Raw genomic sequence first — 57,671 nt, forward strand, 5'->3', positions numbered from 1 at the left:
GGACTCGGAAGACCCGGCTCACCTGCCCTTTCACCGAGCGGTATAGGTACGACCGCGGCGCCCCTAAATGGCGCAGATCATCGTAGACCCGGGCATTGGTCATACCGATGGTCATGCAGCGGGTGAAAGAGATGACGATGACTGCGGCGAAGCAGACAATGGCGATGAAAATAAAGAGCATGAGGAAAACTGCCATGGTTTTTACCAGTTCCGTCTCATCCAGAATTTTGAACTGAGGCATGTATTTCCAGCTTGTGCGGAATTCTGTGCTGTCGGGTTTGTCATAGTCGATGGAAGAAGTGCCGCTTTCTTCCAAAGATTCCGGGTCGCAGAAATACGATCCTGTCTCCTCAATGGCAATTTGGCGGGCCACAGGGTCCCAAGCGTCAAAGACTTCCACTTCCGGTCCGGAGTGGTCCACGATGTCATAAAAAAGCGCCTTGGCAAAGGGGAAGCTGGCTTCTACATCCGTGACATTGAAAAGGACATAGTCCTCCTGCCACTGGCCGGTCAAGCCGGCAGAAATGGCCTCATAATCCCTGTCATCCAATACGTAGCACCCCAGCAGCATGGTGTATGACAGAGGTTCTGCCGGCGTAACGTCAAGGGTTTTTCCCGTCACCATATTGGTCAGATGGGTGACATCACCACCGCTCAGGTAACTGCTGCCGCCGTCGTCATCGAGAACATTGGCACAAGTGCCGGGAGCAAGGTCGATCTTTTGACCAGTGATCGCGTTGTAGGCACGCTCAGGCAGGAAGGTGGCACTTTGGAGCAGTTCTCGGTACTCCTCTGTATAAGTGACTCCGATGGAGGATTCGGTTTCAATATGTTCCATACCATCCGTGCCCAAGATAGAGCCGGTAGCCGTCACCCAGGTTGTGATGTCCACGTTGTGTTTCTGAGCCAGCTGTGCCACGTCGTTTTGTCCAATCATATCCTGATCACAGCGGTAATGGTACAGATAATCGTAGGGACGGCTGGCAACACTGGTTCCAGAGCTGGAGAGCATCATCGGAGCATAGAAGCTGGCGAAGTAAGCACCTGCCAGCAGGACGGTCATCACCAGCATGTTCCGCACTGTTTGCCGCCCCTGAAATTTCATCATGCTGGTGGAAATCAGGTCCCGATACTGTTTTTTCTTGCCGCCCCATCCATTGACCACGGTGTGGAGCAGAAGAATGTACAGGCCGATCAGTGCAGGCAGGTAGAACAGTGCATCCACCACGGAGGGGGCATACCAGTGGAGAACTTTGACGAAAAAGCTGGGCATGAAGTACCCCAGGAAGCCTCCCAATGCAATGAGGAGGACGCCAACAGGACCATACCACCGTGGGACAGCGCGGATGGGTTCCGATTTATGGGATTCCTGGACAATATCAATGATATTGGTGCGACGAATAGAGCGCCAGCCCATCAGAAACAGCATGAGGATGACGAAGACGGAAAAGGCCAGTGCAAAGAGGTAGGCTTGCGCGTCAAAACGCAGAACCATTTCCTCGGTATCCACAATCATGGTACGGAAGATTTGCCAGATGCCCCAGGACAGCGGAACACCCAACAGGGCACCAGCGGCGCAGGAGCCCAGAGAGAGAAGGGCCAATTCCTTGCTCAGTTCCGTTTTCAACTGGTGCCGGGTGGCACCCAGGGCCAGAAAGGTGCCAATTTCCCGGGACTTTTGACGGAAAAACAGACCGGAGGCATACGTGGTAAAAACCGCGCAGCCCAAAACGGCCAGAACAAAGACCATCATTACCTGCTTTCGGGAGTCCCCTCCCTCCGGCAGAATGGTGAGGACAGTGGGAGAGCGCATCATGCAGGCGTAAGCTGTGATAAGAAGAACGGAAAAAAAGGTACATCCGGCCAGCAGAGCGTACTGCCGCCAATTTTTCCGCCGGAGATGGCGATAAACTTCTGAAAAGTGTCTCATGGGTTTCACTCCCTTCCCATCTCACGGATCGCATCCAGAAGCTGATCCTGAAATGTGGTACGGGCCAGGGTCCCCTTTTCCAGGACCCGCCAGACTACACCGTCCTGCAGAATAATGACACGGTCGCAGAAGGAGGCGGCGAAAGAGTCGTGGGTCACCATGAAGATGGTGGCTTCCAGGGATTGTTTTGCCTGTTCAAAGGAGGAGATCACCGCCCGGCTGGACTTGGAGTCTAAATTTCCCGTGGGTTCGTCTGCCAAAATGAGCAGAGGGTTATTGATGAGGGCACGGGCCACGGCGGTGCGCTGCTTTTCACCGCCGGAGATCTCTGCCGGGTATTTCTCCCGAATGGCGGAGATGCCGAACACCTGGCACAGCTGGTCAGCGCGCTGCTCCATGGCGGGACCAGCAGTTCCGCCAATGATGGCAGGGAGAAGAATGTTTTGCTGGACGGTTAAGCCATCTAACAGCAAAAAATCCTGAAAGACAAACCCAAGCTGTTTGTTTCGAACAGAGGCCAGGGCGGTTTCATCCAGCTTGGCCAGCTGGCGATTGCCCAAGGTGATTTCTCCGCTGTCTGCAGGGATGTAGCAGGAGATGCAGTTGAGCAGTGTGGTCTTTCCGGAGCCAGACGGTCCCATTACGGCCACAAACTCCCCTTTTCCCACCTCCAGGGAGACACCCTTGAGAACTTCATAGGTAGTTTTTCCCACTTGGTAGGATTTGTGAAGATTGTGTACAGTCAGCATTGACGATTCCTTCCTTTCTCTGATGGTGAAGGGAGAAATGAGCTGTTCTCCCCTTCTTTCTGTCTCCACCATAACCGATGGAGTTTCTGACAGCAACTGCCCCAGTCATATTCGGCCTGATGGATGCTAAGTTTGGCAGGCGCAGAAGACGGGATGTCAAGTTTGGCGGGTTTTCTGTCAAACTTGGGGCGGCTTCTGTCAAGTTCTATTTGGCGGAAGCCGCCCTGTGTGGTACAATCAAAGAGGTTAGATTGTACCACACGATGGTGCATTCGTAGGATACTCAAGAGGAAGGGAGAAACGATCTTTGTTCTGCGTTGGGATTTGCGATGACAGTCAGGAGGCTCGTTTGCACCTGAGGGCAAGGTTGGAACGGGTTTTAGAGCCACATAGAGACATGGACCGAGTCCTGGAATTTTCCTCGGGAGAAGGGCTGCTGCGCTGGGTGGAGAACCATCCCGGAGAGCTGAATCTGATTTTTTTGGATATGGAAATGGGGCAGCTGGACGGGATGGAGACCGCCCGGCGTCTGCGTCAGATAGAGGAAAGTCTCCCGTTGGTGTTTGTCACAGGCTATACAGAGCATGTCTTTGAGGGATACACGGTGGGGGCTTTGGGCTATCTTCTCAAACCTGTGCGGGAGGATCAGCTGAAGGAAGTTTTGTCCCGGGCCGCTGCGGCGCTGCTCCGAGAGGAAGAGGAGGTCTATCTCTGCCGCCGCGGCGATGTGACCTATCGAATTCCCCGGAAGAAGATTCTATATTTTACATCGGACCGGCGGCAGGTAACCTGTGTGACAACGGAAAAACACTATACATTTTATGGAAAGCTGGATCAGGTGGAAGAAGAACTGAAGGATTCCTTTGTACGAATTCATCAGCGGTATCTGGTGCGGACACAGGCGGTACAGCAGATCTCGGGCAGCCAAGTCTTAGTGGGTGGGCAGACACTGCCCATCAGCCGGTCCTGTCAACAGGCTGCGATGATTGCCCTCACCCGGGCCTCGCTGGAGGAGTGACTATGGACGGCCTGACATTGCCCCAACAAGCATTGATTTGTCTCACCTATGGCGTCACACTGGTATGCAGCGGATTGGCTCTCTATGGAACGGCCCGGCGATTCTTAACGGTTCGGTCGTTAGGATGGGGAAAGGCCATCCTTTTCCTGACGTTTGGTATCTCCACAGGCATGGTGATCTGGGTTGGAGATCCTAATCTGCTCTATGTGTTCCCTCTCTTCGTCTTTTTTTCCATGCTCAGCACCCAAGGAGACTGGATGGGACGGCTGGCAGTTACCATCATTTTCTTCTGTATCATTATGTCGGTCTGTGCCATCCTGGACACGTACATTGCCCTTTTTGACCTGTTTACCATTGATACCAGCGATTTTCTATGCCGCTTGATGCGTCCGTTGTTTTTTGCCCTCCTCTATCTTCTGATCCGGCGGCGGATGCCGGTGGGGGTGATCTCCCTCTCCCGCCGGTTATGGAAGCTCATTCTGGGCTTGTCCTTCATGCCCTTGTGCGCGTTGATGGCAGTGGTTTTGCTGACCTATCGCAAGTGGGACTCGATGGTGGCCAACTCCATGGCCATGAACCAGGGGATGGTGGTTCTCCCCTTCACTGGTGTGACGGCGCTGATTCTTTTGTTTGTCATTTTAACCCTGGCCAACCATGAAAAACTGGAGCAGGAAGTCCATTTGGCCGGCTTGCGGGAGGTCTATTACCAAGGCATCCAGAGAGAACAGGTTCAAGTGAGAACCCTCCGTCATGACCTGAGAAATCACATGACTGTGCTCCGGGGTCTGCTGGAGTCGGGAGAAACAGAAAAAGCCATCGGTTATCTGGAGCAGATCACCGATTCCTCCTCCCTTGGAGGAGGAAAGCCCTTCAGTGACAATGAGACAGCCAATGTGGTCCTGACGGCCAAGGCAAAGGAGATGCGCCAGCGAGGGATACAGGGGGAGTTTCAGATTTCCCTGCCTCGAAACCTTTTGATTGCAGAGATGGATTTGTGTGCCCTTTTGGGCAATGCCCTGGACAATGCCATGGAGGCGGCGGAGAAAAGTACAGACAAGACGGTCCGGGTTCGCTGTCGGGCGGAAAAAGGCCTGTTTATGCTCCAGGTGGACAATGCACTGGCTGGGGATGAAAAGCCGGATCTCTCCACCACGAAGAAAGACAAAACTGCCCATGGTTTTGGCCTTTTGGGTATGCGGGAGATTGCGAAACGGTATGGAGGCTCTTTCGAGGTGGTGGCGGCCAATGGCCGGTTTGAACTGGTGGTCTGTCTGCCTTTATAAACAAATTTGTATTTTTTTTGAGAAATGACTACCCTTTTCCATAGAATTTATGCTATAATAATCCGTCAAAACATTGCAATTCATTGGATCACATAGAGGGAGGAACTGAATATGGCAGATCATAAGCGTCCCGAGTCGATGGAACGGATTACAACCCCTGCCCTGGCGGAACAATTCATTGCCGAGCAGGTGGCAGCTGTCCGGGCACAGGTGGGAGATAAAAAGGTCCTGCTGGCACTGTCTGGCGGCGTGGATTCTTCTGTGGTGGCGGCCTTGCTGATTAAGGCGGTGGGAAAGCAGCTCACTTGCGTCCATGTCAACCATGGCCTTCTGCGGAAGGGAGAACCCGAGCAGGTGGTGGAAGTATTCCGGAATCAGATGGACGCCAATTTGGTTTATGTGGATGCAGTGGACCGTTTCCTGGACAAGCTGGCCGGTGTAGCAGACCCGGAGACCAAGCGGAAGATCATTGGCGCGGAGTTTATTCGTGTGTTTGAGGAGGAAGCCCGGAAACTGGAGGGCATTGAGTTCCTGGCCCAGGGAACCATTTACCCTGACATTCTGGAAAGCGGCCCAGTCAAGGCCCACCATAACGTGGGCGGCCTGCCGGAGGACCTTCAGTTTGCGTTGGTGGAACCGGTCAAGTTCCTCTTCAAAGATGAAGTCCGCGTGGTGGGAAAAGCGTTGGGTCTGCCGGACAGCATGGTGTTCCGTCAGCCCTTCCCCGGTCCCGGCCTGGGCGTTCGCTGCCTGGGTGCCATTACCCGTGACCGGCTGGAGGCGGTGCGGGAATCCGACGCGATTCTTCGGGAGGAGTTTGCCAAGCATGGACTGGAGGGCAAGGTTTGGCAGTATTTTACCGTGGTGCCGGATTTCAAGTCCACCGGTGTGCGGGACAATGCCAGAACCTTTGACTGGCCGGTGATTCTCCGGGCAGTCAATACCGTGGATGCCATGACGGCCACAGTGGAGGATGTCCCCTTCCCCCTGCTGCAGGAGATTACCGCACGGATTACCTCAGAGGTGAAAGGGGTAAACCGGGTTCTCTTTGACCTTACCCCGAAGCCCAGTGGAACCATTGAGTGGGAATGACGCTTGAGACGGCGCAAACCTATATGAATACAGTTTCTTTTGTCCATCCATGCATCCATGAGATCTTTGATACTGGGCTGGTGCGATTCTCGTCCACTCGGTGCGGACATGAGAAGTAAGAAAAGCTGCCCTGCTGAACGCAAATCAGCAGGGCAGTTTTTATCGTATTCATTAAAAATATAGCAAAGAATAACCTCAAGATAGATGATGTGGACAATATTCGAAAAACTCTATTGACATTATATCCGAAAACGGATATATTATATATGAAATCGGATATTAAGGAGGCCGTGATGGTTTACGAAAAAGCAAGAATGTATGCCTATTTGTCTGCAGAAATTACGTCTTTGTATCATGAGGCAGCCGTAAAAATAGGCATTTCTGATACTGTTTTGAATATCCTGTATGTGCTTTGCGAAAAAGAGGGACAATGCCTCCAACGTGACATATTCAGATTGACAGGAATCAGTCGTCAAACAATCAATTCGGCAATCCGCAAGTTAGAACGAGATGGGATCGCCTATCTGAAGCAGGGAGAAGGCCGAAACACCATGGTTTGTTTGACCAAAAAAGGGAGCAACTTTTCCACCGAAAAAATTCTCCCGTTATTTCAAATCGAAGATAAGATATGGAATGAGTGGACAGCCGAGGAGCAGGAGAAGTATATTCTGTTGACGCAAACATACCGCGACGCATTGAAAAAACATCTGCGTGAAGATTTGTAATCGTGTCTGCTGCCACTCATTAAGGAGCAGCTATGAACAGAGAAAATAAACGAAAACAGTTTGAAAAAGGATACTATAAAACACATGGGTGTAGTGACAGCTTTACCTGTAAGGTATGCGGCAGACTGGTTGTACCTACCGGAGCAGGCAGTAACCACCGCAATCATTGTCCAAACTGTCTTAGCAGTTTGCATTTGGATATTGAGCCCGGAGATCGAGAGGCAGACTGCGGAGGGATTATGGAACCTGTGGGCGTTTGGGTCAGAAAGAATGGCGAGTGGGCGCTCATCCATCGTTGCAGGAGATGTGGCCACCTAAGTTCAAATCGTGTAGCGGCAGATGACAATCCCATGAAGTTAATGTCTATTGCGATGAAACCTCTCTCCCAACCACCCTTTCCATTGGAAAAGATTGAGGAAATGACCACCCTTATGGGTGGAGATGGACAGCTATCCTACGGATAAAACCGAATAGTATTTTACGCATAGCAATCCTTGTCGGGGCCACCGTTGACCGCTTCGACAGGGATTGCTCTGTAATGATATATTATCTATATGATCCTTTCCAGTTTCAATTTGATGAAACGAAGATCTCCTGAAGAAGATTTTTCTATTTTCCTTTCCAGACTTCTATGATAAAATAAAATTGAGGTGATTTGATGCAGGTCAATATGGAAGGCGTGGTAGTGGGAATTGTTGCTTTGGTGATGATTGGAGTATTTCATCCCATTGTCATCAAGTGTGAATATTACTTTTCCCACAGAATCTGGCCGTTGTTTTTAGCGGCTGGAATCGGTTTTTTGCTGGCTGCCCTGTTTACAGAGGGGATGCTGTCTATGATTTTAGGGCTGGCTGGTGTTTCCTGTCTATGGAGTATCCGGGAACTGCAGGAACAGGCGCAGCGGGTAGAGAAGGGATGGTTTCCCAAGAATCCAAACCGAAAAGAGCCTATGGACTGCACCAAATAACAGGAGAGAACGCTTCCTATGCCGCAATGCAAACCAGGTCTGCAGCGTACGCATGTGCTGTGCGGGCCTGGTTTTCGGAATAAAGGGGTGAAATACAAAGAAAAATTTGCAGAATTTTTCTGATTTTGCTTGCAATTTAGCAAAAAATGTGATATCGTTAGCTGTCGCTAATTTTTGGCTGGTTCATCTTATAGATGGGCTTTTTTATTGGTTGAATGTTAGTCTTCGCTAATAGAAAGCAGGAGGAGGAAGTTCCATGGCAGATCAAGGAAGCCTTTCGGCGCGGGATGTTCATATTCAGTGGTCTTTTGCTCTGCCGGGCCTCCAGGTTTGTCAATTTGAGGGGGGGCAAGAAGCGTCCTGGTTTTCGGAATCTCTGCTGTCTCCTTGCGCGTTTCTTTTCTGTCAGACTGGCGGGATGCAATTTTATCTGGATCATGGTCAGGTCATTGACTTGAATCCGCACGATATTTTGCTTCTCTCTGCGGGCGCTTGTATTCAGCGCATTCAGTCGGCAGCCCCCTGCTCCTGCGGCATTCGAATGACTCTGGACGGAGAAGAGGCTCTTTGCGCCTTGACCAAGTTCTGGCCGGTCCCTGGGACCCGTTTGCAGGCGGAACAGGTCGATGTCTGCTTACAGGCCCACGGAGGATGGCTTTTGTTCCCCAGTGGGCTTTGGAACAGCGCATTTTTTTCTCAGCTGACGGATCTTCCCACGGACAAACGGGGAGAGTACTGTGTACTCAAAGGTGTGGAGCTTCTCTATCTCCTGTGCGGAAAGGGGCTTTCTCCGATGGGGCATCGTGGCCGGCGGTATTGGGACCGAGACCAGATTGAAGCGATTCGGCAGGCGCACGATTATATGCTGGCGAATTTGGGCCAGCCTCTGACCATTGAGGGATTAGCCCGGCGGTTTCATATTTCAGGAACCTTTTTGAAGGAAGGATTTCGGCAGATGTATGGGCAGTCTACCCGGAAATTTCTTCAGATGCGTCGGATGGATAAGGCGTCCGAGCTGCTCCGTACCACCAACCAAACGGTGCTGCAGATCGCAGTCGCCGTAGGATATGAGAGTGCCAGCCAATTTTCACAAATTTTTAAGCGGCACTATCAGCTTCCTCCCGCGCAATATCGCAGGCAAATTATCAAAAGAAATGTCTGAATCCATTCAATTCTGACGGAATCCGTGTGCTTTTCTCTTGGAAACACGTTACAATATGCGAGTTAAACAAAGTGTTTTGCTTTGAGGAGGTGTCCCATTGAAAAAACATCGTTTTTGGGCATGGAGTGCTGTGTTCTGTATGATCATGGTGATGCTCACTGGGTACAAACATAAGTAACGCACGGGAGGTTCCAAATGAATTATTATAAGAGTTTAGCTTTGTTTGCCGGCGGCGTGTTGTTTGGGTCTGCGGGCATTAAGTTGCTGTCCAGCAAAGACGCGAAGAAGGTTTATACCCACACCACGGCGGCTGCGCTGCGGATGAAGGACTGTGTGATGGGGACTGTCACCACAGTACAGGAGAATGCGGCTGACATCCTGGCCAGTGCAAAGGATATCAACCAGGAAAGAGCCGCCCGGGAAGAGATTGTGGAGGATGCCGCAGAGGAGACTCAGGCAGCACCGGAGGCCTGAGTACATCTCAAAGAACGGCAGATATGACGCAGACAGAGGGGGCGGGAGCCCTCTCTGTTTCCCTTTGGAGGTCTTACTATGAAATTTAAGATCGTTCACGAGTCCCGTGGACGGGTCCGCATTCAAGTGATGCAAAAACGGATGACCTTGGAGCAAGCGGACCTATTGGAAGCCTATCTGAATCACAGCCCCGCCATTCGGCAGGCGGCGGTACATGAACGGACGTGCTGCGCGGTGATTCAGTATTGCGGAGAACGATCCGCCCTGCTGACTTTTCTGAGCCGGTTTTCTTACGACACACCAGAGATTGCCAAACTGGCGCCTGCGCATAGCGGACGGGCTTTGAACCGGGCTTATGAGGAAAAGCTCGTCGGCAAGGTCGTCTTTAAGGTTATACGGAAATGTTTCCTCCCGCCTCCCCTGGCGGCGGCGTATACGGTTCTCAAATCCATCCCCTACCTGGTCCGAGGCGTTCGGTGCCTGTTGCAGGGAAAACTTCGGGTTGAATTGCTGGATGGTTTGTCCATTGGAATTTCTATGGCTCGCCGGGATTTCTCCACGGCGGGCTCTGTGATGTTCCTGTTGAGCCTGGGCGAACTGCTGGAGGAATGGACCCATAAAAAATCTGTGGATGATTTGGCACGGTGCATGTCACTGAATGTGGATCGTGTCTGGCTTCATACACAGGAGGGGGAGGTCTTGGTTCCTCTCAACCAGATCCAGCCCGGGGATGCCATCTCTGTGCGGATGGGCGGCCTGATTCCGGTGGATGGCATGATTGTCCAAGGGGAGGTCATGGTTAACCAGGCCTCGCTCACCGGCGAATCCGTTCCGGTTCCCAAGGGGCCGAACACGATGGTCTACGCCGGCACTGTGGTGGAAGAAGGCGAGTGTATCATACAGGTGTCCCAGCAGAACGGCAGCAGCCGGTATGACAAAATTGTCTCTATGATTGAGCAGTCGGAGAAACTCAAATCTGCCGCGGAGAACAAAGCTTCCCATTTGGCGGATACACTGGTACCCTATACTTTGCTGGGAAGCGGCTTGGCGTATCTGCTGACACGAAATGTTACCCGGGCGCTTTCCGTTCTCATGGTGGATTTTTCCTGTGCGCTGAAACTGGCCATGCCGTTGGCGGTGCTTTCTGCTATGCGGGAGGCCAGCGGAAGACATGTGACGGTAAAAGGCGGAAAGTACCTGGAGGCAATGGCCCATGCGGACACCATTGTCTTTGACAAAACCGGTACCCTGACCCGAGCCTGCCCCACGGTGGTGGAAGTGATTCCCTTTGGTGGGAGGAGTGAGACAGACATGCTTCGCCTGGCGGCCTGTTTGGAGGAACACTTCCCCCACTCCATGGCCAATGCGGTGGTACAGGCAGCCCGGGACAGAGGCCTTTCCCACGAGGAGATGCATTCTCAAGTGGATTATTTGGTGGCTCACGGCATTGCCAGTACCGTGGGACCAGAGCGTGTTATCATTGGCAGCGCACATTTTGTGTTTGAGGATGAGGGCTGCACAGTGCCGCCGGAGGAGCAGGAGAAGTTTGATGCACTGCCGGATCAGTATACCCATTTGTATTTGGCCATTGCTGGGGTCCTTGCTGCGGTCATCTGCATTTCAGACCCTCTGCGGCCTGAGGCAAAAGAAGTGATTGATACCCTTCGCGCTTTGGGAATTCGGAAAACGGTCATGCTCACTGGCGACAGTGAACGCACTGCGGCCGCGATTGCGGCGCAGGTGGGGGTAGATGACTATCGCTCTGAGGTTCTGCCAGAGGACAAAGCAAACTATGTTGCGGAGCAGCAGGCCCAGGGCCGTGTGGTGGTTATGCTGGGAGATGGGATCAACGACTCCCCTGCCCTCTCTGCGGCCGATGTGGGAATTGCCATCAGTGATGGTGCGGCCATTGCCCGGGAAATCGCGGATATCACGATCTCTGCGGATAACCTGGAGGAACTGGTTACGCTGCGCAGAATTTCCATGGCGCTGATGAAGCGAATCCAGTCCAATTACCGTTTTGTGATTGGTTTTAACGGAAGCTTGATTGGCCTGGGAACCGCAGGCGTTTTGGCACCGGCCACCTCTGCCATGCTGCACAATCTTTCTACTCTGGGCGTAAGCCTGCGGAGCATGACCAATTTGTTGGACCACGATTCATAATTTGTAAAAGGTCAAAAAAGGATGGAGCAAAATGTGCCCAGCAACTGTATAGGCAGTCTGCTGGGCACATCTGCGGAAAAATGGAACAACAGAAAATAATCGTTGCAAATGTCGGTTTTTTATGATACCATGACAGACAAAGAATTAGCTTTTGCTAACAAATGGCGGGGTTTCCTTGCTTGGAGAGCAACGGCGGAATCCTGCTATGACGAATAACACCTCCACACACGACACATTTGCCGCAGTCCCCGGAAACAGATGTCTCCGGGGACTGCGGCGTTTTGGGGGAGGTTTTATTCCTTTGACTCAAGGCTGCTGGCTGGGGGCTGCTGTGCGTGTTCTTTTTTCTTTTGCATCCTTCTTCGCCAGAACAGAATAAAAAGGCCGGCGGCCAGAACGGTGAAGGTCAGAAGGTATTTGACCAGAGAATTCCCCTCCTCTACCAAGCAAAAGGTGATGGTTTCCTCTGTGGAGGGGAAAAGAAGATAGCTGCCGTCTTTCTCGCTGTCCTGCCGCTGCCAGTTCTCCCCCGTTTGGACCCAAACGGCGTACCGTCCATTGGCCTCTGGAAGCCGGCAGTGAACGGTGTAGGAGACGGCGTCTAAAACGGGGTCCTTCACTGTGACGGTATAAGCGGTGCCCTGGTGGCTTTCTCCTTTGGAATCGGTCCATGCAGTTTCCTTAGTCGTATGGGAGACCTTTGCCTGGGCGCTGAAGCTGCCGTCTACCAAAATATCAGGCAGGTCACCACCGTCGGTTAAGGAGGAAGTGTACGGGGTGTAGATTGCCTCCAAGGTCTGGCTGGCGGTCAGGTGGGAGTAATCCAAATCAGGCCAGGCCGCGGAATACCCTTTCTTGGCGGGAATTTCTGGCAGACGTGCAATCCCTTTGCCATATTGGAAGGGCACCACGGCGACTTCTTTTCCATCGGCCCGGAAAGTTAACTCCAACTGAGCAAAGGTCTCTGGTGCGCCGGCGGCGCAGAGTGCACCAAACGTTACTGGCTCAGCTTGACCGGCATAGCTGATTCCGTCAATGGCCCCCAGAGCTTCCTGGGTAAAGGTATTGCCTGTGACAGTGCCCTCTGGATCAACGGATCCAGCTACGGTGCCCACATAGGCGCTCCCCTCTTGGAGGGTGATGAGTGTGTGACAGTTTTTCAAGGTGGAGCCATAACCGGCGATCCCCCCCACATAGTGGTCTCCTGAAAGCGTGCAGCGAGCCCAACTGTCCCGGATGCTTCCCCAAGACGCACCAGCGATGCCTCCTACATAGCTGCCATCTGCGCTGCTGACAGAACCGTAGTTCTCACAGTGGGAAACTTGCCCCAGGTCCATTCGGCCGACAATTCCCCCTGCGTCATCCTTTTTTCCGGTTACTTCTCCCAAATTGATACAGGATAGGATAACGGCCTTGGTTTGGTAGCGAACGTCCAAAGAACGGTCCCCCACTTCGACCAAATCATCTTCAGGGTCAAAATCGTATTCAATGGCCATGGAGCCGGCAATTCCGGCTACGTTGACATCGCCTTTTACCACGCCCTCATTCCGAGCGTCGGACAGGCAGCCGGTTCGTTGACTCCGACCGTCTACCTGATCGGAGATGTCCTCGATCCGGTCCCCTTCCCCGCTTTTTTTCAGGGAGGTTTCCTGTCGGAGCAGGTCTGTGATGGATTGCAGCTGCTGGCTGACGGCGCTGAGATCCCCTAAGATCGTATCCGAGGATTGGGAGAGAAGATCACCGAGATCGTCAGCACTGCCAAGTAAATCAGACAGGGCGGCGTCCAGCGCGTCTCCCCGGGCTGTCATATCGCTGCCTATGGGGGTGAACTGGATGGAAGGTTCCTCCGCCAGGGTTTTCACCATCTCATGGAATGCATCGGCACCTTCTCCCAATCGAGAGAAGGCGTTGTTGAAGGCGTCTCCGGCGTCTCGGAAGGCGTCTACCACCCCATCCAGATAAATCCCGGCATCCTCTAACGTATCCAAGGCGGATAAAAGGTGCTTTCCAGCGGTTTGCAGTTGATCTGCCCCAGACTGGAATGACGCTGCGGCTTTTTCAAGTTCTTGCAGCGCGGTTTTCAAGGCCTCTGTGGGGTCTCCATTGGCTGTAATCGTGTCTTTCAGACGGATAAAGGCCTTCTGAATATTTTTCAGGCCGTTGGCGGTGCTGGTGCCGGCTGTGGAAAGGTCTTCGAAGGCCTGGAGGAATGCGTCAATGGAAGATACATCAGGCAGAGCTGCCCAGCCATCCCGGAGATGTTCCATGGCCTCGGAAAATGCCACGGTGCCATCGCCCAATTGACCGATGCCTTTGGCCATTTGTTCCAACGCCAATTTGATCTCATTGGGGTCACCTAAGGCCGATTTGAGAGCATCTTGGCTGGCGCGGATGTGTTCCAGTCCCTCGTTCATGTGATCAGCGGCACGCAAGGCCTCCTGTAGCGCCGTGCGCAGCGATTGCCCAGCGTCGCTGGCCAGGTCACCAGCTTGTTCTGCCTGATCAAGCCCTTCTTCTAAAGCGTCTACTGCGTCGGTCAGTTCCTCCGGCAGAGGACGCAGGGTTTCCAGAATCGGCTCCAGCTGCTGCAGACTCCAGGAAATCCGGGCGGAGAGATCATTCACGGTGCTGAGGTTCCCGTTGGCCCAATCTTTGGCCGCATCCATCAACTCTCCGGCGGCATCCTGAGCTGTGCCTGCGTGGGAAGAAAGCATTTGCAGCTGTGCTGTGGTGGAGGTGTTGGTGCTGTTCAGGTCAGAGAGAAGGTGATCAACCTGGTCGCCCAAGGTACCCAGTTCGCTCCAAAGCTGATTTAAGAGGTCTTCGCCATACCGCAGAAAGATTTCAGGCTCCAGCTGTCCCGCAATCCCGCCGACATCCTTGCGGCCCAGAATGACGCCTTGGTTGGTGCAGCCGTTTAGGTAACCGGACTGCCGTCCGGCGATTCCACCGACGTTGTATCCCACATGCTCATAGCCAACAGGACCTGTGTTCTTACAGCTTTGCAAAACACCGGTGGAGAAACCTGTGATTCCGCCGATGTCCGTGCAGGCAGGGAGATTTTCCGTGGAGTTTAAGGGCCTGCTATCCAAATCTTCCAGGTCGGCCTCTCCCTCCACTGCGACGGTATTGATCTTCCCTTGATTGACACATTGCAGTATGCTGCCCAGGTTTTGCCCCGCAATGCCGCCCACATAGTGTTCTCCTGTGACGGAGCCGGAAAAAGTGCTGTTGATGATCTTTCCACTGGATTCGTTGACGCCGATGATTCCCCCAATATTGGTTTCACCCTGAATACTTCCCGTGACAGTGCAGTTTCGTACACTGCCGCAGTTGTTGCCAACCAGCCCACCCAGGGAATCCTGGAGGTCTGTGGGTTCTATGGTCACTTCCAGGGACACATTCTGCACCACTCCGCCGGACTGCAGGTAACGAAACAGTCCCCGCACGTTGCCGCTGCCTGTTATGGTAAGCCCGGAGATGGTGTATCCCTGCCCATCGAATGTGCCGCCAAAGGTGGGGATGGAAGAGAATTCCACATCAGAGAGATCAAGGTCCGCAGATAAAACGACTGTTTTCCCCCGGGACCAGCTGTCTAAAGAACAACGGCGGGAGAGTTCCACCAAATCCTCTGGGGTACGGATGGTAATCCGGCTGCCGGCCGCCCCCACAGGGGCGGCCAAAGAGAGGAGCAGGGCAAAGATCAGCAGGATAGCCAGCCTGTTATGGATTCGTTTCATGGTCGTTCTCCTCCTCTGATGGCGGCGCTTCCTGGTAGGACCCGGTTCCCATAAGCGCGGAAACGTCGCCGTGGATTACCCCTTGGATGTTGGCGTCCACGATGCCGGAGATTCGTCCCCGAACGCGTCCGTTTACGTAGATGGTGCCGCTGGTCCGATGTTTTGCCTCCGGCATGTTGACGCGAAAACTGGTTTTCTCCACAATGGTGTCTCCCAACAGCAAGATCTGAGGTAGCACAAACATGACCAGGAACATAGAGATCAAGGTGCCTCGGCTCAGGCACTCGCCGATGCCCACAATGGTACCTTCCGTGGAGAGTTTCCCAATAAGGAAACCTGCAGAAGCTAAGATTGAGCCAGAAGTCAATACCGTGGGAAATGAAAGCTCCAATGCTTTGACAATGGCTTTCTTAGGCGGCATGGCGGTTTTTAGTTCCTTGTACCAGCTGGAGATGACAATGGCATAGTCGATGTTGGCCCCCATTTGGATGGAGGTGACGATGAGGTAACTTAAAAAGAAAATTGGGCTTTGCGTCAGTCCTGGGAAGGAGAAGTTAAACAAAATGCTGCCCTGGATGATCAGAATGAGCAGCACAGGCAGGCCCACCGATTGGAAAGTAAACAGCAGGACCAAAATCACAAAAACCACCGACAACACAGAGATCATCACATTGTCCCGGGAGAAAGAGACTGACAAGTCATAATCGCTGGTGGAGTCTCCTACTAAATAGATCTGGTCGCTGTCATAATACTGCTCTGCTTCCTGGTGAATGGTCTGCAAGAATTGGAAGGTCTCCTCCCCTTCCTCCGGCAGATTCAGCTGGAGGAGCATCCTTGTGTAGTGCGTTCCCAGCATTTGGTCGCGGGCGTCGGTGAGCTGCTGGTACATGTCGTTGAGCTCTTCCGTGGCGTCTTCCTCCAAGGAGAAGTATCCGGCTTCCTCCTGATCGTAAGCAAAGAGAAACAGGTCCATTAAGGGAACGGTATAGTCGTCAATTCCACCGACAATTTGGCCGTAGTTCTCGTTTTGCGCTGCATAGGCGGTGTAGAGGAGACAGACAACCTCATAATCCAAATCGGTCATCTCCGCGAACTGCCGGGGGGTCAGGGCATCGGTTAAGGTGTAGCCGTCCATGGCTTCGATATTGGACAGCCCCATGGCATAGTCAATTTGATCATATTGTTCCAGGCGGTTCAGCAGGGCTTTCTCGCTGTCGTAATCCCCTTTTGGCACCAGGAGGGCGGCGATATTCTGGGTGCCAAAGGTCTCTCGAACCTTTTCTTGGGCAATTTGACTTTCACTCTGCCGGCTGGTTGTCAGCTGACTATACCCGTAGACGTAAGGACACTGATTTGACATCCAAAATCCCAGGATTAAGCAGACGACAAAGATCGGGATGCTGACATAGCGGGCTTTTACCGCAAAGCGCCCCCAGCGTTCTATGGAGGGGACAAAATTTCTGTGCTGGGTTTTCTCCATTGCCTTGGAGAAAAGAATCAAAAGGCCCGGCATCAGTGTAAAGACGGAAAGAAGACTGAAACAAATGGCTTTGATGAGGATCAGTCCCATATCGAAGCCAATACGAAACTGCATAAACATCATGGCGGCCAAGCCGGAAATGGTTGTGAGACTGCTGGAAAAAATAGCGGGAATGGCGGCACTGAGTGCCGTGATACAGGCACTTCGGTCATCCAGTGTATGCTGACGGGCCTCTAAAAATCGATGAAGCAGAATAATCGCGTAGTCAATGGCCAATGCCAGCTGGAGAACCACTGTCACAGAGTCAGAGACAAAGGAAATCTCCCCCAGCAAAAAATTGGTTCCCATGTTCAGCAGAGCCGCGGCGCCGAAGGTAAGCAAGAGGACGGGAACCTCTGCAAAGGAGTGGGAGGTCAGCCCCAGGACCAAAACAATGATGACCACGCTCACAGCAAAGATCACCTGCATTTCCTGGTCCAGGGTTTCTGCCTGGGAATCTCCAACGGTGCTGTCAATGGAGGCATCATAAGGCGCCAGCCTCTGCTTGATCTCCTCCATAGCGGACAGACTGATGGGATCGGTCTCCTCTCCGTCAAAGGTAACGGAGAGGAGGGCGTCCGAGCCTTTGAAATATTCTGCAATCTCTTCTGGGGTGTCCTGCTCTGTCCCGTTGCCAAAGGAGACGGAGGTTACGCCGTCAATGGACGCAAGTTCGGCTGCCAGGTTCGCTGCCATATCGTAGGTCACGTTGGACAACATGATCCGGGCTGTGCCGTAGGTGATGAATTCATCTTCCATAATGGTAAGCCCTTGGCGGGTTTCGGTGTTTTCCGGCAAGTATTGTGTCAAGTCATTGCAGACCTTGACCCATCCCTGGGAGAACAGAGAGAAGATCAAGGCGCAGAGGTAGAGGAAAAAGATGAGATTTCGTCTGTCCACGATGGCAGTGGCCAGTTTTTCGAAAAAGGATGGTTTGTCGGGCTGCTTGTGCATGGGGCCACCTCCTGCCCTTTTGGATGGGGAAAGAAAACATGCGGCGTTATTTCCAGTTGGAACACCGTGTCTGAACTACGTTTGAGAGCAATATTTTGCACCATTTGTTCGAGCCTCTTGCCAGCATACGACGGGAAGAAAGATGTGGCAAGGCACAGATTCCATCACGTTGTTAAATTTTTAACAAATCTACTAAATTTGTTAGAATGACTTCTGGCAGATAGCGGGCTGAATTCCCTTTCCAGGTGTGTTATAATAAAATAGTATCCCGTCCATTTTCCGACTCCCCGGAGGAAAAATAAGCATGAAATACCCTACCTCGGAAACGACAAAGCAGGAACTGTCCGCCGCCTTGAAAACACTCATGAGCCAGAAGCCGCTGGAGAAGATCTCCATTCGGGAGATCACAGATCTCTGTGGCCTGCGGCGGGAAACTTTCTATTACCATTTTGCCGATATCTATGACCTGGTAAAATGGATGTTTGAGGAGGAGGCGATCGTCTTGCTCCGCCAACATGAGGGGGTGCAGCTGTGGCAGGAAGGACTGCTCCAGTTGTTCCACTATATCCAGGATAACCGGGCCTTTTGCCTGTGTGCCCTGCGGTCCATTGGGCACAGCCATCTGCGAAAGTTTTTTCAAGCAGACATCTATGGCATTGTACAAAGGACCGTGGAACAGCTGTCCAGGGAAATGGGCTGTCCCGCGGATGAGTTGGTGACCCAATTCTACGTCATCGCACTGGTGGGGACCGTGGAGAGCTGGCTGTTGGGAGAACTGGATCGGACGCCGGAGGAACTGATTGCGTTTGCGGATGTTATGTTGAAGGATCATATTCGCGGCGCAGCCCTTCGAATACAGGGGAAATCTGCTCTGCTGTAAAAACAAGGAGAGCCTGCTCAGAACTGGCGGCGCTGTGGCTTGGGAGGCTTTTTCCATAGAAATAGAGTGACATAGGGAGGAAGCGGTTTGTCTGCCCGAATTATGATTGTAGATGACGAACCAGGTATTGTTGATGTGGTACAGCGTTATTTTGCGCTGTCAGGGTATGAGGTCATTGCGGCACAGAGTGGAGAGGAAGCCTTGAAAAAGATATCCTGCCGTCCCGATCTCATTCTCTTGGATATCAATATGCCGGGTCTAAATGGGTTGGAGGTCTGTGCGCGCATTCGCGCCCATGTCTCCTGCCCTATTTTGTTTTTGACCGCCCGCATTGAGCGCAGTGATAAAATCGTAGGATTTCAGGCCGGCGGAGATGACTACATTGTAAAGCCCTTTGACATGGAGGTGCTGGGCGCCCGGGTGGAGGCCCACCTGCGCCGGGAGCAGCGAAGAACCACATCGGTTACGGTACGATTTTTCGGGGAGCTGGCAGTGGACTATACGGGGCGCACCGTGTCCATCCGCGGAGAAGCTGTGAAACTGTCCAAGCGGGAGTTTGACATTGTGGAGTTACTTTCTATGCATCAGGGCCAGGTGTTTGACCGGGAGCGGATCTATGAGATCGTCTGGGGTATGGACGGAGACGGGTCCAGCGGAACGGTGATTGAACACATCCGTAAGGTCCGGGCCAAGCTGTCCGCTAAAACCCTGCACAATTACATCGAAACGGTCTGGGGGGTGGGGTATCGATGGAATGGCTGAGAAACCTCAGTTTGCGAAAGGCCTATCTTTTGTTTACGGTGAGTTGTTTTCTTGTGGCATTTTTACTGACTTGGGGAACCACGAAGGTCTGCGTGAGCCTCCGGGAATCCCTTGCCCCCTCTGGTGTGGAGATTGTCTATGATGAATCTGGGAAAGGCACGATTGTCAGCCGTGAGATTCCCACCGAAGAGGCATGGAACGCGGCCAGAGGGGTGGAGTCTCTTCAGTACATTTTAACAGTGGTGTATTTTGGCGGGGCGTTTTTGCTTTCGGGCACGTTATTCTATCGGTTGAAATTAAAGCATCCCATTCAGAAGCTGCAAGCCGGCGCCCAACGCATTATGGAGCAGGACCTGGATTTTGTTCTGGAGGCCGAAGGGAAGGATGAACTGGAAAGCCTTTGCGCCGCCTTTGAAAAGATGCGAGGCCAGCTGCAGAGAAGCCATCAGGAATTGTGGCGGCAGGGAGAGGAACGCAGGCGTTTGAACGCGGCGTTTTCCCATGACTTGCGAAACCCTGTGACCGTCCTCAAGGGTTCCATTCGGGTGATGGAGAAAGTCCTCCAGGGGGATCGCCTGGAACGGGCGGCGTTGGAAGACCATTTGGCGCGGATGTCCCATTACACCGAACGGATCGCCTCTTATATTGAAACGATGAGCCAGGTACAGAAGCTGGAGGACACGCCTTTGTCCCCTGTGGAGATTACCTTTGGAGAATTGGGAAAAGAGATGCAGGAAGAGGGAGAGCTTCTCCTGTGGGAGACAGCCTGTCCCCTCTCCTTTCAGTTTTTCGGCAGTGAGCATGCAGTTGTCTGGGTAGATCGAGCGGTGGTTTCCACCATTTTGGAAAATTGTTTGACCAACGCCAGCCGGTATGCCAAGCAGACCATTCAGGTGACGGTGTCTGTGCAAGGGGAACGGCTGACACTGTCTGTTCAGGAGGATGGCCCCGGCTTCTCCCCCAATATGCTGCGAAATGGAACGGAACCTTTTGTTCGAGGGGAGAAAACAGCATCTGAGCACTTTGGCATGGGGCTGTATGTCTGCCGGCTGCTGAGTGAAAAGCACGGCGGAGGCATTGCACTGGAAAACACGGAGACAGGCGGAAGGGTTTCTGTATGGATGAAAAGCGGAAAACCTTGATTCTTTTTTGATATTTTTTTGCTACACTCTCCCGGTGGAAAGGGAGAGTGTATTTTTTCTCCCCAAAATAGAAAGGAGAACGCAGAATGCGGATTGTAGCGACGGATCTGACCAAACGCTATGGAACGGGAGAAAACCAGGTGATTGCCCTGCACAAGGCCAATCTGGAAATCCAAGCGCGGGATTTTATCTCCATTGTCGGGCCCTCCGGTTCAGGAAAGAGCACGCTTTTACACCTCATCAGCGGTTTGGATTATCCCACAGAGGGTGTTGTGGAATATGATGGTCAGAATATCCATCAAGGAAAGGACGCGGTCCTGTCAGCATTTCGCCGGCGAAGAATTGGGTTTATTTTTCAAAAATTTCATTTAATTCCGGTCCTAACAGCGCGGGAGAACATTATCATGCCCCTGTTGCTGGATCATCGTCAGGTAGATGAGGGATATTTCAAGCAGATCACGCAGTTTTTGGGGTTGGAGCATCGACTGACACACCTGCCCAGTGAGCTGTCCGGCGGACAGCAGCAGCGGGTTGCCATTGCCCGGGCGTTGATTGCAAAGCCAGATGTGATTTTTGCAGATGAGCCCACGGGTAATCTGGACTCGCAAAGCGGGCGGGAAGTCATGGACCTGTTGGCAAGTGTCCATCGAGAATTTGGAAAGACCATCGTGGTGATTACCCACGACGACCGAATCGCCCAAATGGCGGAACGAAAGTTTTCCATTGTGGACGGCATTCTCTCGGAGGTGAGCCGCAGATGAAGACCTATCGAGCACTGGCATACAAGGAACTGCTTGCTTCCAAAATCACTTCTGTTCTGATCCTGATTGCGGTCATTCTGTCCACAATGATGACCACCGCCATTGGGCAATCCCTTGGTATTCTCTCTGCCATGCGGGATCAGCAGGCCATTGCGCTGAATGGGAACCGATATGCGACGTTTGTTCAGATGGATCAGGCGCAGGTGGATAAGATACGAGCGGACCCAAGAATTTCCTATGCTGGGGTCTCTGTCTCGGTTGGCACAGTTGAGCTCAATCGTATCCTTACCCTGGGACTCAACGAATATTGGGGAGACAGCTTGTCTGCCTACCCTTCCCTGTCCCAAGTCGAGGAGGGGCGGCTGCCGGAGCGGCCCATGGAGATTGCCTTACCGGAAGATGTTCTCCAGATGCTTGGCTTTTCCGGTGATGTGGGGGATACGATTTCTCTTGCCGCCTCCAAAGCTTTGCGCCATGGAGTTCAGACGAGCGATTTTTCCTATACCGGCCAGTTCACCTTGACGGGAATTCTGCGCAGCAACTATTTGGGATATTCTGCCGGTGTGGTGCAGGGAATTGTGGGCAAAGGAACCGCAGAGGCCCTTCTTCCCCCAGACTACCTTTATTATAATGTGGATATTCGAACCAAGGAAAAGGCTGCCTTTCAAGAGACCATGGATGACCTTGTGGAAACGCTAAAGGTTCCGGAACTGGACACGCTTTACAATGTGACCTATCTCAACGCCAAAGGAATTTCCTTTGATGAGGAATCGGCGGATACGGAGGAGGACGGAGACGGCTTTTCCCTGTTGGCTGTGGCCGGCCTTCTGGTAGGTGGACTGATTCTATTGGCGGCGGGGCTGGTGATCTATAATATTTTGAACATATCGGTTTCCCGGCGGACGGAGCAATATGGGACACTGCGGGCCATTGGCGGGGAGAAACGTCAGATGTATACTGTGGTTTCCCTGGAAATTCTGCTGCTGTGTGCCGTTGGCATGCCAGTGGGGTTGGGGTTGGGGCTCCTCTCCGCCACTGGGATTTTAACTGCCGCCACCAGTCTGCTTTCTCCCGAGCTGTTTCTGGCCCAGGACACAGCGATGCTGCAGCAGTTGATCCAGGAGAACCAGGGCGGAAAAGGTCTGTTTTTGTTTCTCAGCGTTTTTATTACCTTGTCCTTTGCGTTTGTAGCGGCCATCCCTGCGGCACGTGCCGCAGCGCGGGTTTCCCCGGTGGTGTCAATGGCCGGACCTGTCGTTGTGGGAAAGCGCAAAAATCGAAGCACCAGAAAAATTCACTGTTTTGAGTCGTATTATGCCAGGCTCAATTTGAAACGGCACCGAGGGCGCACTGTAATTACGGTGCTCTCCTTAGTGATGAGTATTACTGTGTTCCTTGCGCTGCAGGGGTTTGTTTCTCTCCTAAACGCGGCGGGAACGGAACAGGAGCACTTGGGAGATTACTCCGTGGTCAATGAGACCGTGGGATTCACACCGGAAGAGTTGAAGAAATTGCAGGAGGACAGCAATGTGGAGAATGTGGCCGCTATGCAGTTTTCTTTATATCCCTTAGACGAGCAAAACCGCCCTGTGGGCATTGCACTGGACCGGGCGATGCAGCCGGGTGAAACCTTTCAAGTGGTAGGGCTGAACAAACTCTACCTGAAAGAATTCTTTGGGGATCGTCTTTCGGAGGCGGATCTGTCCGCCATAGAGAATGGGACAGGATGCATTGTACGCAATCCCATTGCAGTCAGCGTAGGAGAAGGAGACTCTCTCCCGAGCACGAGGTACACAGTGGGCAGTGCTATCACGGTGGCGGGGAAAGCACTCACGGTTCTCGAGACAATGGACGACTATGACGGTTACTTAAGTGTGGGGAATTCTGGATTTACCAATGGGGTTCAGGTGATTGTCATTGATCAGCTGTACCCCGTTCTGACAGGGCGGGATACCTATGCGGAGCTGCTTCCTCTTCTGACCGAGGGGGCGGACCGCAAGGCATTTGACCAGGTCCTGGAAAAGTTCTGTCAGGAGATTCCAGGCACTATGTCAGTGTCCTATGAGCAAACAGATCAGCAACTGGAGGAGAGCTTTGCACAGATCCATCTGTTGGCGTGGGGCCTAATCCTATTTGTAGGGCTCATTGGCGTGCTGAACATCATCAATACAGTCTATACCAATATTCACACACGGAAAAAGGAGATTGGCACCCAGAGAGCCATTGGAATGAGTCTGAAAAGCCTTTATAAAACCTTCCTGTGGGAGGGGGCGTATTATGGCCTCCTGGCGGCTGTCATCGGCGGAATGGCCGGATCGTTTTGCGCCATGGTGATCCAAGGGGCGCAGACGGGGACAGTTACCCTTGGAACGCCGCCGTGGCTCCCACTTTTGGAAGCAGCGGGCGTCTCTGTGGCGGTCTGCCTGCTGGCCACGGGGATTCCCCTGCGCCAAATTGCACGTTTGTCTATTGTAGACGCCATCGAAACGGTCGAATGAGAAAAAAGAAACGATCCGCAGCCGTCAAATGCTGCGGATCGTTTTCCTTTGTTTACAGTGGTATCATCCGCAGGGCAGCGGCATCCCGCAGGGAAAAGAGACCGTCCAGAATCCCCAGGCTGAACTGGCTAATGCTGCCATGGGACTGGAACTGTTCCGCCGCGTATTCTCCCGCCAACCCCATTGCGGCGGCACCGGACAATGCAGCCTCCAATGGAGAAGCGACAGCGAGAAAAGCTGCCACGACAGCGCCCTGCATACATCCTGTGCCCGTCACCCGAGCCATCAGGGGGTCCCCGTTTTCCACACCGAAGGCGCAGACCCCATCGGTGATGAGGTCAGTTTTTCCAGATAGGAGCACCACGGTATGAAATTGACGGGCTGCCTGCTTGGCCACGGTCAGAGCTTGCGCCAAAGGACCGTGTTCCCCATTGTCGATGCCTCTGGCGTGGTGTTCTACCCCGCAGATGGCTCGAATTTCGGACTCATTTCCTTTGATCACCGCTGGATGTGCCCGGAGCAGAAACCCGTGGGCAAAGGAACGGCGAAGCTGGCTGCAGCCCACGCCTACCAAGTCTATCATGCAGGGGATGTGATGGGTGCGGGCGGTCTCCCCTGCTGCGGCTATGGCCTCCATCCGGCTGTCTGAGATATTTCCCAGATTTACCATAAGGGCTTGGGACGTGGCGGTGATTTCTGCAACCTCCCCAGGGTGCTCGGCCATGATGGGAGATGCCCCCAGCGCCAGCAGAGCGTTGGCGCAGTCATGGATGGAAATGTGATTGGTAATGCAGTGGATGAGCGGCGAATCAGCTTTGATCCGCTGCAGAAGCTGGGGAAACTGCGTTTGAAAGGTCATAGGTTCTCGCTCCTAATGCACGCTGAATTTTGGTGAGCATCCCGGTTCTCCGCAGGGCGGCCAGGAAGACAAAGGCAATGGTTCCTCCAATGAGCGTGCCAGTGATAAACAATGGGGTATAGAAAAACCAAGTCAGGCCCGATTTATGGACCAAGAAGGCCATGATCGGGTAACTGATGATAGAACCGATGATCCCTGTACCAATGACCTCGCCGAGCACAGCACAGATCAGTTTTCCTTTGGAAGCACGATAGAATACCCCGGAGAGAAACGCGCCAAAGACAGCGCCTGTGAGCGCCAGAGGCGGGATTCCCATAAAGGACATACGAATGATTCCGATCAGGGTGGCACAGAGCAGAGAATACCAAGGCCCCATGAACACGGAACAGGCAATGTTGATGAGATGCGCCATGGGACACATCCCCTCGATGCGAAGAATGGGAGAGATGACTACCCCAATGGCGATCAGCATGGCCAGCATCGTCATTCGAAGAATTTCTGTCTTACTTTTCATGATTTCCTCTCTTTCCGCCCAGCAGTCATAGCACTGGACTATGACGGTACGGTGGAGAGGGCCCGGTGGGTAGACTCCGCCCGTATCGTCGGACGGTCGAGGCTCAAAAGCCTCCTCTCACCTTGAAACACAAGTTCCCTCGCTGTGGTTGGACACGCAGAGCCCCGGGCGCTCCCCCGCAGCTCCGTCTCCATCCGGACGCCAACTGCGCCAGATAGAGAGGTCCCGTATTGGATGGATGATTTTATCGTTCTGTGCAGAACTCTACTTTTTTACCCTCTAAAATCAGGTTGGTGGTACGAACAGCACACATTTTTCCACACATTGAGCAGGTGTGGCGGTCTGAAGGCGGTGTGCTCTCAAAATAGGATCGTGCCTTATCGGGATCAACCGCGATTTGGAACATGGCCTCCCAATCCACCCGGTGGCGGGCCTCCGCCATCTGATTGTCCAGGTCTCTGGCGTGTGGGACCCCTTTGGCAATGTCGGCAGCATGGGCAGCAATACGGGAGGCAATGATCCCCTCCTTGACATCAGCGGCATCTGGCAGACGAAGATGTTCGGCCGGGGTGACGTAACATAGGAAGTCAGCGCCATTGGCCGCGGCGATGGCGCCGCCGATGGCTGAGGTGATATGGTCGTACCCGGGGAAAATATCTGTCACCAACGGGCCCAGAACATAGAACGGAGCCTCATGGCAAAGCCTCTTTTCCAAGCGCATGTTGGCGGCAATCTCATCCATGGCCATATGGCCTGGCCCTTCGATCATCACCTGTACATCTCGATCCCAGGCCCGCTGGGCCAGTGCCCCTAACTCAATCAGTTCGGCGATCTGGCCTGCATCGGTGCTGTCATCCAGACAACCCGGACGAAGCGCATCCCCCAGACTGATGGTTACATCGTATTCCCGCAGGATATCCAAAACCGCATCATAGTACTCGTAGAAAGGATTTTCCTGACCTGTCATCTCCATCCAGGCGAACAACAGAGAACCACCCCGGGAGACGATATTCATCTTCCGCTTGTCCCTCTTAAAAGCCTCCACGGCCCGGCGATTGATTCCAGCGTGGATGGTCATGAAATCCACCCCTTCTTCCGCGTGGGCCCGGACAACCTTGAGAAAGTCCTGCGCGGTGATATCCAGCAAGTCCTTTTCCAGGTAGCCGATGGCATCATACATGGGGACTGTGCCGATCATGGCGGGGGACAATTCGATGAGCTGTTGGCGAAAGGTGTTGGTTTTGCCGTAATTGGACAGGTCCATAATGGCCTCTGCTCCAAATCGCAGGGCCATACGGACCTTGTCCATCTCGGCCTCGTAGTTGTTGGCGTCTCCAGAGATCCCTAAATTTACATTGATTTTGGTGCGCAGCCCCTTGCCAATACCCTCTGCACACAGGGATTTGTGGTTAATATTGGCGGGAATGGCGATCTGCCCCAAGGCGACGCGCTCTCGAATGATCTCTGGATCGGTAAATTCCTTCTCCGCGACGGTTTTCATTTCCGGGGTGATGATGCCCTGTTTCGCCGCTTCCATCTGGGTTGCATATTCTCTCATCGTTCACACCCTTTCTTTTTCCCAAGAAAAATGGCTGTCTGTTCGTTATGCCGAACAGACAGCCGTTTATGGTGTCATAAACAAGTTCCCTCCGTCGGCATTATCCGAATCAGGTGCGTGGCTTTTGCCACAGGGTCGAAACCGTTGTTTCCTCTCAGCCGCCGTTGCAGCTCCCCTCTTTTTATCAATCTAACACGGCGGAGGGCCATTGTCAAGAGCGGATACCGAAGCGAAGAGAAGGACTGATTTTCTGATTCGGTTTGAAATCATTGGAGAAAGACTTGCAACCAGCCGTAATCCACGATACAATAAAAAAACGACAAAAAGGGAGTGAATCTCCATGGAACAGGAACATAAACGCCGGGTACGCTACAAGGGCACCCATCCCAGAAAGTACCAGGAAAAATACAAAGAGCTGAATCCGGAGAAGTACCAGCGAGATGTGGAGAAGATTCTTCAGCAGGGAAAAACGCCCGCTGGGATGCATATTCCAATCTGTGTGGAAGAAATTCTGCAATTTTTTGATATCCAGCCTGGCCAGATTGGGCTGGATGCCACCTTGGGATATGGTGGCCACAGCCGGCGGATGCTGGAAAAACTGGGTGGGCAGGGACATCTGTACGCCACAGATGTGGACCCCATTGAATCTGAAAAGACCCGGCTTCGTCTGGCACAGTTGGGGTATGGACCGGAAATCCTCACAGTCCGGCGGATGAACTTTGCGGATCTGGACCAGGTGGCGCCCGGCGTTGCCTATGATTTTGTGCTGGCGGATTTGGGGGTTTCCTCTATGCAGATTGACAATCCGGCCCGTGGTTTTACCTTTAAGCAGGAGGGACCGCTGGATTTGCGCTTAGATCCCACGGCAGGGGTGCCCGCGGCCCAGCGTCTGCGGGAGCTCAGCCGGGAGGAATTGGCCGCTATGCTGGTGGAAAACGCGGACGAACCATACGCAGAGCAAATTGCAGCCGCTGTTCGCGCGCGTCTCAGGAAAGGGGGCGCCATAGAGACTACCCGAGAGTTGGCAGAGACCGTGGCGGGGGCGCTCTGTTTCCTTCCACCTCGGGAGAGAAAGGAAGCGGAGAAAAAGGCCTGTCAGCGGACCTTCCAGGCGCTGCGTATCGATGTCAACAATGAGTTCGAGGTGTTGTACCGCTTTTTAGAGAAGCTTCCCGGGGTTCTTAAGCCGGGCGGAAAAGTGGCGGTTTTGACCTTTCACTCCGGGGAAGACCGTCTGGTGAAGAAATCCTTTCAGGCATTGGCTCGTCAGGGGGTTTACTGTGCGGTAGCGAAGGAAGTGATCCGCCCCTCAGCCCAGGAGTGTGTCAAAAACCCGCGGGCCCGTTCTACCAAAATGCGGTGGGCCATTCGCGGAGGCCTGAGGATGGAGAAAACAGAAGGGACAGGAGAGGAAACACATAGAGTATGACGCTGAAAGATTTAGAGATTGGCACCTCCGGCGTGATTATCGCGGTGGGGGGAGAGGGTTCTCTTCGACAGCATTTTTTGGATATGGGAGTTATCCCTGGGGCGGAAGTTACATTGATGAAGTATGCTCCCATGGGCGACCCAATGGAGCTGAGAATCCATGGCTATGAATTGACGCTGCGCCTGGCGGACGGTGAAAAAGTAGAGATCGCTCCCCTGGGCGCTGATAGAGCGCGGGAGGAGGCCCCACGGGAAGCAGAAGCCTTTGCGGAGACCCAGGCGCACCCCGGCCTGGGAGAGGGCGGAAAATACCATGTAAAGGGAGAGGAACACCCGCTGCCGCCGGGAACCCAGCTGACATTTGCCCTGGCCGGCAACCAAAACTGCGGGAAAACCACGCTGTTTAATCAGCTGACCGGGGCCAATCAGCATGTGGGGAACTTTCCTGGCGTCACAGTGGACCGGAAGAGCGGTTCGATCCGAGGACACGGAGAGACTTTGGTGACGGACTTGCCTGGAATTTATTCCCTTTCCCCCTATACCAGCGAAGAGATTGTATCCCGGCAGTTCATTCTTCACGAGCATCCCACGGGAATCATCAACATTGTGGATGCCACCAACATCGAACGAAACCTCTATCTCACCATGCAGCTCATGGAGTTGGATGTCCCCATGGTTTTGGCGCTGAATATGATGGATGAGGTTCGGGGCAATGGCGGTTCCATTCATATTAACAGAATGGAGGAACTGCTGGGGATTCCCGTGGTCCCCATTTCAGCGGCCAAGAACGAGGGTGTAGAGGAACTGGTCAATCACGCGCTCCATGTTGCCCAATACCAGGAGCGGCCTGGGCGGACGGATTTCTGCGACAAAAAGGACCACAACGGCGCGGTTCATCGGTGCCTCCATGGAATTATGCATTTGGTAGAGGACCATGCCAAGGCAGCGGGAATTCCCCTGCGTTTTGCAGCCAGCAAGCTGGTAGAGGGTGATCCGCTGGTGTTTGATGCACTGCGGCTGAGCCAGAATGAACAGGAAATGTTAGAGCATATCATCTCTCAGATGGAGGAGGAGCGAGGGCTGGACCGAGCTGCGGCCATTGCCGATATGCGCTTCTCCTTTCTACAGAAACTCTGTGATCAGACCGTGGTGCGTCCACGGGAGAGCAAAGAGCACGAGCGCAGCCGCCGGATTGACGCATTCCTCACAGGAAAATACACCGCCATCCCCGCCTTTGTAGGAATTATGGCGTTGGTATTCTTTTTGACTTTCAATGTCATCGGTGCCTGGTTTCAGGCATTGTTGGAGGGCGGAATCAGCTGGCTGACTGTCTGGGTGGATGAAGCGTTGACCGCTTGGGGGGTCAACGCAGTCCTGCACTCCCTGGTCATCGACGGGATCTTCAATGGTGTGGGCAGTGTATTGAGCTTTGTGCCCATCATTGTTACCTTGTTTTTCTTCCTGTCTCTGTTGGAAGACAGCGGTTACATGGCCCGCGTGGCTTTTGTGATGGACAAACTTTTGCGGAAGATTGGCCTTTCCGGACGGAGCATTGTGCCGATGCTGATTGGCTTTGGTTGTACTGTGCCCGGTGTCATGGCCAGCCGAACCCTTCCCTCTGAGCGGGACCGTAAAATGACCATTCTGCTCACGCCGTTTATGAGCTGTTCGGCCAAGCTCCCCATCTATGGATTTTTTACAGCTGCGTTCTTCCCAGGGCGTGGGGGGCTTATCATGGTGGCGCTCTACTTTTTGGGAATCTTAGTAGGCATTCTGATGGCGCTGCTCTCCAAGCGGACCATCTTCAAAGGAGAGGCCGTTCCGTTTGTTATGGAACTGCCCAATTACCGGATGCCTGGCATTCAGAATGTGGCGCATCTTCTGTGGGACAAAGCCAAGGATTTTCTTCAGCGGGCATTCACGGTTATTTTCCTCGCGACCATTGTGGTCTGGTTCCTTCAGACATTTGATTTCCAGTTAAATGTTGTGGCGGATTCCCAGAACAGCATTTTGGCGGTCATCGCGGGGGCGATTTCTCCCCTTTTTGTGCCTCTTGGTTTTGGAGACTGGCGGGTTTCAACGGCACTGATTGCTGGATTTATGGCCAAGGAAAGTGTGGTCTCCACGCTGTCGGTTCTGTTTGGCAGTACGGAACAGCTCCTGGTGGCACTGACGCCGCTGGCTGTGGCTTCTCTCTTGGTCTTTTGTCTACTGTACACGCCTTGTGTAGCGGCCATTGCTTCCATTCGACGGGAGCTCGGCGGAAAATGGGCGGTCGGAGTGGTGGTTGGACAATGTGTGATTGCGTGGGTCTGCGCACTCCTGGTGCGTGGACTGGGACTGGCCATGGGGATAATCGGATGAACCTTACGAGTGTTTTGATTTTGGCCCTTGTTTTGCTGGCCTCGGTCCTTGCGGTCCGGGTTCTTTGGACGCGGAGAGGGAGCTGCCATGGCTGCGGCGGCTTTTGCGGCTCGTGCTGGAAAAATAAAACCGATGATGTCCAAGACAACAAGCGTTCAGTATAGTCTGAGCCATAGGAAACCTCCCCTGTCAAGAAACCTTGGCAGGGGAATCTTTTTTGATGAAAACAAAGAGATTATCTTGTGGTAAGAAAGTTGTTATAAACGGTTGAAATGACCAACGGAATATAGTACAATCAGGAACGCTGTGAACACAGCAGAGAAAGAAGAATGGGAGAAAAAACATGCAAAGAGAACGTTTAGGCAGCCGTCTGGGCTTTATTTTGCTCAGTGCCGGCTGCGCCATTGGGATCGGGAATGTCTGGAAATTCCCTTACATGGTGGGACAAAACGGTGGCGGTGCATTCGTGCTGATCTACCTGTTTTTCTTGCTGGTCCTGGGAATTCCTGTCATGACCATTGAGTTTTCCTTGGGCCGTGCCAGCCAAAAGAGTCCTGTCCGTCTCTATCAGCAGCTGGAGCCTAAGGGAAGCAAATGGCACTATCATGGCTACGTTGCGTTGAGCGGCAACTACTTGCTGATGATGTTTTATACCACGGTAGGCGGATGGATGATCCAGTACTTCCTCTCTACGGCGTCTGGTAAGTTCAACGGATTGTCCACCCAGCAAGTGGAGGAGGCGTTCAACCAGAGTGTCTGCGGCAACCCGGTTACCATGGTAGGCTTTATGGCTTTGGTGGTTGTGCTGGGTTTCTTTATCTGCTCATTTGGCCTGCAAAGGGGGCTGGAGCGTGTCACCAAGTACATGATGATTGCCCTGCTGGTTATCATGGTGATTCTGGCGATCAACAGCTTTACCATGGACGGGGCCAAGGAAGGGTTGTCTTTCTATCTGAAACCCGACTTCCAGAAGATGCAGGAAATTGGCGTTGGAAATGTTGTGGTGGCAGCGATGACCCAGGCGTTTTTTACCCTGAGTCTCGGAATTGGCGCCATGGCTATTTTTGGCAGTTACATTGGGAAGGAACGCTCTCTGATGGGAGAATCCATCAATGTGGCGATTTTGGATACCTTTGTGGCGTTGGTTTCTGGTCTGATCATCTTCCCCGCCTGCTTCACCTATCAGGTGGAGGTGGGATCAGGGCCGAGCCTGATCTTTGTTACGCTGCCCAACGTGTTCAATAACATGCCGATGGGAAATCTTTGGGGCGCGTTGTTCTTTGTGTTTATGACCTTTGCCGCGTTTTCGACGGTGCTGGCGGTCTTTGAAAACATCCTCTCCTGCTGTATGGACATGTTTGGATGGAGCCGGAAAAAGGCCTGCCTGATCAACTGCCTGCTGCTGTTGGTCTTGTCCCTGCCCTGTGCGCTGGGCTTTAATCTCCTGGCGGAGGTTCACCCCTTGGGCGGGAGCACCACGTTCCTGGACTTGGAGGACTTCTTAGTCAGCAATATTTTGCTGCCTCTGGGCTCTCTGATCTTTGTGATCTTCGCGGTGAGCAAGCGGGGCTGGGGTTGGAAGAAGTTTATGGAGGAAGCCAACGCCGGCCGTGGATGGAAGGTAAAAAATTGGATGCGCGGCTACATAACCTATGTACTTCCCATCATTATCATTGCCCTTTTTGTCATCGGTCTTGTGACATACTTTATGCCGAAGTAAAAGCTTTATAAAAAAACACCATACAGGGAATGGGTTCCCTGTATGGTGTTTTTATTTCGATATGATTCTTCTGTTTTTGCTACAAAGTGTTGCAATTCTTCTTGGAGTATAGTAAAATAAATGCCGATTAATTTGCAGCATTAAAGCGGCAAAAGAAAGAAGGATGGGAGAAGAAAAAGCATGCAAAGAGAACGTTTAGGCAGTCGTCTGGGCTTTATTCTGCTCAGTGCCGGCTGTGCCATCGGGATCGGAAATGTCTGGAAGTTTCCTTACATGGTAGGACAAAATGGAGGCGGCGCGTTTGTCCTGCTCTATTTGTTTTTCCTGTTGGTCATGGGAATCCCCGTTATGACCATTGAATTTTCCCTGGGCCGTGCCAGCCGAAAAAGCCCTGTTCGCATCTATCATGCGCTGGCCCCCAAGGGGAGCAAATGGTATATTCATGGCTATATGGCCATGATCGGAAACTATCTGCTGATGATGTTCTACACCACGGTAGGGGGCTGGATGATTCAGTATTTCCTCTCCACAGCCCAGGGAAAGTTCAATGGGATGTCTGCGGAGGAAGTGGGGCAGGCCTATGAACAAATCTGCGCGGACCCTGTGGGCATGGTGGGCTTCATGGCTTTGGTGGTCGTGCTGGGTTTCTTTATCTGTTCCTTTAGCCTCCAAAAGGGACTGGAACGTGTGACCAAGTATATGATGATTGCGTTGCTGGTCATTATGGTGGTGCTCGCTATCAACAGCTTTACCATGGAGGGTGCCAAAGAAGGTCTTTCCTTCTATTTGAAGCCCGACTTGGAGAAAATGAAAGAAGTTGGCGTTGGTAATGTGATCCTGGGGGCGATGACCCAGGCGTTCTTTACCCTGAGCCTTGGCATGGGCGGCATGGCTATTTTCGGCAGTTATATCGGTAAGGAACGCTCTCTGATGGGCGAGTCCATCAACGTGGCAATTTTGGACACCTTTGTGGCGCTGGTCTCCGGCCTCATCATTTTTCCCGCCTGTTTTACCTACCACGTGGAGGCGGGTTCTGGCCCCAAATTGATTTTTGTCACGCTGCCTAACGTCTTCAACCACATGCCAATGGGGGAACTTTGGGGAGCACTCTTCTTTGTCTTTATGACCTTTGCCGCGCTGTCCACCGTGCTGGCGGTCTTTGAGAATATTCTCTCCTGCTGCATGGACCTTTTTGGATGGAGCCGAAAAAAGGCCTGCCTCATCAATGCCATTGCACTTTTGATCCTTTCCTTGCCCTGCGCTTTGGGCTTTAATCTTCTCTCTGGGATTCATCCTTTGGGGGGAAGCAGCAACTTCCTGGATCTGGAGGACTTTTTGGTGAGTAATATCATTCTGCCAGTGGGCTCCTTGATTTTCCTGCTCTTCGCTGTGAGTAAACGGGGCTGGGGTTGGGAAAACTTTATGGCAGAAGCCAACGCTGGTCGAGGATTGAAAGTGAAGAACTGGATGCGTGGATATATGACCTATATTCTCCCATTCCTTTTCCTTGGGATATTCCTCATTGGACTTGTCACGTATTTCCAGTGAGGGACATGAGAGAATCCATGTCGCAGAGTCGATCTCCGCGGCATGGGTTCTCTTTTTTCAAGCGCCAAACTTGACGAACCGAAGAAATGTGACTACAATCAAAGAAGAAAGCTTCGGAGGAGGGAGACAGATGAACAGCAGAATTCGGGAGGCAATTTGCCTGAAAACACAGCCGGTGGCGGTGATTCAAACCGATCACCTTCCCCCCGATGCCCAAGGATGGGAAACCGAACACCATGGCTGTATTCTCCCCCGTCTGGAGGATGCGGCCGAAGGAAAGACCGTGGTGGTGTTTCAAGCGCACACGAATGCCTGTCCGGGCAGCAGAGCTGGGCTGGGGTTTGAGAAATTGTCTATTGACCCGATGGCGGAACTTCTCTCGAAAGGAAAGGAGGGACATGGCGGCATGGCGTATAAAAAGACGCCTGATTTAGCCGTGTCGTATCTCCACAGCCTGCCGGAGACGGTGCCGAGCAAGTATGTGATTTTTCAGCCCCTGGATAAGCTCTCCGATGCGGTGGTGCCGACTGCGGTGATTTTTTTGGTGAATGCCGACCAGCTGTCCGCATTGGTTACACTGGCCAACTATGATCGCCCGAACCAAGATAATGTAAAGGTGTTGTTTGGCGCTGGCTGCGTGCAGGCTGTTTTATACAGTATGTGTGACACTGGGGCTTGCATCCTTGGGCTAACAGATCCCTCTGCCCGGCTTCCTATCAGCAAAGACCTGTTGTCTTTTTCCATCCCCTATGCTCGCTTTTTGGAGATGGAAGACAATGTGCCGGAGAGTTTTCTAACAGGAGAGACATGGCGGCAGATTCAAAAACGTCTGTGATGGGACGGGAAGCAGCAGAAGAACAGGGGCTGGAACCTTGTCTGTGATACCGGCATAAAAGAAAACAACTGCAATTAGAAAGAAGACGATGGTTTGAAAAAGACGCAGCCCATTTCCCAGCACCTTTTTCGGGGAAGCTGTTACCTTGTGGGACTGCTGATCTTGGCGCTGGGAATCACCATGAATACAAAGGCAGGGTTGGGGGTCTCCCCGATTATCTCGGTCTCATACAGTGTTGCCACCATCTGGGGTCACAATTTTGGCAATACCACACTCCTTCTGTATTCCGTGTTTGTGTTGGCCGAGATGATTCTGCACAGCCTGCTGGCGTACCGAAGGAAAAAAGCGGGGGTGCCTTCTGTCCGAAAACTTTCTACCGTGCTTCTCATGGACGCGATGCAGTTCCCTCTCAGCTTGATCTTCACCCGGTTTCTCAATGTGTTTGGAGCACAGATCCCAGACTTGGCGTCAGACTGTGCGGGAACCTTTTGGGGAACTCTTCCAGGACAGGTTCTCTTCCTGCTCATCGCCATTGTGCTGACAGGGGTTGGGGCTGCCCTCTCTCTGGACATGCGTTTGATTCCGAATCCAGGAGACGGCATTGTACAGACCCTCTCTGATTTTTCAGGCGGAAGCGTGGGACTGACCAAAAATTGCTTCGATATCGGCAACGTGCTGTTGACCTCTGCCATTGGTCTCTTGATGGCCGGACAGTTGGTGGGGATCGGTCTGGGGACGATCCTGTCCATGATTGGGGTGGGACGTGTGATTGCGGTGTTTAATCACTTTTATTTCCATAAGACAGCGGTCCTGGCTGGCCTGCAGCTGTCTTGAAGGGAAGCGCGACAAATGAAACATACGAAAAAACGGACAGAGCGGCAGCGGAAAAAATGGGCACTGATCGGGCTGGCTTTCTTTTTGGTGGCAACCGTTCTGATCTGCTGGCAGGTGGGGCTGCCGATGGTGCGTCTGGCTTCTGATCCAGAAAACTTCCGCCAATGGCTGGAGGAGAGAAAACTGGGCGGTCTGCTGATCTATGGTGCTATGGTGTTTTTCCAGGTCCTGTTTGCCGTCATTCCCGGGGAGCCGTTGGAGATTGCCGGCGGCTATGCCTTTGGCGCGGTTTGGGGAACCCTCGTCTGTCTGGTGGCGGCTACGCTGGGAAGCCTCTTGGTCTTTGGATTGGTGCGGCGGTTCGGGACCCGTCTGGTGGAGGTGTTTTTTCCCGCGGAAAAGCTCCGTGCCGTCCGATTTTTACAGAGCTCTCCCAAGCGTACCATTCTCTTCCTGGTGATTTTTATGATTCCAGGGACGCCAAAGGATCTCCTGTGTTATTTTGCCGGGTTAACCGACATCAAATTTCCTGTATTTCTGCTGGTCTGCTCCCTGGGCCGACTGCCTTCGGTGGTAACCTCCACGGTTGGCGGGGATGCGCTGGGAACCCAGGACTATCTATTTGCCGTCGTAGTTTTTCTGGTTACCTTCCTGATCAGCGTGGGCGGCCTGTTGTGTTACCGTCAGATTTGTAAGCGACACAACACACGAAAGGAAGGGGCGGAACGGCCGAAAAAGGAGGGGGAAAATCTCTGGCCATAAACCGCTTTTCTATGCTATAATGGGTTCAAATCAGAATCTGTGGAGCTGCGCTCCGCTGGGTTGGAGGTCCCAATGGATCATACTTTGGAAAAAATTTTGGCCCGCGTTCAAAAACCCGGGCGCTACGTAGGCGGCGAATATAACGCCATAAAAAAAGAAAAGAACGATGTGGACTGCCGCTTTGCCTTTTGCTTTCCGGACACCTATGAGATTGGAATGTCCAACTTAGGCATGCGGATTCTCTATGGCGTAATCAATGAAATGGATGGGGTATGGTGTGAGCGCGTTTTTGCCCCCTGGGGAGACATGGAGGCAGAAATGCGCAAGGAGGGGTTGCCCCTTTACGCCTTAGAGAGTGGGGACCCCATTGCAGAATTTGATATCATTGGATTCTCTCTTGGCTATGAGATGGCATATACCAATGTGCTCAATATGCTGGACTTGGCGGGGCTTCCTTTGCGGAGTGAGGACCGCAAGGACCTGCGTCCGCTGGTGGTGGCGGGCGGCACCAGTATGTACAACCCGGAACCCTTGGCCCCCTTTGTGGATATTGTCTCTCTGGGAGAAGGGGAAGATGTCACGGTGGAGATGATTCAGCTCTATCGAAAGGCCAAGCAGGAGGGCTGGTCCAAGGCACAGTTGCTTCGGGCGGCCGCCCAGATTCCCGGGCTTTATATTCCCTCTCTTTACGAGATTTCTTATAGAGAAGATGGCTTAATTGCCTCCATTCTTCCCCAGGAAGGAGCCCCGGAACGGGTGAAAAAGCGGATTGTTACCGATATGGACCGGTCCTACTATCCGGTAAAAACCATTGTGCCCTCCACGGAGATCACACAAGACCGTGTGATGCTGGAGCTTTTTCGAGGGTGCATTCGAGGATGCCGTTTTTGTCAGGCTGGATTTGTCTACCGCCCGGTGCGCAGCCGCAGCCAAGCGCAGCTGGCCAGACAAGGCATTGAGGCCTGTCAGGACTCAGGATACCAGGATATGACACTGATGAGCCTATCCTCCAGCGATTACCCGGATTTGCTCCCTTTGTGTGACGCGCTACTGGAGTGGTGTGAGCCCCATAAGGTCAACCTGGCCCTTCCCTCCCTGCGGGCGGATAATTTTTCCATGAATCTTATGGAAAAGCTGCAGCGTGGCGGACGGAAGAGCGGCTTGACTTTTGCGCCGGAGGCCGGTTCCCAGCGCCTGCGGGATGCCATCAATAAGAATGTGACGGAGGAGGACCTGCTCAACTCCTGCCGGACTGCGTTTGCCGGAGGCTGGAGCGGTGTCAAGCTCTATTTTATGTTGGGTCTGCCCACGGAGACCGATGAAGACGTTTTAGGCATTGCAGACTTAGCCAACAAGGTTTACCATGTCTGGCGAAACAACACCCCCAACCGGTCACGTGGGGTGCGGATTACCGTTTCGACCTCTTGTTTTGTGCCCAAATCTCATACCCCATTTCAGTGGGAGGCGCAGAATACAAGGGAGGAATATCTGCGAAAGGTAACACTCCTCCGAGAGAATCTGCGGAACAAATCCATTACCTACAACTGGCACGACCCGGAGACCAGTTTCTTGGAGGCGGCGCTTTCCAGGGGGGACCGCCGGGTGGCGGATGTGATTGAGCAGGCCTGGAGGCATGGCGCCAAGTTTGACTCCTGGAGTGAATATTTCTCCCTTCAAACCTGGCTGGATGCCTTTGCGGCCTGCGGCCTCTCCCCTGCTTTTTATGCCAACCGTATACGGGACAAGGAAGAGATCTTACCTTGGCAGACCATTTCAGACGGCGTAAAGGAGAGCTATCTTTGGAAGGAGCGGGAGACTGCGTATGCCGGTCAGATTACCCCGGACTGCCGGGTGAAATGTTCCGGCTGCGGTGCAAACCGGCTGTGTGAGGGGGGAATCTGTCATGTCTGAGCAGAGAATTCTGTTTGCCAAATACGGTACGGCCAAGTACATCTCTCATCTGGACCTCATGCACACCATGGAGCGGGCTTTCCTGCGGGCAGGTATTGCCATTCGGCATACGACAGGGTTTCATCCCCATCCTTATGTGTCCATCCCGCTCCCGCTTCCCCTGGGATTCTCCAGCCAATGTGAAATTATGGAGTTCGGGCTGGTCTCCGGCAGCACGATGGAAGCACTGCCTGCACAGATGAACCGGGTTCTGCCCGCTGGCATTGAGATTTTGCGCTGTTATGAAGGGGGACGCCCCTTCCGGGATTTGGCATTTGTCCGTTACGAGGTCACATTGGAACTGGATGGGGATTTGGCGCAGCAAGGGGAAGCGGCTTTTCGTTCTTTGGTGGACCGCCCGTCCTTTGTTGTAAAAAAGAGAAGCAAGAAAGCCAAAAGTGGTTTTACAGAGGTAGATATTATTCCGCTCATAGAAGGGGTAGAACGGATCGAGGCGCAGGGGGACCGGTTGGCTCTGACCTTACTGCTGAAAGCCCAGAATCCGGGTTTGAATCCAGAGGTTCTGCTCCAGGGTTTTCGAGGAGAATTTCCAGACCTCCCCATCGTTTATTCCGCATGTCACCGGCGGGAAATTTTGGATGAGGCCAAGCAGCTATACCGATGACGTAGAACAAAAGCCCCCACCCGCGCTCACCGTGTGCTGTGAGAAGCAGATGGGGGCTTAAACTTTGCTGAACATCACATTTCCAGACGGACCACGCCCTCCTGTTCTTTGAGCAGAACCATGGTGGAGATATCCCCTCGCATAGCCTGTTCTGATTCCAAATCCAACCGCACTGCCAGGATGTCAGGGCGCCCGGAGGGGAATTCTTTGACCTCTCGAACGCTCCAGCCGATCTCGTGGATGAAATGGATGGCATTTCCCAACCCGACATCCCGCCGGACCTCCAGATAGAGCGCTGTACTGGTGGGGATTTTTAAGTATTTCGTGTCCACCACATTGACCAAAAGAAGAATAAAGATCAAAATGACATACATGGCCAAGGCGCATTCGTAAAACCCGACGCCGACAGCCAGCCCCATGCAGGCAGTGGCCCAAAGGGTTGCCGCCGTGGTCAGCCCTTTGATCTGGTTGCGCCGGGTGACGATGATGGTGCCGGCCCCTAAGAAACCGATTCCGCTGATCACTTGTGCACTGAGCCGGGCAGGGTCTCCCACGCCATAACTGGCATAGATATACTGGCTGACCAGCATGGTAGAGGCGGCCCCGACGCACAACAGCATGTGGGTGCGCAGGCCAGCGGCTCTCTGCCGGATTCCCCGTTCAAAGCCGATGGTTCCTCCGAACGCCATGGCCAAAAGCAAGCGGACGCAGACTGACAGTACATTTAAGTCTCTGAGACTTCCCATCCAGTCCAGCTGTATCATGCGTTTTCCCTCCATTCCGGTCCAATGGCTCCGTTAAAATTTTGTAATAAAATGCCCATTTTCATACAGATAGTATTATTTTGCCATGGTTTTATCAGGTTGTCAAACCTTTCTCGTTGCTTTTTCTGATCAGATAGGATATACTATCCATATTCCTCCAAATAACCATGATTTTAGAAACTGAAAGGAGTACCTTATGTCAGACAGTCAGGCGAAAAGAACACTGCCCCGCATGTTGATCAGTTTGCTGATCACCCTTGCCATTGGCGCGGTGTGGTTTTATGTTTCCCTGCCCGCCATTAACCTGCACAATACAGGTTTTTACAGCTTCGTTTTTATCCTTCTGTTGGTCTACATCTTAGTCTTTATGATTATTTTGGGTGTGGATACCGGACATCAAGAGATTCATTTGAAGGATTACCTTTCCTTTGCCAAAAACCAGTGCAAAATTGTAGTCCTCATTGTGGTTGTCATGGCCGCTATTTTTGTGGTGGGCCAGCTGATCTCGGCGCCGATTTTCCGCGCCGGCTCCTACCATGAGCTGTTGGATGTGGGGACAGGCGATTTTGCCACGGAGATTGAACCGGTCTCTTTTGACGAGATTCCCATGTTGGATGAGGCGTCCGCCAGTGTGCTGGGTGACCGGAAGCTGGGGGAACTGTCCGACATGGTCAGCCAATTTGACGTATCTGCGGACTATACCCAGATCAACTATCAGGGACGTCCCGTCCGGGTAGCTGCCTTGGAGTACGGTGATTTCTTTAAGTGGTTCCTCAACACCAAGGAGGGGCTGCCGGCCTATATTACCGTAGACATGGTGACCCAGGAGGCCGATGTGGTCCGGCTTTCCGACCTGGGTCTGGAGGGAATGCGATACTCTCCCTCAGAATATTTCAACCGGGACCTGAACCGTTTCCTTCGGTTCCATTATCCCACCTATATGTTCAGTTCCGCACACCTGGAGATTGACGAGGAGGGACAGCCCTGGTGGGTTTGCCCCCGGGAGACGCGGACCATTGGTCTGTTCGGCGGTGCTGACATCATTGGTGCGGTTTTGCTGAACGCCAGTACAGGAGAGCATGCCTATTATGACGTCAAGGACATTCCCACCTGGGTAGACCGGGTTTACACGGCCAGCCTGATTGTCCAGCAGTACGATTACTATGGCACCTATGTCAACGGGTTTATTAACTCGCTCATTGGCCAGAAGGATGTCACTGTGACCACGGAAAACTTTAACTACCTGGCAATGGATGACGATGTGTACATGTACACAGGCATTACCTCCGCCAGCAGTGACCAGTCGAATATCGGCTTCCTTTTGTCAAATCAACGAACAAAGGAGACCACGTATTACCCAGCCCCGGGTGCCATTGAGAGTTCTGCCCAGCGATCCGCGGAGGGCATTGTGCAGGACTTGGGTTACACAGCTACCTTCCCATTGCTGCTGAACATCGGCGGGCAACCCACCTACTTTATGTCCCTAAAAGACAGTTCCCAGTTGGTGAAAATGTATGCTATGGTAAACGTGTCTCAGTACCAGATTGTTGCCCAGGGAACCACTGTGGCCGCCTGTGAAAGCGATTATATCGCACAGCTACAGCAGCGAAACATCCCTGTTACCAGTGACAGCGCCCAGGATATTCTGGAGAAAACCAACGTGGAGGGAACCATCGCGGAGATCCGAACCGCAGTGCTGGACGGTGACTCCTGGTATTATGTCCGGCTGGATGGCGCGGATACCTTCTATGCTATGGCGGCCTCCAAGGACCGTAATGTAGTGATCCTAAATGTGGGAGACGCCGTCAGTATCCAGATTTCCCCGGAGGACTCCGGCAATGCCATTGTCAATGCCCTTTCAATTTCCACGGGAAACGCGGCACCGGATCCTGTGAAAGAGGAGCCCGATAACGCCACAGATGCGGGCGGCACAGAGCCAACGACGCCTACAGAGGAGTAACAGTAAGAAAAAAGATGGTAGACATCATTCGTGTCTACCATCTTTTTTTGTACTGAAAGGGAACAAGAAGTGTCCCAACAAGTTACATATCCATAGCATGATTTTTCGAGAATGCAATTTGTTCCTGGGCACGCACCAGCGCAGCGTATTCCCCGTTTTGCGCCATCAGCGATGGATGACTCCCCTGCTCGATGATTTCTTCCCGGTCAACTACGGCGATACGATCCGCATTGCGGATGGTGGACAGACGGTGCGCAATGATGATGGAGGTGCGGCCTTCGCACAGGCGGTCAAAAGAGGCTTGGATTTTAGCTTCTGTCACACTGTCCAACGCGCTGGTTGCTTCATCTAAAATGACAATGGGTGGGTTTTTGAGAAACACCCGGGCAATACTGATCCGCTGTTTTTGCCCGCCGGAGAGCATGACCCCTCGTTCTCCTACATAGGTTTCATATCCATTGGGCATGGCCAGAATGTCCTCATGGATCTCTGCTTGGCGGGCAGCCCAGACTACCTCCTCATCTGTGGCATCGGGACGGCCGTACCGGATATTTTCCAGGACACTGTCTGCAAACAGGAAAACCTCCTGCTGGACAATTCCGATGTTTTGGCGGAGGGAATGCTGTGTGATTTTCCGGACATCGTGTCCATCAATGAGGACTGCGCCCTCTGTCACATCGTAAAACCGGGGAATCAGTTGACATAGGGTGGTTTTCCCGCCGCCGGATGGTCCAACAAAGGCAAATTTTTCCCCGGCTGGAATGGTCAGTGAGATATCCCGTAGCACCTGCGCCTGATTGTTGTACTGAAAAGAAACATGATCGAAGCGGACCTCTCCTTGGACCGAGTCCAAATCCTGGGCGTCCGGAGCATCCTGAATCTCCGGTTCCAGCCGCATCAGCTCCAGGAACCGGCTGAATCCAGCCGAGCCCTGCATGAATTGCTCCACAAAGTTGACCAGCTTTTTGACCGGGGTGGTGAAGGTCGTGACATATAAGGTGAACGCGACCAGATCGGCATAGTTGACCGCATCGCGCATGATGAAATATCCCCCAGCCCCGATGACAAGAACCGGCATGATGGATAGGCTGAATTCCATGCCGCCCTGGAATGTGGCCATGGTCTTGTAATATGTGCTCTTGGCCTGGACGAAGCGTCGGTTCATCACCTTGAATTTTTCCTTTTCCGTCTCTTCGTTTTGGAATGCCTTGGCCGTCCGCATACCGGAGATGCCGGATTCAATGGCGGCGTTGATCTCTGCTGTCTGGGCCTTCAGCTTCAGATTGGCCCGGCGCATTTTCCGCCGCTGATAAATGGTGAAGAGAAGAAAGAACGGGACAATGGCAAAAGAGAGTACAGCCAGCTTCCACTCAATGGTACACATGATACCAAACGCACCCACCAAAGTGACAGTGGAAATAAAGAGGTCTTCCGGCCCATGGTGGGCCAATTCTGTGATTTCAAACAGATCATTGGTGACCCGAGACATGAGGACCCCGGTGCGGTTTTTATCAAAAAAGCTGAAGCTCAAGCTCTCCATGTGGGAATACAGGTCCCGTCGAAGATCGGCCTCTACCCGGACGCCAAAGACGTGCCCCCAATAGGAGACAACAAAGTACAGTAATCCCTTTCCCACATAGGCAACGGCGAAAAAACCAATGAGAAGGAAGAAAACGCGGTACTCCTGCTGGGGCAGTAAGTGATTGAGGGCGGACCGGGAGAGATATGGAAAGGCCAGATCAATCAGACAGATTACCAGGGCACAAAACATATCCAAAAAGAACAAGTGTTTATGGGGGCCGTAGTAGGAGAGAAAAATTTTAAGGGGGCGGTTCTTTTGATAATATGCAACATTGCGTGTCATGGACGCACCTCCAGGAAAAAGTAAGATTATTATATCGTTCCTTGCGGCACCTTGCAAGGTAACTTGTGGAGAGGTTTCCCTTCAACCTCCGCTTTTTATTGACAATTCTGTGCGGATATTGTACAATTTCAATTGTCCGAATTCTAACAAATGGGGGGAGTTCTTTCGGATGGAAACTTTGAACCATCGTGCTTATCAGGTGACTCAGCTGGCCTGCATTGTCAATCAGCTGCACCGAATGGCCATGCGGATGCCGCCCGATGCACTTCCCTCGGGCATGACAATTTCCCAATTATCCACCATTGGGTTTTTGTATTTTTCTCAGCAGGGAGACGTTTATCAGAAAGATATCGAATCCTTCTTTAAGCTCCGTCGTTCCACCGTCAGCAGTCAGTTGGACACATTGGAGAAAAAGGGCCTCATCCAGCGGGTACCTGTCTCCCATGATGCCAGACTTAAAAAGCTGGTTCTTACAGAGGAGGGACTGCGGATCAGCGGTCAGGTACTTCTGGTGTTGGAACAGATGAATGATTTCATGATCCAGGGGCTGAGCCAGGAGGAGACGGTAGTGTTAACAAATCTCTTGCGAAAAATAGAACAAAATTTAAGCCGCATTGGATGAAAGCATCCTTGCGGCACACTTTGCGCTGTATGCCATATCCCCGGAGGTATCCCAATGAAAAAACGTATTTTTAGTCTTGTTTTGGCTTTGAGCTGCATGGCAGTGCTTTCCGCCTGCGGTGAAGAGGAGACTGCGGAAACCGAGGAGTCATCCACGGCGGTGGAAATCGCCACCGTGGAGCGCGGCTCAATTTCTTCCGAGAGCAATGTCTCTGGCCAGGTGGTTTCCGATGGACAGGAGTCCGTCTCTGTGGCGCTGTCCGTCCGTTGCACCGATGTCTATGTGGAGGTCGGCGATACGGTGTCGGCTGGGCAGGCAATCTGCAAGCTGGATATCTCCGCCACCATGGCCAACTATGAGACGGCGTCTATGAGCTATGACAATGCCAAAAAGAGCTATGCGGAACAGTCTTCCCTGCTCTCTCAACAAGTTGCCCAGGCGGAAAAGAATGTCTCTGATACCCAGGCGCTCTTTGATATGGGGGCGGCCTCCCAGGCGGAGTTGGACAGCGCAAAGCTGTCCCTGGAAAATGCCAAGGCCAGTATGAACTCTGCGCTGGACCAATTGGAAGTGGGGATGCAGAATTATAAGGCGACCATGGAACAGCTCAAAGCATCCCTGGCGAATGTGGACAGCAACGGCAATGTGGCGGCGCCTATTTCCGGCACCATTCTCTCCTTATCGGCGGTGGAAAATGGGTTCGTCTCCCCCAGTGCACCTGTGGCGACCATTGATTCCACCACAGATATGGAGGTAAAGGTAGGGGTATCGGAGTCTCTGATTGGGAAGCTTCAGGTGGGCGGAAGAGTCTCGGTCTCCATTGACGCGGCGGACAAGGAATTTCAGGGGACCATTTCCGCCCTTGAAAAGTCTGCGGATGCCACCACCCACCTGTACGGGGTAACGATCCAAGTGCCATCGGCTTATTCCAGAGGATTGCTGTCCGGCATGTTTGCTGATGTGACTTTTTACACTGATACGCAGAGTGATGTGGTGATTGTCCCCACAGAGGCCATTCAGACAGGAATGGATGGACAATATGTTTACACCATTGACAGCGACAACATCGCCCACCGCATCCCGGTAGAGACCGGCCTGGTGGGAGACGGTGAGACGGAAATCACCTCCGGCCTTTCAGGCGGTGAGACCTTGGTCACCGTGGGCCAGTTCTATCTTTCCGAAGGTGCGGCAGTCCGGGTCGTGGCCCCTGAGGTGGCATCATGAAAATTGCGTCTTTTTGCATTAAGCACAAGGTCACTACCATTTTGGCTTTTGTCATTATTGCTGTCTTCGGGGTCGTCTTCTATTCCAATTTGAAGTTGGCGCTGATGCCCAATATGGAATTTCCCGCAGCCTATGTCATGTGTACCTATGCGGGAGCAGGGCCAGAGGATGTGGAGGAGCTGGTGACCCGTCCGTTGGAGTCCTGCGTGTCTACGCTGTCTGGCGTGGACACCATTTCCTCCACCTCCTCTGAAAACGTCAGCATGGTGATGATTACCTATGAGGATGGAACGGATGTGGATGACGCGGCGATTAAGCTGCGGGAAAAGTTTGACGCGCTCTCCCTGCCGGATGGATGCAGTGATCCCGTGATTTATAATTTCAATGTCAACGACATGATGCCCGTGGCCATGATTGCCTTGAGCGGTGAGGACCTGAGCCAACTGCAAAACTTGGCGGAGGAAACCGTGGGCCCTGCGTTGGAGCGTCTGGACGGGGTTGCTTCCGCAGATATCATGGGCGGCATTGACAGCCAGATTACGGTGGAGGTCAATACCACTGCTTTGACGGGATATGGGCTTACCCTGTCGGATGTCTCCAACTACTTGGCTGCCGCCAATGTACTTTATCCCGGCGGTGATGTGCAGAACGGAACCAATACCCTGACGGTAACCACCAGCGGGCAGTATCAGTCGGTGGAGGATGTGGCCAACACCTTGCTGTTTCTGCCCCGGGGAGGGTCTGTACGCTTAGGGGAAATTGCCACAGTCTATTTGGAGTCCTCCTTGGAAGACAGCGCGGCTAAATTGGGGGATGAGAGCTGTGTCATTCTCTCGGTGAACAAACGCTCTGGTGCCAATGAAGTGGAGATTTCCAGGCGCGTTCTGGATACGCTGGAGGAGCTGAAGCAAGACAACCCCTCCATGAATTACATGGTGCCCTATGAGGCCAGCGACTATATCATGCAAGTGGCCAACAACGCCATCCAAAACATTGTGATGGGTGTCGCGCTCTCGGCACTGGTGGTTTTGCTCTTCCTCCGCCGGGCGGGGGCTACTGTTACCATCTCGCTCTCCATGCCATTTTGCGTGCTGACAGTGTTCCTGCTGATGAATGTTTTTGGCACAACGCTGAATATGATGAGTTTGGGCGGCATTGCAATGTGCATCGGCATGGTGGTGGACAACTCCATCGTGGTCTTGGAGAATATCTATCGCTACGCTGGGGATGGACACAGCCGATATGATAGCTGCGTTTTGGGGACCTCTGAGGTGATTACTTCGATTACCGCGTCCAGTTTAACCACCATTGCGGTATTCCTGCCCATTGGCCTGAGTGGAGGTATGACAGGAATGATGTTCCTGGACTTCTCTCTTACGGTGGTCTTTTTGATCCTCTCTTCCCTGCTCATTGCCCTGACCCTCGTTCCTTTGATGTGCTACTTCCTGTTGGATGAAAACGCGGTCCGCCTTCAGAAGCTTCAAGGGGCACAGAAGAAGTCCCGCTGGACACAGATCGTGGGGAAGCTCTCTGAAAAATATAAATATTTGCTGGCCTATTTTCTGCGCCGCCGTCTGGTGGCCTGCCTGGTCTCGGTGGCGATGGTGGTCCTTTTCCTGGTCAGCTGCCTGAGTACCAATATGGTTCTGATTCCAGAGATGGACCAGGGAATGGTGAGTGTCACCGTGGAGATGCCCACGGGAACAGAACTGGAAGATACCATGGCCTATGGAGACCGCGTGATGGGCATCATTCAAGAGAACTGCCCTGAACTGGATAATATGTATATGACCATTGGCAGCAGCATGTCCACAGGAGGGTCCAGCGCAGAATCTGCCTCGATTACAGCCAATCTGGTGGGACGAAGTGAACGAAGCCGTTCCAGTAAAGAGGTAGCCCAGGATTTGAAGGAAGCCATGCGGGATATTGCTGGTTGTGAGATTACAGTCAGTGACGCCAGCATGATGAGCAGCATGACCAGTTCCAACGACATTCAGGTGGACATCAGCGGATCTGACTATGACACACTGACGCAGATTGCCAATGATCTGACGGAACAGATCGCTGCCTTAGAGGACACGGAAGAGGTTACCAATTCCCTGGAGAATACGATTCCGGCGGTGTCGGTTTCTGTCAATCATGCCGCAGCAGCGCAGTATGGGCTGACTTCTGCCACCATCGGTTCCGCGGTTCGAAGTGAATTGACCGGAACCACGGCCACCACAGTGACGATGGATGGCAATGATTTAGAGGTGGTGGTGCGTGGCAGTGGCGCAAGTATGGAGAGTCTGGACGCGCTGCGTTCCATGCCCATTTCTGCGCCGACAGGCGGAACGGTTCCTCTCTCCTCTGTCGCGGAGGTTTCCGTTGAACTGAGTCCCCAATCCATCGCACGGACCAATCAATCCCGTCAGGTACAGGTAACTGGTAATACCATCAGTGGGGACACGGCGGCGATGAATGCGTCCATTCAGTCCCTGCTGGATGGCTATGATATGCCGGATGGGTATCAGGCTGAGATTAACAGTGCCTATACAGACATGATGGAAAATTTCCAAACCCTGATGCTGGCTATGTTGGTGGCTGTCTGTCTGGTCTACTTTATTTTGGCGGCACAGTTTGAGTCCTTCGTTATGCCGGTGATGGTGATGATGATCCTTCCCATTGCGCTGTCTGGTGCATTGTTTGGTTTGCCCATTACGGGAATGGATTTGTCTATGATTGTTTTGCTGGCGCTGATTATGCTGGTGGGAACGGTGGTCAACTCCTCCATTGTGCTGATCGACTACATCAACATTCGGCGGGCCCGTGGACAGGAGAAGGACGAGGCCATCATGGAGGCTTGCCCTCTGCGAGTTCGTCCCATTATGATGACCACATTGACCACGGTGCTGGCGCTGATCCCCATGGCGATTGGCTCTGGAGAGGGCAACGAGATGCTTCAGCCCATGGGAGTCGTTATGATCAGTGGTATGGTGATTTCCACTGTGGTTACCTTGCTGTTCACTCCTGTTTATTACTCTGTGCTGGACAGTTTGTCAGAGCGGATGAAAAAACCGCTCCAGATGCGCAGAGCACGTAAGACAGAAAACCTGCTGGCCCAGATTGCGGCGGCGGAAAAAGCGGCATCCGTGGGAGAGCCGAAGCCATAAGCCCTTTTTCAGAAAGAGTTCTGCAAGAAAAAAGTCCCGTCCTTCCAACCTTTGTTGGGGACGGGACTTTTTTACTTACGTTTTATAACCTTTAATAGAATGTGGCGACATCCTGCTCTGGCGCGGTGCCTGGAGTCAGAGAAAGTACGTGGAGAACAGGGCCTTTTTTATTGTAAACCCGGTTGTGTTTAATTGCAACTTTGGCAGTCAGCTCAACCCATTGCTGGTCCTGAAGGTTCTTCGTGTCGTATCCAGTGGCCAGAAGTCCTGCAAAAGTAATATCTTCCACGCAACAGGTCATAATCCGACGGCCGAAAATAAAACTGCCGGCCGGAAGCTTATCCCGGACCATGGTGAATCCACCGATCTTTAGGGTTTTTCCTTTGTACTTGTCCGGCTCCTCTGAGATATCCTGATACCAGATCGCATAGTCCTGAGGCGTGATTTCAACCACGGGTGCGTCCAAATCAAAGGGCAGTTCATCGGGGGTGTCATCGTAGTACACTTCCCCATTGAGATCCTCATAGGCAATGTTGGTCCGACGGCTGACGGCCCGGATGATTTTATGAATCTCCACCTTGTCCACCCGCTGGTCTGCGCGGTTCAGGACAACCATTTCACAGCTTTTCAGCTTGTCTACCACCAGACCACGCATATTGGCGTTGTAGGTCAAGAAGGTCTGGGCGTCTGCAAACATGAATTCCTGGTAGACAATCCATGCCTCTGGCATGTTTTGATAGAGCTGATCCAGCATCCACATGCCGTTGTATTCCACGATGACTCGCTCCACAGCATGCTTTTTCTGCAAACGCTCTAAGTTAATTGGTGTCAATTCAGAGGGGTCCTCTATAACCTCAATGAAGACGTTTTTCCCAGAAAACGTGGTGGGCTCATACTCCTCCTCCCCTTCTTCACAGAGAAGAAGAAGCGTGCTCTCTCCGTTGTTAAAGCGGACATCTTCCAGGGTCTCTTGAATGAATTTGGTTTTACCTGCGTCCAGAAAACCGGTAAACAGGTAAACAGGGATTTCTTCCATCATATATTTTATCCTCGTTTGCTCAGTGCAGGCAGAACAGATGCTCCAGCGCGTGCTCTTTCAGTTCAGAACCAATGACGCACAGACGACCGGTAAAGCCGGCGGGACCGCGGCGAATATTTTGCTCTCCAGGCACATAGTCGAAGTGGATCCAGGTGCCATCCTGGCAGGGCACGATTCCCTTGGCGCGGAGAACCACGCCATAGTTTGCTTCCTCGCCCAATGCATGCAGCGCACCAGAGATTTCCTCCTCTGTGTATTTGCGGGGAGTTTCTGCCCCCCAGCTGATGAAGACCTCATCGGCATCATGGTCATGCCCGCAGGAACAAGAACCGTCGTGATGATGGTGCTCATGGTCATGGTGATGATGTTCTTCGTGCCCGTGTTCATGTTCGTGGGACGCTTCATCGTGGTGGTGATGGTGTTCATGGTCATGCTCATGGTGGTGATGATGGTGGGATTCGTCATGAGCAGCCTGCTCTGCGGCCAAGTGTGCCAATTCCTCTTTCAGGGTATCCTTGTTTTCCATGGTTTCCAGGATCGTTTTCCCATCCAACTCTTCCCATGGTGTGGTGATGATGGGGGCATTGGCATTGTGTTCCCGCAGCAGCGCCACAGTATCCAGAAGTTTTTTCTCATTCATCCCGCTGGTGCGGCTGAGCACAATGGCAGCGGCGTGCTCAATTTGGTTGTTGAAAAACTCACCGAAGTTTTTCATATAAATTTTGCACTTTGTGGCATCGGCGACAGTGACGAAAGCATTGAGTACAATCTCGTGGTTATCCAGGCGCTGGACGGCTCCAATGACATCGGACAGCTTGCCCACGCCAGAGGGCTCAATGAGAATCCGGTCCGGGTGAAATTGGAACAGAACCTGTTCCAGCGCCTGACCAAAATCCCCTACCAAGCTGCAGCAGATACAGCCGGAATTCATCTCCGTGATCTCCACGCCGGCATCCTGCAGAAAACCGCCGTCAATGCCGATTTCGCCAAATTCATTTTCAATGAGAACCAGCTTCTCCCCCTGGTAGGCTTCCTGAATCAGCTTCTTGATCAGTGTGGTTTTCCCGGCGCCAAGAAAACCAGAAAAAATATCAATTTTTGTCATTTGGAATTCCTCCTTCGTATTGTGTGATGATGGATAAATTGGTTGGTATTATTATGGTTGGGCAAGGCTTAGGAATCGTCTGTCCATCGGCTCCCCTGCTGGACCTGATCGCGGACGAATGCAGTTTGGATTGCATGGAGGACCAGCTTTTTATTGGCGCTCCAGGAAGGGGCCAACAGAGTTCGTTTATCACCATCTCCGGTCAGGCGATGGATGACCATCCTTGGCGGGAGAACGGACAAACAATCTTCTAATATTTGGATGTATTCCTCCAAAGTGAGAACCGGTACCTTTCCCTCCCGGTATTCCTGCGCCAGATCGGTGCCCTCCAACACATGGAGCAGCTGAAGTTTAATGCCGTCTGCCCCGCTGCGCCCCACGTATCGGGCGGTTTCCACCATATCCTCCCGGCATTCTCCGGGGAGGCCAAGGATAACATGTGTGATTACTTCCAAGCCGGCTCTTTTGAGTGCGCAGACTGCGTGATCATAGACCGGCAGCGCGTACCCGCGCCGGATGTAACGGGCGCTGTCTGGATGTATGGTTTGCAGTCCCAGCTCCACCCAAACGGGTTTGATTTGATTGAGGCGCTGCAAAAGGGCCAGGACCTCTGGCCCAAGGCAGTCCGGGCGCGTGGCGATCGAGAGCGCAACAATCTCCGGAGAAGCGATTGCCTGGCGAAACAGAGCGTCCAGGTACGGGAGGGGGGCATAGGTATTGGTAAAGCTCTGAAAATAAGCGATGTATTGACCACCTTTATTTTTATGGGCAACCCGCTGCTTGGCGTGGGCCAGCTGTTCTGCCACATGAGTACACGCAGGAGAAGCGAATTCCCCTGCGCCAACCTCACTACAGAAAATGCAGCCGCGGGTTCCTAATGTGCCATCTCGGTTGGGACAGGTCATGCCGCCATCCAAGGCCAGCTTATAAACCTTTCCCCCGAACCGTTCCCGCATCGCCTGAGGAAAAGAATGGTACCACATCACTCTGCTGAAATGCAATCCTGCTTGCCGACGCAGAACATGGTGAAGGTTCCGCCGCACAGGAGCTTTTCTGTTTCGTCACGAATCTCCACTTCTACCACGCACAGTGTGGTTCCCCGGCTTTTCACCCGGCCTTCCGCAATGAGATGGTCCCGTTTCGTATTGCGAAAGAATTCAAAGCTGTTGCTGATGGTGACATAGCGCATCCCGTTGCTCCGGGCTGCTCCTCCTGCGGCACAGTCGGCCATGGTCAGGAACATTCCCCCATGGACCGCGCCGTAAAGATTTCGATTCCAAGTGGTAAGGTCAGCCTCCACGACAGCATGGTCCCGTTCCATCTTGGTCAGCTGAATTCCATTGTGCAGCATGAAGGAATTTTTTTGGTTGGTATCATTGACCATTGCCTGAAAATCCATGGAGCCCTCACTTTCTCGGTCGTTTCGATCACTTATAAAAGAATAAAGGTTACGCCATTGTTATAACGGTCCAGATCGTGATCCCGGCGCAGTTCTTCACACCGGGCAAAGGCCTGGCGTGTGGCTTCCTCAAAGATGGAGAATTGTTCCCCTTTGACAAAATCCCGAATCTCTCCCTGACGTTTCAGCCGTGTGAGATATTTTCGGCTTTCTGTCCGGATTTTTCCACCCTTTCCAGAAGAACCATAGCCATGGATAATCTTCAGAACTGTACAGCCCATGGCGCGGCTGTGGTGAATTTCAAAGGTGAGACGTTTGATGGCCTGGTCAGCAAAGGGCATTCCCAGTTCCAGGTTGACTTCCCGAAGGCGGGAGGAATATCTTGGCCCTTTCATAATTATTTGTCGGTGAACTTTCGGCACTGTTCCAGGAAGAAATCAAAGATTTTTTGTCCATCTGGTTCTCCGTTGGTCCCTGTCATCTGTTCAGGGTGAAACTGAACGGTCCAAATGGGCAAACTGCCGTGCTGCATGGCTTCCACGACGCCAACCGCGTCCCAGGCTGTGGCGTACAGGCCCTGGCCAAACTGCCGGTTGGCTTGGTGGTGAGAACTGTTGACCAGGATTTCCTGTCCGTAGAGATCACCCAGCATGGTCATGATGGACAGGCGCACTGGATGGGTTCGATTTTTCCCCTCCGAAGTCTGTGCGTGCACCTCCAAAAGAGCTGGGGATAAATCCTGATAGATGTTTCCCCCCAGAGCAATGTTCACCACCTGATGTCCCCGACAAATGCCCAAGATAGGCTTATTTTCACAGACACACCGGTTCACCAAAGCCAATTCTACTTTGTCTCTGGGCAGATCAATTTCACGGGACCCCAAATCAGACTCACCAAATTCCGAAGGATCGACATCTCCCCCGCCAGCCAAAATTAAACCGTCGAAGTCCATCTCCGGATCAGGACAGTGAAAAGACAATGCCTCACCGCCGGCTTTCTCCACGGCGGCTTCATACAGGCCGCTGCTCTCAGGAGAGCGGGAAATCAAAATGCGAGGTTTCAAAAGGACATGCCTCCTTTGATTCATTCCAGCCAGAGACTGTATATTTTTATTATATCACAACTCTGCCGTTTTTGGAAAATCTTTTTCATTTAGTACGGCAAAGACGCACCGAGGATTCGGTGCGCCTTTGCCACGGACCAGCGAATCCTTCGCTGTCGCGTCAGTTTATCTTAGTACATTGCGCCGCTCATATCACCTGCAGGCATCCCAGCACCTGTGGCGGAGGGAGGTGCCAAACGGTCACCGACCAGTGCTTCCGTGGTCAGCAGCATAGCAGAGATGGAAGCGGCATTCTCCAGGGCGGAGCGGGTTACCTTGGTGGGGTCCACAATGCCGTTGGAAATCATGTCACAATAGACTTCCTTGTATGCGTCAAACCCATATCCGACCTCACCGCTGTTCTTTACCTTTTCCAGGATCACGGAGGCATCCAGGCCAGCGTTGGTGGCGATCTGACGGAGAGGTGCGGTCAGAGCCCGGGCGATGATCTGCACGCCGGTCTTTTCGTCTCCCTCCACGCTGTCAACCAACTTCTCAATCTCGGGAATGGCATTCACGTAAGCGGTTCCGCCGCCAGCAACAATTCCCTCTTCCACCGCGGCGCGGGTAGCGTTCAGAGCGTCTTCAATCCGGAGCTTCTTCTCCTTCATCTCGGTCTCGGTAGCGGCACCCACCCGGATCACAGCAACACCGCCGGCCAGACGGGCCAGACGCTCCTGCAGCTTCTCACGGTCATACTCGGAAGTGGAGCGTTCAAACTCGTTGCGGATCATCTGGGTGCGCTCCTTGATGGCTTCGGGAGCTCCGCCGCCATCGACAATGATGGTGGTCTCCTTGCCTGCCTTCACCTGACGAGCCGTTCCCAGGTGCTCCATAGAGGTGTTGTGAAGCTCCAGACCGTAGTCGCTGGAAATCACGGTGGCGCCGGTCAGGATGGCGATGTCCTGGAGCATTTCCTTGCGGCGGTCGCCGAAACCAGGGGCCTTTACGCACAGCACATTCAGGGTGCCGCGGAGTTTGTTGACCAGCAGGGTGGAAAGTGCTTCGCCCTCCACGTCTTCCGCCATAATCAGCAGCTTCTTGCCGGACTGGATAACCTGCTCCAGGATAGGAATGATTTCCTGGATGTTACTGATCTTCTTGTCGGTAAGGAGGATCAGAGGATCGTCCAGAACGGCTTCCATCTTTTCCGTGTCGGTTACCATGTAGGGGGACAGGAAACCACGGTCAATCTGCATGCCCTCAACCACTTCGCTGTAAGTTTCAGCCGTCTTGGACTCTTCTACGGTAATGACACCGTCAGAACCGACCTTTTCCATAGCCTCGGCGATCAAGGTGCCGATCTTTTCATCGCCGGAAGAGACCGTACCAACCCGGGCAATGTCCTCACTGCCGTTGACAGGCTGAGAATTCTTCTGAATGGTCTCCACAGCGACCTTGGTTGCCTTGGCCATTCCCTTGTTCATCACAACGGGATTGGCGCCTGCTACCAGATTTTTCAGGCCTTCGTGGATGATGGCCTGGGCCAACAGCGTGGCGGTGGTGGTACCGTCGCCGGCCACATCGTTGGTTTTGGTGGAAACTTCCTTTACCATCTGGGCGCCCATGTTTTCAAAGGGATCTTCCAGTTCAATTTCCTTTGCAATGGTGACACCGTCATTGGTGACCAGGGGCGTGCCATAGGCTCTCCACAGGACCACATTGCGGCCCTTCGGACCGAGCGTTACTTTGACAGTATTGGCCAGCTTGTCAACACCGCGCTCCAGTGCCTGACGAGCTTCTTCCCCATAACTAAGCATCTTTGCCATAATATATGTTCTCCTTCCGATCTGCGGTCAAAATTAGTCTTCCACAATTGCCACGACGTCGCTCTGCTTGACGATGGTCAGCTGTTCGCCGTCGATTTTCACTTCGGTTCCCATGTACTTGCTGGTGATGACTTTGTCGCCGGGCTTCAGGATCATGGTCACTTCTTTTCCGTCAACCAGACCACCGGGGCCAACAGCGACGACAACAGACAGGTCAGGCTTCTCCTTCGCGGCTGCGGTCAGGATAATGCCACCCTTGGTGGTTTCTTCTGCTTCCAGACGCTTGATCACTACGCGGTCGGCCAGAGGTTTCAATGTCATGTTGGGTTCCTCCTTCAAATGTATGTTCAAATGGTGTTCACAAACTTTTAGCTTAGCACTCTTTTTGGTTGAGTGCTAATTCAAGTATTATAATACCCTTCCCTTGCCAATTCCGCAACATTGAAATTTCTGAAAAGAAGAGAAAATTCATATTCATTTTTGTGCATTTTTTCAGAATCCTGAGATTTGAAAGGGATTAAGTAGCGCTCTTCTTTTTTTCATGGTACTGGAAGAGATCACATTTTATCATACCATTATATAATTTTCTTTTTTTGTCCGCTGTTCGCCCAAAGGTCCGCTCAAATTCAGTATGAGAGGAGAGAAGGTTGATGCGCCACCCAGTTGGCAGTCCCTGTACTGCCCTGCCAAAATCTCGGTACAATCCCTCGGCTTCCCGTTTTTCCATCAGCCGTTCTCCATAGGGCGGATTGCTGACGATTCGTCCATAAGGCTCCTTTCTGGAAAAGGCTCTGGCATCGGCGAGAGAAAACCGGACAATCTCCTCGACCTCCGCTTTTTCCGCATTTTCCCGGGCAATCTGTACAGCGGCGGGGTCAATATCTCCTCCCCAAATCTCGTAGTTTCCATGATACTCCAGGTCCATGGCTTCGCCTGCACCGTCTACCCAGACCCGGGAGGGAAGCCAGGTCCATTTTTGGGCGGAAAACCTCCGGTTTAATCCAGGCGCCCGGTTTTTGGCGATCAGAGCGGCCTCAATGGGGATGGTGCCAGAGCCGCAAAAAGGATCACAAAAAGGGTCTCTACCTCGATATCCGGAGAGCAGAACCAGCGCGGCAGCCAAGGTTTCCCGCAGAGGAGCCGCTACCCCGACTGCCCGATAGCCTCGCTTGTAAAGGCCGGGGCCTGTGGTATCCAAAAGTAAGGAAACGGTGTTTTTCATGATGGAGAATTGAATTTGATATAAGGCACCGTCTTCTGGAAGCGTCTGTCTGTGGTAGCATGTGCCCAGTCGGGTTGCCACTGCCTTTTTCACAATGGACTGACAGGCCGGCACGCTGTGCAGGGTGGAATTCAGGCTGAAGCCTTTGACGGGAAAAGCACCGTTGGAAGGGATGAATTCTTCCCAGGGAAGGGCTTTGGTTCCCTGAAAAAGGTCTTCAAAAGAATGGGCTGGGAAGGTGCCCAGAGAAATCAAGACCCGTTCTCCTGTCCGAAGCCGGAGGTTCAGCCGGGGAATGTCCTCCATGGTACCCTGGCAGAAGACCCGGCCGTTCTCAGCCCGAACCTGCTGCATGTTCATGCGCCGGAGCTCGTCCGCTGTCAAGCCCTCTACCCCAAGAAGGGTTGGAATGACAAAGGTGAATTGATCCATAACTTTGATCCTCTCTATCCTGACAACAATGCTTAAAAGTATACCTGCTTTTTTTCCGTTTGGCAAACCTTTTCTGCGGGGGAATTCTTTTTCCCTTCTTTTCTTGCATTTGGTCAGACGATATGATATGCTAAAGAAAATGGTAAGCTTGCGAATGACTGTCCCAAACAAAAAATTTTAATTGGAAAGATGAGATGATGTGTCCCTTATGGACAGTACCTGTATAGCAATCATCGTGATTTTAGTCATTTTAGTGGGGCTCTCTGCATGGTGTTCCTCCACGGAGACGGCCTACTCTTCGGTCAACAAGGTTCGCCTGAAAAACAAAGCGGAGGATGGCAATCCCCGCGCCCAGAATGCATTGGACCTGTTGGAGAAGTATGACAAAGTTCTCTCCTGCATTCTGATTGGCAATAATATTGTCAATCTGACGGCTGCCACATTGGGAACCGTTCTCTTTACGAAGTTGTTGGGTCCGGTCTATGGTCCGGCGGCCTCTACTGTTGTGCTGACGATCATTGTTCTGATTTTTGGTGAGATCACCCCCAAGACGCTGGCCAATGATCAAGCAGAAACCTTCTGTATGCGTGCTGCCCCTGCTTTGCGAGTTTGCCTTGTGATTTTGACGCCGTTGCATCTGTTTTTCAGCTTATTTCAAAAGGCAGCTATCAGGCTCTTCCGCTCTTCAGAAGAGGAAGGCATTACAGAGGAGGAACTGATTACCATGGTGGAAGAGGCAGAAAACGAAGGTGGGTTGGAGCACCATGAAAGTGAGCTGATTCGGGCAGCCATTGAGTTTAACGACATGGAGGTGGAAGATATCCTCACTCCGCGGGTGGATATTGTGGCGGCGCCGGATACCATTACCATGGAGGAGTTTGCCGTCCTGTTTGCGGAAAATGGATATTCCCGGATTCCGGTCTATCATGGTTCTATTGACAATATCATTGGTGTGGTCCATGAGAAAGATTTCTTCTCTGCCCGTTACCACAACCACACAGATGTGATCAGCTTGGTCAGTAAGGTTTTTTATACCACAGGATCGACCAAGATATCGGACCTTCTTCGTCTGCTTCAGCTACGGAAAACCCACATGGCAGTGGTTGTGGATGAATACGGCGGCACCATGGGAATCGTGACGATGGAGGATATTCTGGAGGAATTGGTGGGCGAAATTTGGGATGAGCACGATGAGGTGATT

At 52.7% G+C, this 57,671-nt stretch carries 45 protein-coding genes and 1 pseudogene (2 of these 46 running past the window's edge); 28 read left to right on the forward strand and 18 right to left on the reverse strand.

The features are described from left to right. Both DV520_RS01105 and DV520_RS01110 read right to left on the reverse strand, forming a co-directional pair. A protein-coding gene (locus tag DV520_RS01105) for an ABC transporter permease (protein ID WP_117141495.1) crosses the window boundary here: on the reverse strand, nt 1-1,930 show its 5' portion. The gene continues 218 nt to the left of window position 1, outside the view; 1,930 of the gene's 2,148 nt are visible here — the first part of the coding sequence; its start codon is at nt 1,928-1,930; its stop codon lies off the left edge, out of view. Nucleotides 1,931-1,935: 5 nt separating this feature from the next. After that, the gene (locus tag DV520_RS01110) at nt 1,936-2,679 is read right to left on the reverse strand and encodes an ABC transporter ATP-binding protein (protein WP_021919539.1); all 744 of its coding nucleotides are present in this window, start codon (nt 2,677-2,679) and stop codon (nt 1,936-1,938) included. 307 nt (nt 2,680-2,986) lie between these two features. On the opposite strand from DV520_RS01110, the gene DV520_RS01115 reads away from it, so the two are divergent. From DV520_RS01115 to DV520_RS01155, 9 genes and pseudogenes are all read left to right on the forward strand, one after another. After that, nucleotides 2,987-3,697, forward strand: a complete 711-nt coding sequence (locus tag DV520_RS01115) for a LytR/AlgR family response regulator transcription factor (RefSeq protein WP_117141497.1) — start codon at nt 2,987-2,989, stop codon at nt 3,695-3,697. A gap of 2 nt (nt 3,698-3,699) precedes the next feature. Then, complete coding sequence (locus DV520_RS01120) at nt 3,700-4,980, forward strand: sensor histidine kinase (RefSeq protein WP_021919541.1); 1,281 nt, start codon at nt 3,700-3,702, stop codon at nt 4,978-4,980. 174 nt (nt 4,981-5,154) lie between these two features. Continuing rightward, nucleotides 5,155-6,072, forward strand: a pseudogene (guaA, locus tag DV520_RS01125) (glutamine-hydrolyzing GMP synthase); the annotation flags it as partial. A gap of 293 nt (nt 6,073-6,365) precedes the next feature. Then, nucleotides 6,366-6,797, forward strand: coding sequence for a MarR family winged helix-turn-helix transcriptional regulator (locus tag DV520_RS01130; protein ID WP_117141498.1), 432 nt, complete (start codon nt 6,366-6,368; stop codon nt 6,795-6,797). A gap of 32 nt (nt 6,798-6,829) precedes the next feature. After that, nucleotides 6,830-7,261, forward strand: a complete 432-nt coding sequence (locus tag DV520_RS01135; RefSeq protein WP_117141499.1) for an RNHCP domain-containing protein — start codon at nt 6,830-6,832, stop codon at nt 7,259-7,261. A 194-nt stretch (nt 7,262-7,455) separates the two neighbouring features. Beyond that, nucleotides 7,456-7,764 (forward strand): DUF4491 family protein, encoded by a 309-nt coding sequence (locus DV520_RS01140; RefSeq protein ID WP_242984614.1) that lies wholly within the window; start codon nt 7,456-7,458, stop codon nt 7,762-7,764. Nucleotides 7,765-8,182: 418 nt separating this feature from the next. After that, nucleotides 8,183-8,926 (forward strand): helix-turn-helix domain-containing protein, encoded by a 744-nt coding sequence (locus DV520_RS01145; RefSeq protein ID WP_165850004.1) that lies wholly within the window; start codon nt 8,183-8,185, stop codon nt 8,924-8,926. A gap of 195 nt (nt 8,927-9,121) precedes the next feature. Further along, complete coding sequence (locus DV520_RS01150) at nt 9,122-9,400, forward strand: DUF6110 family protein (RefSeq protein ID WP_021919547.1); 279 nt, start codon at nt 9,122-9,124, stop codon at nt 9,398-9,400. Nucleotides 9,401-9,478: 78 nt separating this feature from the next. Then, nucleotides 9,479-11,563 (forward strand): heavy metal translocating P-type ATPase, encoded by a 2,085-nt coding sequence (locus DV520_RS01155; RefSeq protein ID WP_117141501.1) that lies wholly within the window; start codon nt 9,479-9,481, stop codon nt 11,561-11,563. A 293-nt stretch (nt 11,564-11,856) separates the two neighbouring features. Here the strand turns inward: DV520_RS01155 and DV520_RS01160 are convergent, their stop codons facing one another. Then, complete coding sequence (locus DV520_RS01160) at nt 11,857-15,303, reverse strand: GLUG motif-containing protein (protein ID WP_117141502.1); 3,447 nt, start codon at nt 15,301-15,303, stop codon at nt 11,857-11,859. Beyond that, nucleotides 15,287-17,776 carry an efflux RND transporter permease subunit gene (locus tag DV520_RS01165; protein ID WP_117141503.1) on the reverse strand — a complete coding sequence of 830 codons (2,490 nt, stop codon included), beginning with the start codon at nt 17,774-17,776 and terminating at the stop codon, nt 15,287-15,289. Before DV520_RS01165 ends, DV520_RS01160 begins: the two co-directional genes overlap by 17 nt. 304 nt (nt 17,777-18,080) lie before the next feature. Here DV520_RS01165 and DV520_RS01170 point away from each other — a divergent pair, with 304 nt between their 5' ends. From DV520_RS01170 to DV520_RS01190, 5 genes are all read left to right on the forward strand, one after another. Then, the gene (locus tag DV520_RS01170) at nt 18,081-18,656 is read left to right on the forward strand and encodes a TetR/AcrR family transcriptional regulator C-terminal domain-containing protein (protein ID WP_021919551.1); all 576 of its coding nucleotides are present in this window, start codon (nt 18,081-18,083) and stop codon (nt 18,654-18,656) included. Between the two features lie 87 nt (nt 18,657-18,743). Continuing rightward, nucleotides 18,744-19,418, forward strand: coding sequence for a response regulator transcription factor (locus DV520_RS01175; protein WP_187422446.1), 675 nt, complete (start codon nt 18,744-18,746; stop codon nt 19,416-19,418). Between the two features lie 53 nt (nt 19,419-19,471). Next, on the forward strand, nt 19,472-20,560 hold the full coding sequence (locus DV520_RS01180) for a HAMP domain-containing sensor histidine kinase (RefSeq protein WP_165850005.1): 1,089 nt from the start codon (nt 19,472-19,474) through the stop codon (nt 20,558-20,560). An 86-nt stretch (nt 20,561-20,646) separates the two neighbouring features. Next, complete coding sequence (locus DV520_RS01185; protein ID WP_117141505.1) at nt 20,647-21,321, forward strand: ABC transporter ATP-binding protein; 675 nt, start codon at nt 20,647-20,649, stop codon at nt 21,319-21,321. Then, nucleotides 21,318-23,819 (forward strand): ABC transporter permease, encoded by a 2,502-nt coding sequence (locus tag DV520_RS01190; protein ID WP_117141506.1) that lies wholly within the window; start codon nt 21,318-21,320, stop codon nt 23,817-23,819. Before DV520_RS01185 ends, DV520_RS01190 begins: the two co-directional genes overlap by 4 nt. A 52-nt stretch (nt 23,820-23,871) precedes the next feature. On the opposite strand, the gene thiM is transcribed toward DV520_RS01190, so the two are convergent. From thiM to thiC, 3 genes are all read right to left on the reverse strand, one after another. Continuing rightward, entirely contained in the window at nt 23,872-24,678 is an 807-nt protein-coding gene (gene thiM, locus DV520_RS01195) for a hydroxyethylthiazole kinase (protein ID WP_117141507.1), read from the reverse strand. Then, the gene (gene thiW, locus DV520_RS01200) at nt 24,629-25,192 is read right to left on the reverse strand and encodes an energy coupling factor transporter S component ThiW (protein WP_117141508.1); all 564 of its coding nucleotides are present in this window, start codon (nt 25,190-25,192) and stop codon (nt 24,629-24,631) included. Before thiW ends, thiM begins: the two co-directional genes overlap by 50 nt. Before the next feature lie 244 nt (nt 25,193-25,436). Beyond that, on the reverse strand, nt 25,437-26,750 hold the full coding sequence (thiC, locus tag DV520_RS01205) for a phosphomethylpyrimidine synthase ThiC (protein WP_117141509.1): 1,314 nt from the start codon (nt 26,748-26,750) through the stop codon (nt 25,437-25,439). A 340-nt stretch (nt 26,751-27,090) separates the two neighbouring features. Here thiC and rsmH point away from each other — a divergent pair, with 340 nt between their 5' ends. From rsmH to DV520_RS01250, 9 genes are all read left to right on the forward strand, one after another. Continuing rightward, nucleotides 27,091-28,179 (forward strand): 16S rRNA (cytosine(1402)-N(4))-methyltransferase RsmH, encoded by a 1,089-nt coding sequence (rsmH, locus tag DV520_RS01210; RefSeq protein ID WP_117141510.1) that lies wholly within the window; start codon nt 27,091-27,093, stop codon nt 28,177-28,179. Then, nucleotides 28,176-30,542, forward strand: coding sequence for a ferrous iron transport protein B (gene feoB, locus DV520_RS01215; RefSeq protein WP_117141511.1), 2,367 nt, complete (start codon nt 28,176-28,178; stop codon nt 30,540-30,542). The genes rsmH and feoB overlap by 4 nt, the downstream gene beginning before the upstream one ends. Before the next feature lie 343 nt (nt 30,543-30,885). After that, nucleotides 30,886-32,262 (forward strand): sodium-dependent transporter, encoded by a 1,377-nt coding sequence (locus tag DV520_RS01220; RefSeq protein ID WP_021919561.1) that lies wholly within the window; start codon nt 30,886-30,888, stop codon nt 32,260-32,262. 180 nt (nt 32,263-32,442) lie between these two features. After that, nucleotides 32,443-33,810, forward strand: a complete 1,368-nt coding sequence (locus tag DV520_RS01225) for a sodium-dependent transporter (protein WP_117141512.1) — start codon at nt 32,443-32,445, stop codon at nt 33,808-33,810. A gap of 130 nt (nt 33,811-33,940) precedes the next feature. Further along, nucleotides 33,941-34,645: a DUF169 domain-containing protein gene (locus tag DV520_RS01230; protein ID WP_117141513.1), complete on the forward strand. Its 705-nt coding sequence runs from the start codon at nt 33,941-33,943 to the stop codon at nt 34,643-34,645. Between the two features lie 93 nt (nt 34,646-34,738). After that, nucleotides 34,739-35,479, forward strand: coding sequence for a YczE/YyaS/YitT family protein (locus DV520_RS01235; protein WP_464317864.1), 741 nt, complete (start codon nt 34,739-34,741; stop codon nt 35,477-35,479). Nucleotides 35,480-35,494: 15 nt separating this feature from the next. Further along, the gene (locus DV520_RS01240; protein WP_117141514.1) at nt 35,495-36,241 is read left to right on the forward strand and encodes a TVP38/TMEM64 family protein; all 747 of its coding nucleotides are present in this window, start codon (nt 35,495-35,497) and stop codon (nt 36,239-36,241) included. Nucleotides 36,242-36,313: 72 nt separating this feature from the next. Then, the gene (locus DV520_RS01245; protein WP_117141515.1) at nt 36,314-38,152 is read left to right on the forward strand and encodes a TIGR03960 family B12-binding radical SAM protein; all 1,839 of its coding nucleotides are present in this window, start codon (nt 36,314-36,316) and stop codon (nt 38,150-38,152) included. Then, nucleotides 38,145-38,816: a TIGR03936 family radical SAM-associated protein gene (locus tag DV520_RS01250; RefSeq protein WP_117141516.1), complete on the forward strand. Its 672-nt coding sequence runs from the start codon at nt 38,145-38,147 to the stop codon at nt 38,814-38,816. The genes DV520_RS01245 and DV520_RS01250 overlap by 8 nt, the downstream gene beginning before the upstream one ends. Before the next feature lie 74 nt (nt 38,817-38,890). On the opposite strand, the gene DV520_RS01255 is transcribed toward DV520_RS01250, so the two are convergent. Continuing rightward, a complete protein-coding gene (locus DV520_RS01255; RefSeq protein WP_021919602.1) occupies nt 38,891-39,580 on the reverse strand; it encodes an MgtC/SapB family protein in 690 nt (229 codons plus the stop codon). Nucleotides 39,581-39,776: 196 nt separating this feature from the next. Between DV520_RS01255 and DV520_RS01260 the strand changes: the two genes are divergently transcribed. Continuing rightward, entirely contained in the window at nt 39,777-41,540 is a 1,764-nt protein-coding gene (locus DV520_RS01260) for a hypothetical protein (RefSeq protein ID WP_021919603.1), read from the forward strand. Between the two features lie 82 nt (nt 41,541-41,622). Here DV520_RS01260 and DV520_RS01265 read toward each other — a convergent pair whose 3' ends face one another. Next, entirely contained in the window at nt 41,623-43,404 is a 1,782-nt protein-coding gene (locus DV520_RS01265; RefSeq protein WP_117141518.1) for an ABC transporter ATP-binding protein, read from the reverse strand. Between the two features lie 169 nt (nt 43,405-43,573). Here DV520_RS01265 and DV520_RS01270 point away from each other — a divergent pair, with 169 nt between their 5' ends. The 3 genes from DV520_RS01270 to DV520_RS01280 are packed head-to-tail and all read left to right on the forward strand — an operon-like array spanning nt 43,574 to nt 48,402. Further along, complete coding sequence (locus tag DV520_RS01270) at nt 43,574-44,026, forward strand: MarR family winged helix-turn-helix transcriptional regulator (protein WP_165850006.1); 453 nt, start codon at nt 43,574-43,576, stop codon at nt 44,024-44,026. Nucleotides 44,027-44,080: 54 nt separating this feature from the next. Continuing rightward, the gene (locus DV520_RS01275; protein ID WP_117141520.1) at nt 44,081-45,250 is read left to right on the forward strand and encodes an efflux RND transporter periplasmic adaptor subunit; all 1,170 of its coding nucleotides are present in this window, start codon (nt 44,081-44,083) and stop codon (nt 45,248-45,250) included. Beyond that, a complete protein-coding gene (locus DV520_RS01280) occupies nt 45,247-48,402 on the forward strand; it encodes an efflux RND transporter permease subunit (RefSeq protein WP_117141521.1) in 3,156 nt (1,051 codons plus the stop codon). The genes DV520_RS01275 and DV520_RS01280 overlap by 4 nt, the downstream gene beginning before the upstream one ends. A gap of 91 nt (nt 48,403-48,493) precedes the next feature. Here DV520_RS01280 and DV520_RS01285 read toward each other — a convergent pair whose 3' ends face one another. The 9 genes from DV520_RS01285 to DV520_RS01325 all read right to left on the reverse strand — a co-directional run bounded on the left by DV520_RS01285 (nt 48,494) and on the right by DV520_RS01325 (nt 56,470). Further along, on the reverse strand, nt 48,494-49,441 hold the full coding sequence (locus DV520_RS01285; RefSeq protein WP_021919608.1) for a TIGR03943 family putative permease subunit: 948 nt from the start codon (nt 49,439-49,441) through the stop codon (nt 48,494-48,496). A gap of 19 nt (nt 49,442-49,460) precedes the next feature. Continuing rightward, nucleotides 49,461-50,546, reverse strand: a complete 1,086-nt coding sequence (locus DV520_RS01290) for a CobW family GTP-binding protein (RefSeq protein ID WP_021919609.1) — start codon at nt 50,544-50,546, stop codon at nt 49,461-49,463. 68 nt (nt 50,547-50,614) lie between these two features. After that, nucleotides 50,615-51,529 (reverse strand): tRNA modification radical SAM protein MnmL/YtqA, encoded by a 915-nt coding sequence (gene mnmL / locus DV520_RS01295; RefSeq protein WP_021919610.1) that lies wholly within the window; start codon nt 51,527-51,529, stop codon nt 50,615-50,617. After that, on the reverse strand, nt 51,529-51,945 hold the full coding sequence (locus tag DV520_RS01300) for a PaaI family thioesterase (RefSeq protein ID WP_021919611.1): 417 nt from the start codon (nt 51,943-51,945) through the stop codon (nt 51,529-51,531). The genes mnmL and DV520_RS01300 overlap by 1 nt, the downstream gene beginning before the upstream one ends. Before the next feature lie 32 nt (nt 51,946-51,977). After that, nucleotides 51,978-52,286 carry a Smr/MutS family protein gene (locus DV520_RS01305; RefSeq protein ID WP_021919612.1) on the reverse strand — a complete coding sequence of 103 codons (309 nt, stop codon included), beginning with the start codon at nt 52,284-52,286 and terminating at the stop codon, nt 51,978-51,980. Nucleotides 52,287-52,342: 56 nt separating this feature from the next. Next, complete coding sequence (locus tag DV520_RS01310; protein WP_021919613.1) at nt 52,343-53,008, reverse strand: gamma-glutamyl-gamma-aminobutyrate hydrolase family protein; 666 nt, start codon at nt 53,006-53,008, stop codon at nt 52,343-52,345. 170 nt (nt 53,009-53,178) lie between these two features. Beyond that, nucleotides 53,179-54,816: a chaperonin GroEL gene (groL, locus tag DV520_RS01315; protein WP_021919614.1), complete on the reverse strand. Its 1,638-nt coding sequence runs from the start codon at nt 54,814-54,816 to the stop codon at nt 53,179-53,181. A gap of 33 nt (nt 54,817-54,849) precedes the next feature. Beyond that, the gene (locus DV520_RS01320) at nt 54,850-55,137 is read right to left on the reverse strand and encodes a co-chaperone GroES (protein ID WP_021919615.1); all 288 of its coding nucleotides are present in this window, start codon (nt 55,135-55,137) and stop codon (nt 54,850-54,852) included. 196 nt (nt 55,138-55,333) lie between these two features. Continuing rightward, nucleotides 55,334-56,470, reverse strand: coding sequence for a THUMP domain-containing class I SAM-dependent RNA methyltransferase (locus DV520_RS01325; protein ID WP_117141524.1), 1,137 nt, complete (start codon nt 56,468-56,470; stop codon nt 55,334-55,336). A gap of 208 nt (nt 56,471-56,678) precedes the next feature. On the opposite strand from DV520_RS01325, the gene DV520_RS01330 reads away from it, so the two are divergent. After that, nucleotides 56,679-57,671 carry the 5' portion of an HlyC/CorC family transporter gene (locus tag DV520_RS01330; protein WP_021919617.1) on the forward strand. Its footprint extends 267 nt past the window's final position, so only the first 993 of its 1,260 coding nucleotides appear in the window; it begins with the start codon at nt 56,679-56,681; its stop codon lies beyond the right edge, outside the window.

Source organism: Evtepia gabavorous, assembly GCF_003425665.1.
GTDB classification, from domain to species: Bacteria; Bacillota; Clostridia; order Oscillospirales; family Oscillospiraceae; genus Evtepia; species Evtepia gabavorous.

Excerpts from the sequence above, each read along its gene's own strand:
- DV520_RS01110 (WP_021919539.1), bottom strand. The coding sequence starts at position 2,679 with ATGCTGACTGTACACAATCTTCACAAATCCTACCAAGTGGGAAAAACT.
- DV520_RS01120 (WP_021919541.1), top strand. The coding sequence starts at position 3,700 with ATGGACGGCCTGACATTGCCCCAACAAGCATTGATTTGTCTCACCTAT.
- DV520_RS01130 (WP_117141498.1), top strand. The coding sequence starts at position 6,366 with ATGGTTTACGAAAAAGCAAGAATGTATGCCTATTTGTCTGCAGAAATT.
- DV520_RS01135 (WP_117141499.1), top strand. The coding sequence starts at position 6,830 with ATGAACAGAGAAAATAAACGAAAACAGTTTGAAAAAGGATACTATAAA.
- DV520_RS01140 (WP_242984614.1), top strand. The coding sequence starts at position 7,456 with ATGCAGGTCAATATGGAAGGCGTGGTAGTGGGAATTGTTGCTTTGGTG.
- DV520_RS01145 (WP_165850004.1), top strand. The coding sequence starts at position 8,183 with ATGCAATTTTATCTGGATCATGGTCAGGTCATTGACTTGAATCCGCAC.
- DV520_RS01150 (WP_021919547.1), top strand. The coding sequence starts at position 9,122 with ATGAATTATTATAAGAGTTTAGCTTTGTTTGCCGGCGGCGTGTTGTTT.
- DV520_RS01155 (WP_117141501.1), top strand. The coding sequence starts at position 9,479 with ATGAAATTTAAGATCGTTCACGAGTCCCGTGGACGGGTCCGCATTCAA.
- DV520_RS01160 (WP_117141502.1), bottom strand. The coding sequence starts at position 15,303 with ATGAAACGAATCCATAACAGGCTGGCTATCCTGCTGATCTTTGCCCTG.
- DV520_RS01165 (WP_117141503.1), bottom strand. The coding sequence starts at position 17,776 with ATGCACAAGCAGCCCGACAAACCATCCTTTTTCGAAAAACTGGCCACT.
- DV520_RS01170 (WP_021919551.1), top strand. The coding sequence starts at position 18,081 with ATGAAATACCCTACCTCGGAAACGACAAAGCAGGAACTGTCCGCCGCC.
- DV520_RS01185 (WP_117141505.1), top strand. The coding sequence starts at position 20,647 with ATGCGGATTGTAGCGACGGATCTGACCAAACGCTATGGAACGGGAGAA.
- DV520_RS01190 (WP_117141506.1), top strand. The coding sequence starts at position 21,318 with ATGAAGACCTATCGAGCACTGGCATACAAGGAACTGCTTGCTTCCAAA.
- thiM (WP_117141507.1), bottom strand. The coding sequence starts at position 24,678 with ATGACCTTTCAAACGCAGTTTCCCCAGCTTCTGCAGCGGATCAAAGCT.
- thiW (WP_117141508.1), bottom strand. The coding sequence starts at position 25,192 with ATGAAAAGTAAGACAGAAATTCTTCGAATGACGATGCTGGCCATGCTG.
- thiC (WP_117141509.1), bottom strand. The coding sequence starts at position 26,750 with ATGAGAGAATATGCAACCCAGATGGAAGCGGCGAAACAGGGCATCATC.
- rsmH (WP_117141510.1), top strand. The coding sequence starts at position 27,091 with ATGGAACAGGAACATAAACGCCGGGTACGCTACAAGGGCACCCATCCC.
- feoB (WP_117141511.1), top strand. The coding sequence starts at position 28,176 with ATGACGCTGAAAGATTTAGAGATTGGCACCTCCGGCGTGATTATCGCG.
- DV520_RS01220 (WP_021919561.1), top strand. The coding sequence starts at position 30,886 with ATGCAAAGAGAACGTTTAGGCAGCCGTCTGGGCTTTATTTTGCTCAGT.
- DV520_RS01225 (WP_117141512.1), top strand. The coding sequence starts at position 32,443 with ATGCAAAGAGAACGTTTAGGCAGTCGTCTGGGCTTTATTCTGCTCAGT.
- DV520_RS01230 (WP_117141513.1), top strand. The coding sequence starts at position 33,941 with ATGAACAGCAGAATTCGGGAGGCAATTTGCCTGAAAACACAGCCGGTG.
- DV520_RS01240 (WP_117141514.1), top strand. The coding sequence starts at position 35,495 with ATGAAACATACGAAAAAACGGACAGAGCGGCAGCGGAAAAAATGGGCA.
- DV520_RS01245 (WP_117141515.1), top strand. The coding sequence starts at position 36,314 with ATGGATCATACTTTGGAAAAAATTTTGGCCCGCGTTCAAAAACCCGGG.
- DV520_RS01250 (WP_117141516.1), top strand. The coding sequence starts at position 38,145 with ATGTCTGAGCAGAGAATTCTGTTTGCCAAATACGGTACGGCCAAGTAC.
- DV520_RS01255 (WP_021919602.1), bottom strand. The coding sequence starts at position 39,580 with ATGATACAGCTGGACTGGATGGGAAGTCTCAGAGACTTAAATGTACTG.
- DV520_RS01260 (WP_021919603.1), top strand. The coding sequence starts at position 39,777 with ATGTCAGACAGTCAGGCGAAAAGAACACTGCCCCGCATGTTGATCAGT.
- DV520_RS01265 (WP_117141518.1), bottom strand. The coding sequence starts at position 43,404 with ATGACACGCAATGTTGCATATTATCAAAAGAACCGCCCCCTTAAAATT.
- DV520_RS01270 (WP_165850006.1), top strand. The coding sequence starts at position 43,574 with ATGGAAACTTTGAACCATCGTGCTTATCAGGTGACTCAGCTGGCCTGC.
- DV520_RS01275 (WP_117141520.1), top strand. The coding sequence starts at position 44,081 with ATGAAAAAACGTATTTTTAGTCTTGTTTTGGCTTTGAGCTGCATGGCA.
- DV520_RS01280 (WP_117141521.1), top strand. The coding sequence starts at position 45,247 with ATGAAAATTGCGTCTTTTTGCATTAAGCACAAGGTCACTACCATTTTG.
- DV520_RS01285 (WP_021919608.1), bottom strand. The coding sequence starts at position 49,441 with ATGATGGAAGAAATCCCTGTTTACCTGTTTACCGGTTTTCTGGACGCA.
- DV520_RS01290 (WP_021919609.1), bottom strand. The coding sequence starts at position 50,546 with ATGACAAAAATTGATATTTTTTCTGGTTTTCTTGGCGCCGGGAAAACC.
- mnmL (WP_021919610.1), bottom strand. The coding sequence starts at position 51,529 with ATGTGGTACCATTCTTTTCCTCAGGCGATGCGGGAACGGTTCGGGGGA.
- DV520_RS01300 (WP_021919611.1), bottom strand. The coding sequence starts at position 51,945 with ATGGATTTTCAGGCAATGGTCAATGATACCAACCAAAAAAATTCCTTC.
- DV520_RS01305 (WP_021919612.1), bottom strand. The coding sequence starts at position 52,286 with ATGCCCTTTGCTGACCAGGCCATCAAACGTCTCACCTTTGAAATTCAC.
- groL (WP_021919614.1), bottom strand. The coding sequence starts at position 54,816 with ATGGCAAAGATGCTTAGTTATGGGGAAGAAGCTCGTCAGGCACTGGAG.
- DV520_RS01320 (WP_021919615.1), bottom strand. The coding sequence starts at position 55,137 with ATGACATTGAAACCTCTGGCCGACCGCGTAGTGATCAAGCGTCTGGAA.
- DV520_RS01325 (WP_117141524.1), bottom strand. The coding sequence starts at position 56,470 with ATGGATCAATTCACCTTTGTCATTCCAACCCTTCTTGGGGTAGAGGGC.